General features: G+C 34.6%; 48 protein-coding genes, 1 tRNA gene and 2 pseudogenes (1 of these 51 cut by a window edge). 19 read left to right on the top strand and 32 right to left on the bottom strand.

The genetic code is table 11. From position 1 onward, the window contains the following. From gyrB to BLS90_RS08505, 6 genes are all read right to left on the bottom strand, one after another. Positions 1-99, bottom strand: partial view of a DNA topoisomerase (ATP-hydrolyzing) subunit B gene (gene gyrB, locus BLS90_RS08480; RefSeq protein ID WP_091257231.1) — the 5' portion only. Its footprint begins 1845 nt before the window's first position; only the first 99 of its 1944 coding nucleotides appear in the window; the start codon lies at positions 97-99; the stop codon falls past the left edge of the window. 182 nt (positions 100-281) lie between these two features. Continuing rightward, the gene (gene asnB / locus BLS90_RS08485; RefSeq protein ID WP_091257232.1) at positions 282-1898 is read right to left on the bottom strand and encodes an asparagine synthase B; all 1617 of its coding nucleotides are present in this window, start codon (positions 1896-1898) and stop codon (positions 282-284) included. Between the two features lie 442 nt (positions 1899-2340). Then, positions 2341-3966 (bottom strand): amidohydrolase, encoded by a 1626-nt coding sequence (locus BLS90_RS08490; protein ID WP_091257233.1) that lies wholly within the window; start codon positions 3964-3966, stop codon positions 2341-2343. Positions 3967-4137: 171 nt separating this feature from the next. Further along, positions 4138-5814 carry an asparagine synthase B gene (gene asnB, locus BLS90_RS08495; RefSeq protein ID WP_091257234.1) on the bottom strand — a complete coding sequence of 559 codons (1677 nt, stop codon included), beginning with the start codon at positions 5812-5814 and terminating at the stop codon, positions 4138-4140. A gap of 191 nt (positions 5815-6005) precedes the next feature. Further along, on the bottom strand, positions 6006-6386 hold the full coding sequence (locus tag BLS90_RS08500; RefSeq protein ID WP_175455453.1) for a response regulator: 381 nt from the start codon (positions 6384-6386) through the stop codon (positions 6006-6008). A gap of 23 nt (positions 6387-6409) precedes the next feature. After that, positions 6410-7000, bottom strand: coding sequence for a sensor histidine kinase (locus BLS90_RS08505; protein WP_245705069.1), 591 nt, complete (start codon positions 6998-7000; stop codon positions 6410-6412). Between BLS90_RS08505 and BLS90_RS17345 the strand changes: the two genes are divergently transcribed. Further along, a complete protein-coding gene (locus BLS90_RS17345) occupies positions 6975-7079 on the top strand; it encodes a hypothetical protein (RefSeq protein ID WP_394331027.1) in 105 nt (34 codons plus the stop codon). The two genes, BLS90_RS08505 and BLS90_RS17345, sit on opposite strands and share 26 nt — an antisense overlap. Positions 7080-7151: 72 nt before the next feature. Here BLS90_RS17345 and BLS90_RS16995 read toward each other — a convergent pair. From BLS90_RS16995 to BLS90_RS08530, 5 genes and pseudogenes are all read right to left on the bottom strand, one after another. Further along, positions 7152-8930: pseudogene (locus BLS90_RS16995) on the bottom strand (PAS domain S-box protein); the annotation flags it as partial. A gap of 294 nt (positions 8931-9224) precedes the next feature. Continuing rightward, positions 9225-9674 (bottom strand): hypothetical protein, encoded by a 450-nt coding sequence (locus BLS90_RS08515; protein ID WP_091257238.1) that lies wholly within the window; start codon positions 9672-9674, stop codon positions 9225-9227. Positions 9675-9842: 168 nt separating this feature from the next. Continuing rightward, complete coding sequence (locus BLS90_RS08520) at positions 9843-11579, bottom strand: porin family protein (RefSeq protein WP_091257280.1); 1737 nt, start codon at positions 11577-11579, stop codon at positions 9843-9845. Between the two features lie 123 nt (positions 11580-11702). After that, positions 11703-12566, bottom strand: coding sequence for a PhzF family phenazine biosynthesis protein (locus BLS90_RS08525; protein ID WP_091257239.1), 864 nt, complete (start codon positions 12564-12566; stop codon positions 11703-11705). A gap of 81 nt (positions 12567-12647) precedes the next feature. After that, positions 12648-15662, bottom strand: coding sequence for a tetratricopeptide repeat protein (locus BLS90_RS08530; RefSeq protein ID WP_091257240.1), 3015 nt, complete (start codon positions 15660-15662; stop codon positions 12648-12650). 252 nt (positions 15663-15914) lie between these two features. Here BLS90_RS08530 and BLS90_RS08535 point away from each other — a divergent pair, with 252 nt between their 5' ends. The 5 genes from BLS90_RS08535 (at position 15915) to BLS90_RS08560 (ending at position 22295) form a co-directional block, all read left to right on the top strand. After that, positions 15915-18416, top strand: a complete 2502-nt coding sequence (locus BLS90_RS08535) for a TonB-dependent receptor (protein WP_091257241.1) — start codon at positions 15915-15917, stop codon at positions 18414-18416. A 2-nt stretch (positions 18417-18418) separates the two neighbouring features. Further along, positions 18419-19372, top strand: a complete 954-nt coding sequence (locus tag BLS90_RS08540) for an alpha/beta hydrolase (protein ID WP_091257242.1) — start codon at positions 18419-18421, stop codon at positions 19370-19372. A 3-nt stretch (positions 19373-19375) separates the two neighbouring features. Beyond that, on the top strand, positions 19376-20290 hold the full coding sequence (locus tag BLS90_RS08545; protein ID WP_091257243.1) for a glycerophosphodiester phosphodiesterase family protein: 915 nt from the start codon (positions 19376-19378) through the stop codon (positions 20288-20290). A gap of 428 nt (positions 20291-20718) precedes the next feature. Continuing rightward, the gene (locus BLS90_RS08555) at positions 20719-21405 is read left to right on the top strand and encodes a cell division ATP-binding protein FtsE (RefSeq protein ID WP_091257245.1); all 687 of its coding nucleotides are present in this window, start codon (positions 20719-20721) and stop codon (positions 21403-21405) included. Further along, entirely contained in the window at positions 21405-22295 is an 891-nt protein-coding gene (locus BLS90_RS08560) for a glycosyltransferase family 2 protein (RefSeq protein WP_091257246.1), read from the top strand. Before BLS90_RS08555 ends, BLS90_RS08560 begins: the two co-directional genes overlap by 1 nt. Here the strand turns inward: BLS90_RS08560 and BLS90_RS08565 are convergent. Genes BLS90_RS08565 through BLS90_RS08575 form a run of 3 tightly spaced genes read right to left on the bottom strand, consistent with a single transcriptional unit; the run spans position 22292 to position 24904 of the window. Beyond that, positions 22292-23392: a glycosyltransferase family 4 protein gene (locus BLS90_RS08565; protein WP_091257247.1), complete on the bottom strand. Its 1101-nt coding sequence runs from the start codon at positions 23390-23392 to the stop codon at positions 22292-22294. The two genes, BLS90_RS08560 and BLS90_RS08565, sit on opposite strands and share 4 nt — an antisense overlap. After that, positions 23389-23793 (bottom strand): sugar 3,4-ketoisomerase, encoded by a 405-nt coding sequence (locus tag BLS90_RS08570; RefSeq protein WP_091257248.1) that lies wholly within the window; start codon positions 23791-23793, stop codon positions 23389-23391. Before BLS90_RS08570 ends, BLS90_RS08565 begins: the two co-directional genes overlap by 4 nt. Positions 23794-23797: 4 nt before the next feature. After that, positions 23798-24904 (bottom strand): glycosyltransferase, encoded by a 1107-nt coding sequence (locus BLS90_RS08575; protein ID WP_091257249.1) that lies wholly within the window; start codon positions 24902-24904, stop codon positions 23798-23800. Positions 24905-24950: 46 nt separating this feature from the next. Between BLS90_RS08575 and BLS90_RS08580 the strand changes: the two genes are divergently transcribed. After that, the gene (locus tag BLS90_RS08580; RefSeq protein WP_091257250.1) at positions 24951-25850 is read left to right on the top strand and encodes a glycosyltransferase; all 900 of its coding nucleotides are present in this window, start codon (positions 24951-24953) and stop codon (positions 25848-25850) included. 1 nt (position 25851) lies between these two features. Here BLS90_RS08580 and BLS90_RS08585 read toward each other — a convergent pair whose 3' ends face one another. From BLS90_RS08585 to BLS90_RS08605, 5 genes are read right to left on the bottom strand one after another with little or no spacing between them, the layout of a single operon-like run. Then, positions 25852-26607: an acyltransferase gene (locus tag BLS90_RS08585; RefSeq protein WP_245705070.1), complete on the bottom strand. Its 756-nt coding sequence runs from the start codon at positions 26605-26607 to the stop codon at positions 25852-25854. Then, positions 26600-28087 (bottom strand): oligosaccharide flippase family protein, encoded by a 1488-nt coding sequence (locus tag BLS90_RS08590; RefSeq protein ID WP_091257251.1) that lies wholly within the window; start codon positions 28085-28087, stop codon positions 26600-26602. The genes BLS90_RS08585 and BLS90_RS08590 overlap by 8 nt, the downstream gene beginning before the upstream one ends. Positions 28088-28090: 3 nt before the next feature. Then, positions 28091-29191, bottom strand: coding sequence for a DegT/DnrJ/EryC1/StrS family aminotransferase (locus BLS90_RS08595; RefSeq protein WP_091257252.1), 1101 nt, complete (start codon positions 29189-29191; stop codon positions 28091-28093). After that, positions 29188-30138, bottom strand: a complete 951-nt coding sequence (locus BLS90_RS08600; RefSeq protein WP_091257253.1) for a FemAB family protein — start codon at positions 30136-30138, stop codon at positions 29188-29190. The genes BLS90_RS08595 and BLS90_RS08600 overlap by 4 nt, the downstream gene beginning before the upstream one ends. Before the next feature lie 35 nt (positions 30139-30173). Next, positions 30174-30776, bottom strand: a complete 603-nt coding sequence (locus BLS90_RS08605) for a trimeric intracellular cation channel family protein (protein ID WP_091257254.1) — start codon at positions 30774-30776, stop codon at positions 30174-30176. A gap of 177 nt (positions 30777-30953) precedes the next feature. On the opposite strand from BLS90_RS08605, the gene BLS90_RS08610 reads away from it, so the two are divergent. From BLS90_RS08610 to BLS90_RS08640, 7 genes are all read left to right on the top strand, one after another. Beyond that, positions 30954-31739, top strand: a complete 786-nt coding sequence (locus tag BLS90_RS08610) for a TrmH family RNA methyltransferase (protein WP_091257255.1) — start codon at positions 30954-30956, stop codon at positions 31737-31739. A gap of 53 nt (positions 31740-31792) precedes the next feature. Beyond that, positions 31793-33340 (top strand): serine hydrolase, encoded by a 1548-nt coding sequence (locus BLS90_RS08615; RefSeq protein ID WP_091257256.1) that lies wholly within the window; start codon positions 31793-31795, stop codon positions 33338-33340. A gap of 99 nt (positions 33341-33439) precedes the next feature. Continuing rightward, the gene (locus tag BLS90_RS08620) at positions 33440-35662 is read left to right on the top strand and encodes a RelA/SpoT family protein (protein WP_091257282.1); all 2223 of its coding nucleotides are present in this window, start codon (positions 33440-33442) and stop codon (positions 35660-35662) included. A gap of 119 nt (positions 35663-35781) precedes the next feature. Next, positions 35782-36249 carry a Fur family transcriptional regulator gene (locus BLS90_RS08625; protein WP_066082602.1) on the top strand — a complete coding sequence of 156 codons (468 nt, stop codon included), beginning with the start codon at positions 35782-35784 and terminating at the stop codon, positions 36247-36249. Between the two features lie 43 nt (positions 36250-36292). Beyond that, positions 36293-37564 carry an adenylosuccinate synthase gene (locus tag BLS90_RS08630; RefSeq protein WP_073353886.1) on the top strand — a complete coding sequence of 424 codons (1272 nt, stop codon included), beginning with the start codon at positions 36293-36295 and terminating at the stop codon, positions 37562-37564. 139 nt (positions 37565-37703) lie between these two features. After that, a complete protein-coding gene (gene nudK / locus BLS90_RS08635) occupies positions 37704-38285 on the top strand; it encodes a GDP-mannose pyrophosphatase NudK (protein WP_091257257.1) in 582 nt (193 codons plus the stop codon). After that, positions 38285-39166 carry a DMT family transporter gene (locus BLS90_RS08640; RefSeq protein WP_091257258.1) on the top strand — a complete coding sequence of 294 codons (882 nt, stop codon included), beginning with the start codon at positions 38285-38287 and terminating at the stop codon, positions 39164-39166. Before nudK ends, BLS90_RS08640 begins: the two co-directional genes overlap by 1 nt. A 269-nt stretch (positions 39167-39435) precedes the next feature. Here the strand turns inward: BLS90_RS08640 and BLS90_RS08645 are convergent, their stop codons facing one another. The 3 genes from BLS90_RS08645 to BLS90_RS08655 form a co-directional block, all read right to left on the bottom strand. Further along, positions 39436-40074, bottom strand: a complete 639-nt coding sequence (locus tag BLS90_RS08645) for a peroxiredoxin (protein ID WP_091257259.1) — start codon at positions 40072-40074, stop codon at positions 39436-39438. Positions 40075-40323: 249 nt separating this feature from the next. Then, positions 40324-41535 carry an MFS transporter gene (locus BLS90_RS08650; protein ID WP_091257260.1) on the bottom strand — a complete coding sequence of 404 codons (1212 nt, stop codon included), beginning with the start codon at positions 41533-41535 and terminating at the stop codon, positions 40324-40326. Between the two features lie 42 nt (positions 41536-41577). Continuing rightward, positions 41578-42486, bottom strand: a complete 909-nt coding sequence (locus BLS90_RS08655) for an AEC family transporter (protein ID WP_091257283.1) — start codon at positions 42484-42486, stop codon at positions 41578-41580. Between the two features lie 597 nt (positions 42487-43083). Here BLS90_RS08655 and meaB point away from each other — a divergent pair. Further along, positions 43084-44175 carry a methylmalonyl Co-A mutase-associated GTPase MeaB gene (meaB, locus tag BLS90_RS08660; RefSeq protein WP_245705071.1) on the top strand — a complete coding sequence of 364 codons (1092 nt, stop codon included), beginning with the start codon at positions 43084-43086 and terminating at the stop codon, positions 44173-44175. Positions 44176-44179: 4 nt separating this feature from the next. Here the strand turns inward: meaB and BLS90_RS08665 are convergent, their stop codons facing one another. The 4 genes from BLS90_RS08665 to BLS90_RS08680 all read right to left on the bottom strand — a co-directional run bounded on the left by BLS90_RS08665 (position 44180) and on the right by BLS90_RS08680 (position 47128). Continuing rightward, a complete protein-coding gene (locus BLS90_RS08665; RefSeq protein ID WP_139171401.1) occupies positions 44180-44395 on the bottom strand; it encodes a hypothetical protein in 216 nt (71 codons plus the stop codon). Positions 44396-44483: 88 nt separating this feature from the next. Next, positions 44484-44714 (bottom strand): hypothetical protein, encoded by a 231-nt coding sequence (locus BLS90_RS08670; protein ID WP_091257262.1) that lies wholly within the window; start codon positions 44712-44714, stop codon positions 44484-44486. Positions 44715-44765: 51 nt separating this feature from the next. Further along, entirely contained in the window at positions 44766-45674 is a 909-nt protein-coding gene (locus BLS90_RS08675; RefSeq protein WP_091257263.1) for a prohibitin family protein, read from the bottom strand. A gap of 71 nt (positions 45675-45745) precedes the next feature. Continuing rightward, positions 45746-47128, bottom strand: a complete 1383-nt coding sequence (locus BLS90_RS08680; protein ID WP_091257285.1) for an MATE family efflux transporter — start codon at positions 47126-47128, stop codon at positions 45746-45748. A gap of 225 nt (positions 47129-47353) precedes the next feature. Between BLS90_RS08680 and BLS90_RS08685 the strand changes: the two genes are divergently transcribed. Next, entirely contained in the window at positions 47354-47938 is a 585-nt protein-coding gene (locus tag BLS90_RS08685) for a hypothetical protein (protein ID WP_091257264.1), read from the top strand. Between the two features lie 54 nt (positions 47939-47992). Here BLS90_RS08685 and BLS90_RS08690 read toward each other — a convergent pair whose 3' ends face one another. The 3 genes and pseudogenes from BLS90_RS08690 to BLS90_RS08700 form a co-directional block, all read right to left on the bottom strand. Beyond that, on the bottom strand, positions 47993-49771 hold the full coding sequence (locus BLS90_RS08690) for a cytochrome-c peroxidase (RefSeq protein WP_091257265.1): 1779 nt from the start codon (positions 49769-49771) through the stop codon (positions 47993-47995). A 93-nt stretch (positions 49772-49864) separates the two neighbouring features. Beyond that, positions 49865-51313 (bottom strand): PhoX family protein, encoded by a 1449-nt coding sequence (locus BLS90_RS08695; protein WP_091257266.1) that lies wholly within the window; start codon positions 51311-51313, stop codon positions 49865-49867. 185 nt (positions 51314-51498) lie between these two features. Further along, positions 51499-52379, bottom strand: a pseudogene (locus BLS90_RS08700) (PPK2 family polyphosphate kinase). 137 nt (positions 52380-52516) lie between these two features. On the opposite strand from BLS90_RS08700, the gene BLS90_RS08705 reads away from it, so the two are divergent. The 3 genes from BLS90_RS08705 to BLS90_RS08715 all read left to right on the top strand — a co-directional run bounded on the left by BLS90_RS08705 (position 52517) and on the right by BLS90_RS08715 (position 56243). After that, a complete protein-coding gene (locus BLS90_RS08705; RefSeq protein WP_091257267.1) occupies positions 52517-53368 on the top strand; it encodes a DUF6929 family protein in 852 nt (283 codons plus the stop codon). Between the two features lie 78 nt (positions 53369-53446). Next, positions 53447-55315, top strand: a complete 1869-nt coding sequence (locus BLS90_RS08710; protein ID WP_091257268.1) for a M61 family metallopeptidase — start codon at positions 53447-53449, stop codon at positions 55313-55315. Positions 55316-55532: 217 nt separating this feature from the next. Beyond that, entirely contained in the window at positions 55533-56243 is a 711-nt protein-coding gene (locus tag BLS90_RS08715) for a DUF4369 domain-containing protein (protein WP_091257286.1), read from the top strand. 134 nt (positions 56244-56377) lie between these two features. On the opposite strand, the gene BLS90_RS08720 is transcribed toward BLS90_RS08715, so the two are convergent. The 3 genes from BLS90_RS08720 to BLS90_RS08730 form a co-directional block, all read right to left on the bottom strand. Further along, positions 56378-56842 (bottom strand): hypothetical protein, encoded by a 465-nt coding sequence (locus BLS90_RS08720; protein WP_091257269.1) that lies wholly within the window; start codon positions 56840-56842, stop codon positions 56378-56380. A gap of 130 nt (positions 56843-56972) precedes the next feature. Then, a tRNA-Thr gene (locus tag BLS90_RS08725) sits at positions 56973-57046 on the bottom strand. Positions 57047-57124: 78 nt separating this feature from the next. Then, entirely contained in the window at positions 57125-57391 is a 267-nt protein-coding gene (locus tag BLS90_RS08730) for a hypothetical protein (protein ID WP_091257270.1), read from the bottom strand. Between the last annotated feature and the right edge of the window lie 280 nt (positions 57392-57671).

The following is a 57671-nucleotide window of genomic DNA, read 5'->3' on the forward strand; positions in this document are numbered from 1 at the left end:
TCCAATATACATCGAAGGACGCATCCGTACGTGCTCCATTCCTTCTAATGCCTGAATACTATCTGCTGAATAACTGTCCTTCTTGATTTCTTCGCTCATATATATTTTATTGTAAAAAATGTAATTTTTGTATAACACGCAAATATATAAAAACGCAAATTATATAACCGTTAAAATCCCTTTTTAAGCCCTTAAGTTATTAACATTTGTTCATATAAATACAAAAAAACGCTCCCAAAATTGAGAGCGTTCTTCATTTATAAAAAATTCAAATTTTTGCCTCAAACTACAACTCCTGTTTTAGCAATTGCAGTATCGGCTTTAACGTGAGCTGCATTAGCTCTTCCGCTTGGATCAAGGTTTTCTTGCCATTTCGGAATCCACTTCCTAACCGTTTGTGCCGCACTTATTTGTGGATAATATTTATTAAATATCGATCTGTAAAAATAAGCTTCTTTAGTGGCTGGTGCATTATAAGGAAATTCCTTTGCAGCTCCGGCTAATTGCTCATCCGTAACTTGTGTCGCACAATAATCAATCAATTCATCGATCCAATTGTATCCTACTCCATCCGAAAACTGTTCTTTTTGTCTCCACAAAACTTCTTCTGGAAGATAAGGGTTTTCAGGTGTATCAAATGCTTTTCTTAAAATGTATTTTTCTTTTCCATCGTACGTTTTAGGCATTTTTTCTTCTGCTTTGATACGAACGGCCATGTCTAAGAACGCTTTATCCAAAAACGGAACTCTGGTCTCTAAACCATGCGCCATCGTTGATTTATCCGCTCTTAACAAATCGGCAGTAAATAATTTTTGCACTCTTTCGATGGTTTCCTTTTGGAAATCCACTGCCGAAGGCGCATTTCTAAAATACAAATATCCACCAAAGATTTCATCAGCTCCTTCACCTGAAAGTACCACTTTTACACCCAAATCCGTTATCGCTTTCGATAAGAAATACATTGGTGTACTTGCTCTTATTGAAGTCACGTCATATGTTTCCAGATGCCAAATTAGTTTCTCTAAAATTTCAATTCCTTCTTCGACAGTAAAGTGAATTTCATGATGTTCTGTGCCTAAATACTCCGCAACTTTTCTGGCTGCCGCAGCATCTGGCGCATCAGCGTTCAAACCAATTGAAAATGATTGTAATTTTTTACCGCTTTCCGCCAATAATCTAGAAGCAATTGCTGAAGTCAAGGAAGAATCCAAACCTCCCGAAAGCAATACTCCAATAGGAACATCGCTCATTAATCTTTTACGAGTCGCTTCGGTCAACGTTTCTCTGATCAACTCCAAATCTAATTCTTGATCTGCTTTTAAATAATCTTCATATTCCGGTTTGTAATATTTTACAAAACCTGTTTTTGCAGTATAATAATGTCCCGGAGGAAAAGTAGAAAATGTTTTACATTGATCTGCAATAGGTTTCATTTCAGAGGAGAAATAGATTCTTCCTCTTTCATCCAGTCCATAATACAGCGGCTTTACTCCCATTGGGTCTCTACCGGCAATAAAATCATCACCATCCACCACCACAAAAGCCCAATCTCCGTCCAGCATATTGCAAAAATCATATCCAAACTCTTCATACAAATGCACAATAACCTCTGAATCTGATTTGGTTCTAAAAGTATGCCCTTTCAAAACTCCATCTCTCAATTCCTGATGATTGTATATTTCGCCATTATGAACCATGTAGGCCGTTCTCGTGCCTTGTATCGGTTGTTTTCCGGAATGTAAATCAATTATCGACAGCCTTTCATGACTTAGAATATGCCCTTTTTCAGTAACATGTAAATCACTTTCATCCGGACCACGATGCGTCATTCTTTTTGAAAGTGCTCCAAACAATTGTTCCTCTTTTCCTCTTCCGATAATTGCTAATATTCCGCACATAACGCTGTATTTTTATTTTTTTCCAATTCTAAGTCGACAAATATGCAATAGCAGTTACAAATACAGAACACAATTATGATATTTAGTTACTATTTAAAACAAAAAGATGCATTTTGTCTTAAAAATGTAATTCAAATACCAATAAATTAAAATATTCTATTACATCTGTAAATTATCGCTACGTTATAAAATAAACAGCATTGATTTTAAACATATAAGTCATGTAAGTTTAAATAAGTCAGTTTCTCAAATCGTTATTAAAAGGAAAATAAGTTAAAAAAGTTCTTTGCAATTCTATGTGACTTTACTTAAATGAACTTTTAGTTTTATTTGATTTCATTCAAATTAAAAACTTATATGACTCATATGTTTTAACAATGTATTCTACAAAATGCCGTTGTTTGCAGAATTAATCGTAAATCATAAAAGGCTGACAATTCAATTACTTCACTTTCTGACCTTTTAAATAGGTGTTGGTAGGTTTCATTTTCACTATTTTATTTTCTTCCACTTTCATTAAATCCTGATCGTACATTACAAAATCAGCCCATTTTCCCACTTCAAGACTTCCTTTTTCTTTTTCTTCAAAATTAGAAAAAGCAGCCCAGATAGTCATTCCTCTTAAAGTTTCGGCTCGGGTTAATGCATTTTCCATTTGATAGCCTCCTTTTGGATATTCCTTACTGTCTTTTCTCGCAACTGCAGCATGAAAAGTTAGCATCGGATTTACTTCCTCTACAGGAAAATCAGTTCCGAGAGCTATCATTCCTGCTTTTTGAAGTAATTTTTTATACGCATAGGCATTTTTAAGCCTTTCTTTCCCCAATCTGTCTTCCGCCCAATACATATCTGATGTAGCATGAGTGGGTTGAACTGAAGGAATAATTCCAAATCTGAAATAATCAAAATCGGCTTCCCGTAAAACTTGAGCGTGCTCAATCTTCCATCTTCTATCCTTTGTATCGGTTAGCACTTCTTTGTATATTTTTAAAATTACCGTATTGGCTGAATCGCCAATCGCATGTGTATTGAGTTGAAAATTAGAAGCTGCAATTTGTCTAGCAACATCTTTTAATCCCGAAATAGGCGCCAACAAAGCACCGTATTGGTCCGGCTTATCTGAATACGGCTTGTGCATGCAAGCGCCGCGAGAACCGAGAGCACCATCGCCGTACATTTTAAAGGAACGTACATTGAGATTATCCGTTTTATAAATTCCTTTTTTTAAGTAATAATCTATATTTTTTTGATTTGCTGTAACCATAGCATATACGTTAAGCGTCATCACTTTTGCTTTTTGCAAACTATCTATCAAATGAATCACATCAGGATCTAAACCCGCATCATTTACTGTTGTCAACCCATAATCAAACATCACTTTTTCAGCATCTAATAGAGCCGCAATTTGTATTTTACGCGTTGGTTTTGGAATTATTTTGAACACTAATTCCATTGGATTATCAACTAAAATTCCTGTTGGCTCTCCATTTGCAATTTCAATTTGACCACCAACAGCTTTTGTATCTTTGGTGATTCCTGCTAATTTCAATGCTTTACTATTAACGATAATCGCATGCCCGTCAACTCTATTCAATACCACAGGAATATCAGGAAAAGCAACATCTAATTCTGCTTTGGTAGGATACTTTTTTACTTTCCAATCGTTTTGATCCCAACCATTACCCACAATAAACGTTGAATTCTTCTCTTTTTGAAAAGCCTTTAAACGAGTGATTATTTCGTCCATACTTTTGGTACCACGTAAATCAGCTTCTTGTAAACTCAATCCATAGCTATAAAAATGGCAGTGTGCATCAAACAATCCGGGATAGATGAATTTCCCTTCAGCATCAACCGTATTCTTCGATTCATATTGTTTCGTAATTTCACTATTTGTACCTATTGCTACAATTTTTCCTTCTTCGATCGCCATAGCCGAAGCTATTCCAAAAGCGTTATCTACGGAATAAATCGTTGCATCTGTAATAATCGTATCAACGGAAATTTTAGTTTTTTGACTACAGGAAATCAATAAAAATAAAGCAAGAAAAAGTGAAATGAATCTCATAATTAACAATTTAGTTATGCTAATATAAAAAAACTATGTCTAATTATTTTAGACAATGCACAAATAAAACGTTTTTTCAAGTGATATACTTCTTCAAAAATATATTCCCATAAAAAAACGCTCTCGAAAAAGAGAGCGTTTGTGTATTTGTAAAATCTTAATTAATTGTATTTATGCTTTTGCATAAGCATCATCATGCACACTAGCTACTGCTCTACCTGATGGATCATTCATATTCTTGAATGCTTCATCCCATTCCAATGCAATTTTTGTACTACACGCAACGCTTGCTTCTTGAGGAACACACAAAGCAGCTGCATCACTTGGAAAATGCTCATGAAAAATAGAACGATAATAATATTCCTCTTTAGAAGTTGGCGTTTGCAAAGGGAACTTGTATTTAGCATTTGCTAATTGTTCATCTGAAATTTCAACAGCCACTACTTCTTTCAAAGTATCAATCCAACCGTATCCTACACCATCACTAAACTGTTCTTTTTGTCTCCAAGCAACACTTGGCGGTAACATTTCCTCAAAAGCTTTACGAAGTACCCATTTTTCCATTGGATGTTCTTTGTTGATCATTTTATCTTGTGGATTAACTCGCATCGCTACATCCATAAATTCTTTATCTAAAAACGGTACACGACCTTCAATTCCCCATGCGGCTAAACTTTTATTCGCACGCAAACAGTCATACATGTGCAATTTACCTAATTTACGTACATTTTCTTCGTGGAATTCTCTTGCGTTTGGCGCTTTGTGAAAGTATAAATATCCTCCAAAAAGTTCATCTGCTCCTTCACCCGACAATACCATTTTGATTCCCATTGATTTAATAACTCTCGCCATTAACCACATAGGTGTTGATGCTCTAATCGTAGTCACATCATACGTTTCCAAGTTGTAAATCACATCCTTAACTGCATCCAAACCTTCTTGAATAGTGAATTTAATTTCGTGGTGAATCGTTCCTATATGATCAGCCACGATTTGAGCTGCAGCTAAATCTGGAGAACCTTCTAATCCTACCGAAAAAGAATGCAATTGCGGATACCAAGCATCGGCAACATCACCGGATTCAATACGTTTTTGCGCATATTTTTTGGCCACAGCCGAAGTAATAGAAGAATCTAAACCTCCAGAAAGCAAAACACCGTAAGGCACATCGCTCATTAACTGTCTGTGAACCGCAGCTTCTAAAGCCACTTTAATTTCGTCAATACTAGTTACGTTGTCTTTTACGGCATCATAATCAACCCATTCTCTTTTGTACCATTGTACAAATTCACCGTCTTTGCTTGTCATGTAATGTCCCGGAGGAAACAATTGTATTTTTGTACAATAGCCTTCTAAGGCTTTCAATTCTGAAGCTACATAAAAAGTTCCGTGCTCATCCCAACCTATGTATAATGGAATAATTCCCATGTGATCACGAGCAACAAAATATTCGTCTTTTTCTACATCATAAATAGCAAATCCAAAAATTCCGTTCATTTCATCTATAAAATGAGGTCCTTTTTCTTTGTAAAGTGCCAGAATTACTTCACAGTCACTTTCTGTTTGAAAGTTGTATTTTCCTTCAAATTGTTTGCGCAATTCTCTGTGGTTATAAATTTCACCATTTGCGGCTAAAACAAGTTGTTTATCTTCACTGAACAACGGTTGTTTTCCTGAAGCAGGATCCACAATTGCCAAACGTTCGTGAGACAAAATGGCTTTTTCATTACTAAAAATTCCACTCCAATCCGGTCCACGATGACGGATAATTTTAGACATTTCTAGTACTTGCGGTCTTAAAACTTCCGCTTTTTGTTTTAGGTCAAAGGCACATACTATTCCGCACATAACTATATATTTTAAATGTTTTGTTTATTTTGATAAGGCAAAGATGGAGTTATTGTTCTAATTGAAAAACACAAATGCTATTTTTAGTTATAAATGACAACCAAAAATAGCAATTAACACATAATATAAAAGAAAAAGAGGCACTAGATCCCAGAAAGCAGTAACACAACCCTTTGAAAGCAAAGAATCCATTACATTAAATCATTGAGAAAATCTATAGTGAACGGTTTAGTAAAGTATTTTTTTACAACTGGATATTCTAAAGCGCGTTTAATATCCTTCGGGTCATTTGAAGAAGTGAGCATAAAAACGGCAGTTTCCTCAATTATATCTTTAGAAAATTTGGAATATTCATCAAGAAATCCAAAGCCATCCATATCAGGCATATTAATGTCAAGGAAAATAACCTCAGGGAATTTTTCATGATCATTTTTTAGTGTTTCTAAATATTCTAATGCTTCAATTGGGGAACTAAATATATTAATATTTTCGGCTAAATTGCTTTCTTTAATAATAAATTTTGAAATGTAATTGTCCATTTTGGAATCATCAATGAGTACAATATTTTTCATTTTCATATCTGTAAATAATTTGATTAATTGGTTTGGTTTGGAATTTGTATACTGAACTTTGTTCCTTTATTCAAGCTAGATTCCAAAGTAATTATTCCATCTAATTTTTCTAATGTTTCTTTAACAATATACATACCAAGACCAGAACCGTTGGAGAGTTTAGTGGCGCGATAAAACATGTCGAATACTTTTTCCTGCTTATCATCGGCAATACCAATACCATTATCCTCGATAGTTATGACTGCCTTTTTACTATCGCATTCAACAAAAACGCTTACAAAAGATTCCTCTTTAGAAGTATCTCTGTATTTAATGGCGTTGGATATTATATTATTCAAAATTACAATTATCCTTTTTTTGTCTGAAATAAATTTTTCTTTCTGAATTATTTCTACTAGAGGTTTTAATTTATTAGCTCCTTCCATAAACTTATGACCGTTTCTTATTTCCTCTAGAATCTCTTCAAAATTGATTTCTTCCATAACGACACCCATTCGGGTATTGCGGGAATAATTCAATATATCTTCAATAAAACTATCTAATTTAATCACACTATCGTTGAGCATCTCTAGCCTTGTCTTTTGATCTGTGTTGTTGGGATCTTCACTGCTCATTACAATACCTATCAAACCCAGCATTGATTTTAGGGGGGGCACGCAAATCGTGCGAAGCACTGTAAACAAAACGGTCTAACTCAGAATTGCTTTTATATAATTCTTCTACTTTTGCCTCTAGTTCTCTTCGTTTTTCTACTAATTTTTCTTCTACTTCTTTGAGTACGGTTGTGTCAGTATTTGTCCCAAACCATCGGATCATTTTGCCGTGAGCGTCAAGAACAGGTACAGCCCGTGAAAGAAACCATCGGTAATGGCCGTCAGCACCGCGCAAGGGAAAACTATCTTCCCATACTTCACCCGAGTCGAAATACTCTTTTATCTTGTTTACAACACGCTCCAAATGGTCGGGATGGTGTACTTTAGTCCAGCCCCAACCTTTCATTTCTTCTATTGTGGTGCCCGAGTAATCAAACCAGCGCTGATTATACCAAAATATAGAACCATCTGCATCAGCCATCCATACCAGTTGTGACATATTATTGGCAAGGGTGAGGAAATTTTCTTCGACCTGTTTTCGCTCAGTAATCTCTGAACGAATAGCAATATATTGATATGGTTTACCTTTATCATTCAAAAATGGAACTATAGTAGTATCTACCCAGTATAAAGATCCATCTTTCTTTCTGTTTTTGACTTCTCCCTTCCAAATCTCCCCATTAGCTATCGTTGTCCACAATTCATGCATAAATTCTTTGGAATGATAACCAGAATTAATAATTCGATGATCTCGTCCTATTAATTCCTCACGACTGTATTTCGAGACCTTGCAAAAATTATCATTGGTGTAAGTAATACTTCCCTTCTGGTTGGTGATGACAACCATGGCTGATTCATCTATAGCATATTTATAATCCTTGGTCTCCTTTAAGCTATTGAGCAGCGCTAATTGCACTTCTTTATCTTTGGAAACATCTCTGAAGACAAGGACACTACCTACCAACTCTTTATTATGACTATGAATAGGAGCTACACTACCATCAATATATATTTTACTATCGTCTTTTCGTTTTAAGACAGCATGATTGCCAAGCCACATCACCTTATTTTCCTGCATTACTTTTGTCAAGGGATTCATTACTATCGATTCGGTCTCTTCATTGCGTATTTCTAATACATTTTCAACAATTTTATCTATCAATTTCACCTCATTACTCCCCGTTAATTCTTGTGCCACACGATTAATAAATGTTATAACACCAGTAATATCAACAGAAACTACTCCCCAACCCAAACTTCCCATTAACTGGTTATACCATTCATTCTTTGCTAACAAAACATCTCTTATTTTTTCTTTCTCCTTCATATTATACCTCACAAGAAAAAACATAAAAATCATCAACACTATTACAAAACTCAACAAGAGATAAAATGAAAAATAAAAGGCACTACTACTATCAATATAAGCCTGCTGCCGGAACTTGAGCAATCGAGATTCCTCTAGCTGAATCTTTACAACAACCGCTTTTACTTCATTTAAGTAGCCTATGGTGTTATCCAAAAACTCCAAGTTTCGTGAAAGTTCAATTCCTTTTTTATATTGCAGTTGATTGCCTTCTTTTAAAAATAAGATTCGCTTGTCAACCAGTTTGTTTAAATATTTAATGCGTACTATTTGTTTGTCATTGTCACTTATCAATATACTGAGTCCGTCTAATTGCTTTTTTACCTCATTGTATGTTAATTGCGGATCGCGTATAAAAAGCGGATCGCCGCTAATTCTATACCCATAATTGGCCAATATATTATACTGAATGGTTGATTCCAAAAGACTCGACTTAGCAAATACTTGGTGCGTATGTTCTACCCACTTATTGCTTTTTTGCATTCCTAATTTGTTCTTTTCAGTAATAATAAAAACTGAAACAAAAATCCCAAGAATGACGATGAAAAATAGAAGGATAATTTTCTTACTCAAAGGGGATTTCATTTATAAGATTAGTAAGCTTACACTAAGGTAGATAATAAATCTATACGTTACCAAAAGAAACACTTTTTATTACGAAATTTTTTATAATCAGATACAGTAAGCAATTTCAAAACAAACAAGAACCGTTTTGAATTAGTAATAAAATAGAACCCTTTGAGGCGGGTCCCAAAAAATAGAATTAGAGTAAAAATGTCAATTATTTAGTGATTTGAGAGAACCCTTTATTTACCAGAAAATTAAAACGAACTATTACGATAAGAGAAAATTATTTTGTAGTTGTCAGAAAACGATAAATCAATAAATACCTTCCACCAAATATTTAGTACCATTAATCTCAAAAGTAAAACCTTCTTGATTCCCCAAGAGTTTATTCCCCAAAGGCGATTGTGGTGATAAGGCAATAATATTGATTCCTTCGATGTTAATTTTAGGGAGTGCTACACTCAGATACAAATAGATTCCGTTCGCTTTTACCAAGCTCCCAACAATAATAGTCTCAGCAATTGTCGTAACGTCAATTTTATCCAAAATTGTTTTTTGATCCAATACTTCTCTCAATTTACGATTGAGTTTTTCCTGTTCAATATGCATCATGGATAGCGCCGTTTCATGTTTGTCTCCAGCAGAACCTTTAGCATCGTTCTTAGAATCTTCGGTAAGGGCCAAAATCATGTCTTTGAAAACATCGATTCGATCCTGAACTAATTGCAGGTAATGAGTATGTATTTTTTGTTTGAAAGTCATTTGAAGAGTTTAACCGCAAAGTAAGCAAAGTTTTTCGCAAGGTTCGCAAAGTAATTTTGTAAAATCGATTGTAGCTAAAACATTTATATTCTAATTATGTAAAACTTCCAAAAAATAAAATCTTCCTATTCTATGCGATAACCTTTGCGCACTTTGCGGTAAAGAAAACTAAAAATCAAATTTATAATTCGCTCCTAAAATCACTTGAAATCCTTGAACTGGATAATTCAACCATTTTTGATAGGCATTATTGGTAATATTATTCGCTCTTGCAAAAGCAGTCAATCGGTCGCTGTATTTGAATCCTACATTGGCATTGACATCAAAATAAGATTTTAAAGTTACTGGGGTAGCATTAGTTACAATAGCAGTATTCATTTGAAAATCTTTTCGCTCGCCTACGTAAAACACATTGGCACCAGCAAACCATTTTTCTGTAATATTAAAATCCAAACTGGAGTTTATTTTTATTGCTGGCAAATTCCACGCTTCTTGCTGAAAATTATTTGTAAAACTGCTAAAACTTCCATTAACTCCGAAAGTGATATTTTCAGAGAAATCTGCTTTTAATTCTCCATAAAAGTTTAAGGTTCTCATATCATCGTACACGACTTGAAAAGAATTTCCAAAGGCGTAATCGGCGTTCCCGGCATTCTCATCATAACTATTGCTTTTAAACAATGCTTTATTTCTCTCATTTAGGTAAGAACCTCTCAGGTTGTAACTCACTGAATTGGTCAATTTCCCTTTCATTCCAGCAAAAACATCATATTGTTGATCCGTAGGTGCAATAGCTAATGTTGGGGATAAAAATGGATTACTATCTACCAAATCCTGATATGAATTTTGTCTTAAATCACCTTCGGCACCCGCATAGAAAATCATCAAATCACCAACCACCTTATAAGAGACATTGAATTTTGGATAGACATAAAAGGTATTGCTACTATTTTGATTGTCCCTACTATAAAAAACTGCAGCACCAATATTCAATGTCCAATCTTCTTTTTGCATTACAAAACTCGGTGAAATACCAAAATTTGTAAAACTATATTTCAAAGGTTCCGTATTGGTATTTGTATAATTATTTTTGAAATTTCCATCGACATAATCAACAGTTAAATCTGTTTTCACCGCACTTTCCATTACATCAAAGGATAGGGTTGGTTTAGCGTAAAACCTATTTTCAGAAGAATCAAAACCATCGGAAAAATGATTGAATTTCAAACTTGCTTTATTCAATATACTTTCGTTAAAAGCCACATTTCCTCCCAGAGATATGGTGTTATAGGACTGTTTTGGATTAATACTGTTGATCAAAACAGATCGATCTTGAGACGATAAAGTGTTACCAAAACTTTCTGGTAATCCATACCAATTGTAAATTTGATTTTGAAATCCTAAATCTAAATTCCAAGACACATTCTTTTGATTTGAACCATACATTAAATCAAGTGAAGTGTCAAAAAAACGGTCGTCAAGATTAACGCTTTCTATACCGCCTTGAGAAGAATGATGACGGAACATACCGCCAACATAGTCCGTCGCATTTAGGTCTTGGTTTACGAATAATTCTCCTATAAAAGTTCCGTAATTACCAACTCCAAAGGTCGCATAATTTTTAAATAGAGGAGCTTGAATTTCTTTTTCAACCCCTTCGGCTTTTCCTTTTGAAGGTGTAAAAGTAGAGGCTACAGGAAAGGAAAAAATAGAATATTTTATGCTTTCTTTTTTGGCATTCCCTTCTTCATCCAGTTCCGGAATTTCTTTTAATTTAAAAGCATCTGAAATTTTTGGCGTATATGGTTTTACAACATTTACCGTTTCGGTTCCTATTTGCTCTTTCTTTTGTGCAAACGAAAATTGGAAGACGAAGAAGAACAAAATCCCCAACCCAAACCTCATCGAAGTAAAGGGTGCCATGAATGATACTACCGTATTAATAAATGATGTTGTTTTTTTATCTTTAAATGTCATATTATATTTTTTTACTTCTTAATTTCTAATTCTTCATTCCTAACCTCCTGCTTAAACTTCCCACTCGCCTTTTGCGATGAATTGCGTTTTTCCGCCAATATTTATATCAAAATGATCATTTGTCATTTTCCCGTCAAAGTAAATCTGCGACGGTCTGTTTATAAAATCACCCTGATGATTGATAATTTGAATTTCTGGCGCATTATATTTTAACAGAAAAGCCTGCAAACAAGTGCTTGCACTTCCAGTTGCTGCATCTTCTATAAGTTGATTATTTTCTATACAAAGCATTCTACTGGTTAATTTTGTGTCTTCTAAACAATAAAAATATAACGATCTATGATTGGTTTTACAATGCTTGTGTAGCCAATCGTTCGTCTTATCCCTATCCAAAATCAAATTCTGTAAAACTTTTTTGTTTTTGACAGGAACAATCACAAACGCGCTTCCTGTGGTTACTTCCTGAATGGGAAATGCATTATCAAAATCAACACTGCTTAAATTGCTGAAGTTCGAAAAATCTTCTGCTGAAAAAGTATCCAAAAACTCTGGTTGAGCAGCTTGTAGCCATATTAAATCGTCTGATTCATAAACTACAATATCACCTATTGGAACTGACAAATTGATCTCTTCAGTGCGCTTCTCAAAAATTTTGTGCATCAAAACCCACGAAGTTCCTATTATGGGGTGGCCCGCAAATTGCATTTCGTGTTCTGGAGTAAAAATTCGTATTGTTGCTGCATTATTTTCCTGATCGATCTTGGTGATAAAAGTACTTTCGGCAAAGTTTGTTTCTCGGGCAATGGTCTGCATCTCAGTAGTGCTTAACTTTTGTGCATCCAAAAACACAGCCAGTTGATTACCCGCATATTTTTGTTCCGCAAAAACATCTACTATATAAAAAGGGATTGTCATTCTTTGATTTTTTTGGCTTTCGACTAGGCTGAAAATTTCACACTCATTTTAGTTGTTTTCTAACTTTCTTACCGTGTTTCTTTATTTCGTAATTGATGAATTTGTTTTAGACTCTTCTGCTTTTATAGTGTTCAATTCTCTTTGCGCATCTGACACTACATCCGGAAAATCAGTAAAATTTTGTATTACATTTTCCAAAATATAGGTTGCCTGATAACTGTCTTTCAATCCGTAGAAGTTTTTTGCCATTACTACTAAGCCTTTGGCTCCAAAATATTTGTAACTAGCGTAATTTTTCGCTAATTTTTGAACAGCAACATTTGATTGTTCAAAATTTCCGTCTTTGTTTTTAAAATAAGCATCATAATACAATGCTTCAGCCGCTAGTTCTCCTTTTGCAATCGTCATTAATTTGGTGTAGGCCACTCTTGCTTTTGCTTCATCTCCCGTTTCAATTGCCGCACGCGCTATAATTATTTGAGCATCACTTTTTACATTATCATCAGCTTTTGGATTCATCAAAACTTTCTCTGCATACGTGCCTGAATTACCATAATCTTTCTTGTCATAATACAATTTCATCAAATTGGATTGTGCAAAAGTCGTGTTTTGAGAAATATCAGATTCGTTTTCTAAACGGGATAAAACTACAATTGCCTTGTCGTGCTGTTTGTTTTTAAGAAAAATTTGAGCCAATCTTGACAAAGACTGCTCTGTAAACTCACTTCTAGATTGCGCAATTACATACTCAAAATTAGGAATTGATTTGGTTTCAGATCCTTCTGAATAATACGATTGACCAAGATAGTAATTAGCTTTTAAGGCATGAATGCCGCGAGGAAATTGATTTACATAACCACTAAATCCCTGGATAGCTTGCTTAGTGTTGTTTTGCTGAAATTGTTTTTCAGCAGCTTCATAGGTGTCATTATCCAATTCAGCATCAGTAACAGCTACAAAATCCAATGTACGGACCCAAGTTGCGTATTCATCTACCCTGCCATTGTCCACATAAATTAATCGAGCGGTTGCTACCGCTTCTAAGGCCTCCGGAGTTCTAGGGAAATCCGCCGCTACTTTTTTAAACTTCAACAATGCCTGATCGTCATTATCGGTATTATAATACACTAACCCTTGACGCAAAATAGATCTCGAAGTGAAAGAACCTTTTTTAAACTCCGTATTTAAACGCTCGTATGTTTTTATGGCAAGATCATTTTTGTTAGCGGCAACATAGGTATTAGCCAATTCAAAAAGTGCATCGTCTTTGTATTCAGACTTTGGATACAATTGGACAAAAGAGTTTAATTCGGTGATTTTAGTATCATTTTTGTCCATAAATCCGAAGGAAATGGCTTTTTGAAAGGAAGCATAATCCGCGTCTATACTTTTAGATTCAATCACTTTATTATACGCATCCATTGCTGGACCGTATTTTGAAGTTACAAAACGACAATCTGCTAAACGCAAATACGAATCATTCAACCGCACTTTATCAGCTGGTGCTTTCTCTATTTGGTTTTGAAAATAATCCCCTGCTTGATCGTATTCTTTTAATTTAAAATAGGAATAGGCAATATTATAATTATGGTTTTTGTATTCTGGGGTTTTTGAAGCTTGATTTGAACCAGCAAATTGTTTAAAACTTAACAATGCCTCCTTGAAATCATTTGTAACATATTCAGCCTCCCCTTTCCAAAAAATGGCTCTGCTGGTGAAAACTGCATCTTTTTGTTCGATTGTAGCTTTCGTAAACATTTTCAAAGCATCTTCATACTTTCCATCCGTATACAATTCCAGTCCTCTATAAAACAGTACTTTTTGATAGGCTAATTTATTTTCCGGCGATTTATTTTTTTCTAATAAAACCAACGCTTCTTTGTAGTTTTTGGAGGAAATATAGGAATCAATTAGCAATTTATCTACCTCAGAACGGTTGGCGTTATTTGGATATTTATTTAAAAAAGATTGAAGAACTGCTGGTACACTTTGATACGAATTTCCTAATTCATAACTTAATTTAGCATAATTCAAACTGGCATCTTCTTGTATAGCCAAGTCAAAATCCATTTCCGAAGCATTTTTAAAAGCATTCAACGCTTGTTGTTTTTTATCGGTATTGAGGTAACTTTCTCCTAAATGGTAGTATGCATTTTGAGCTACAAAATCCTTTCCACCAATGATTTTATTGAATTGGGAAATGGCATTTTCGTAGTCTTTTTGTTTGTAGTACGCATATCCCAATTGGTAAAAATCAGTATTGTTCCACTTTCCTCTTTTCCCTTTGTAAGCGACCAAAAATGGAATGGCAGTATCGTATTTATTTAAATTAAAATAGCTTTCACCAATGATTTTATTTAATTCTGATTTTTCCAAAGGATTTGATTTGGCCATTGCTTTCTGACCTAGATCAATTGCTTTTTGGAAATTTCCCAGCTTAAAATTCATATCTGCTTGATAATAAGAAAGCTTTTCTTTGTATTTCTCGTCACCTGAAACGGCGTCAAAATACTTTGTCGCTTGCTTATAATCATCTCCTTCATAGGCCATAAAACCGAGGTAATATTTGGCCTGAGACCCATATTCAGCAGAATTTACTACCTTATTCAGGTAGGAAGTAGCTTCTTTTTTCTTTTTAGCATTAAAAAAACTATAGCCTTTTTGGAAATTAAATTTATCTTGATCCTTTCTACTCAAACTACTTTCATCCACTTTGTCAAACCATTGTAAAGCTTGTGCATAATTGCCTTGAGTAAAATGATACTGCGCTACTTCAATATAAGCTTGATTTTGCTTTACGCTTGTTGGGTAATCTGTTACAAATTGCTCCATCAAGGCATCCGCATTTGCTTGATTGGTTCGAATGGCACAATTCGCAGCGTAATACGCACAGTCTGATTTCAATTCTTCCGTGGTGGCCGTTTCCTTTACTTTGTTGAAAATGAGTTGTGCCGATGCATATTGCGCATCCTTAAATAGAGAAACCGCTTTATTAAAATCTTTTGAATCGTGCGTGTATATAGCCGATTTTTGTGCTGAAAGCACCGCCGTTATTATAAAGAAAGAAAAGAAGTAGGTCCAAGAAAATTTACGCATTGTGATTTTATTTTAATAATTCAAATGTATTATATTCTGAACTCTATAACGAATCACAATTGGTTTTTATTATGAACATTTTTTTATAACCGTTCATAAATTAACCTTCTTAAAATAGACGGACCAATAACTATACTTTTTAATAACCTGATCACCCGATCCGTTAACACAATAGTAACTGACAACGAGTTTTGGCTTAACACCATAAAAATACCTTTACTTTAATAAATTTAAACATAAACATTAAAAAAAATGAAAGTTAATTACTATTTTATTTTATTGAGTACACTATGGTTTTTTACAATTAAAGCACAAGAAAACAGCACTTTAAAAGGAATCATCACAGATGAAGCAGGCAAACCTCTTATTGGCGCATCAATCAACATTAATACCATATCTAAGAATACGATAACTGATATTGCTGGAAGTTACCAATTGCAAAATATAAAATTCGGCACCTACACCATTCAAGTGGCCTACCTTGGTTACGAAAGCCAAAAAATTTCAATCTCTTTAAACCAATCCCAAACAACACAAAATTTTATTTTAAAAGAAAGTTCCTTTCAATTGGATGGCATTATTGTTACCGCCCAAAAAAGAGAACAATTAAATAAAGATGTTCCCATAGCCATTACCTCTTACGGAGGAAAATTTATTGAAAATTTAGGAATTTCAGAATATGATGCCTTTTCAGATTATGTTCCTGGATTACAAATCCAGATTCAAAGTGTAAATAATCCTGGTATCGTTATTAGAGGAATTACCAGTGATAGTGGAGATTCTCGAGTAGAACCTCGTGTTTCTATTTTTCAAGATGGTGTTTCAATCAGTAAATCCAGAGGATCTGTGGTAGAATTATTTGACATTGAACGCGTTGAAGTACTAAAAGGTCCTCAGGGAACTCTTTTTGGTAGAGGTGCGCAAATTGGTGCCATGCATATTATTCAAAACAAAGCTAAAAACGAGAATTCAGGAGAACTGAAAATAGGAACGGGTAATTTTAACCAATTCTCAGTGAATGGGTTTGTAAACACTTCCCTTATTAAGGACAAACTATTTGTAAGAGTAGCCGGAATCCTAAGTAAAAGGGATGGTTTTATAGAAAACAGATCTGGAGGCAACTTGAACGGAAAAAAAACTGTGGCATTTAGAACTTCGTTAAAATATTTAATTAGCGATAAAACCAGTTTAGATGTAATTGCAAACTGGCAACAGGATACTCCGCCGGGAACTAGCTTCAAAAGTAGAACTTTTGCACCCCTTGGAGGAACGACCAGCCCAAATACGTTTGCAGACTTAGAGCGAGGATCCGAATTGGGGATTGACAGAGAAGTATATGGTCTTACAGCGATATTGAAATCTGAGATCAACCCTAATTGGGATATGACAGCCACTACAGCTTATAGAGCATTTAATTCAGATGAAGCTTTTGATGCCGATGGTACGGCAGCTCCAGTACTTTACTTTAGAGAAATTGCTGAAGGAAAACAATTCAGCCAAGAAATGAGATTCAATTTTAGTGATAAAAATAAATTATCCGGTTTCTTTGGAGCAAATCTTTTTTATGAAAAAGGATCACAAGCGGTTCCTTTTGAAGTAAATGAACAAAGTTATTTTGCCTTATTGGCAGCTAGAAACACACTAATCGTCAATGGCGTTGCTACCTTATACCCAAACATTCCAAATGACCCTGCTTTTGGTCCATTGGCAGGAGCACCACTTTTACCTTTTAATAAAGAAAAATCAACCAATTTTGGCGAGAATTATTCTGGAGACCTCTTTGCTGATGCCTCTTATGACTTAACCGATAAATTAACCTTCACAGTGGGCATAAGAGCAACTTTGGAAAATAGCAATGCGGGTTTAGAAGTTCAAAATGCAGATCAGCCGGGTGTGTTGGGTAATTTTTTAGGGGTTTATCCTAACAACTTATTTGCGCCAACAAATGGAAAACGTACCGCTAGCGAAACCTTCACCTCTGCTGTTGGCCGATTTGCCATAAATTATGACATTACAGACCATATTACTCTTTTTGGGAATGTTGCCAGAGGCCGAAGACCTAATGTAATTAATGTTACTGCAAAAACTGTTGATGTATTATCAGATGAAACGGTATGGTCTTATGAATTTGGAGTCAAATCTCTTTTCCTAAACAACCGATTACAATTTGACATCAACGCTTTTATCTACGATTACAGCAACTTTCAAACGACTATTGCACGATTAGACGAACAGAATGGCTTAGTGATTCTGCCAAATGATAGCGGCGCGGCATCAACTTTTGGTTTTGAAACCGCCGTACAATATCAATTTACAAAAAACAGTTCATTCTTTGCTAATTATGCATACATTGATGCTGCCTTTGATGAAACGGATTCGGACGGAAACCAACAACAATTAGCGGGAAATACTTTCCGATTGACTCCAAAACATTCTTTTTCTGTTGGATTCAATTACAATCCAACCGTCAGTACGAAAATAGACCTTTACCTTAGACCTAGCTATACTTACAAATCGAAAGTATTTTTTGAAGAAACAAACCTACCTAATATTTCACAAGGAGGATATGGCCTTTTGAATATCAGAACGGGTTTAACAGTAAGAAAAAAGTACGAAATTGGATTATTCATGACTAACCTTTTTGACAAAAAGTATATTATTGATGCAGGTAATACCGGAGGTGCATTTGGAATACCTACTTTTATAGCTGGTGCACCTCAATTTTATGGTGTACAAATGGCGGTTAAATTTTAAAAATGAAAAAAACAATAAACACGATACTTGCAGCACTCTTTTTCTGCACTTCTATTTTTGGCCAAGAAGGAATAAGCACAATAGAAATAGCCAACTTAGATTCCTATCTCGCTAATGCAGAAGCCTCAGTAATTGGAATCAAGCCAAATAATGCAGCTAAAATAATGTGGGCTGATGGGTATGAAAACAAAAAAACAGCTGTTGCTTTTGTTTATTTGCATGGTTTTGGCGCCAGTCACCGTGAAGGAGAACCAGTTTTAAAAATGCTTTCTACAAAATACAAAGCCAACATCTACCTCTCCCGTTTAGAGGAACATGGTATTTATCGTAAAAATACCTTTGAATTTCTTACGCCTGAAAACTATATTGCCTCTGCAAAACTAGCATTAGAAATTGGGAAAAAACTGGGAGAAAAAGTGATTTTAGTAAGCACCTCCACTGGAGGAACTTTAAGCTTGAAATTGGCATCCGAAGATCCTAGTATCTCGGGATTGATTCTTTATTCACCCTTTGTGGATTTATTTAATCCTGCCATGGCTGGAATTATTCTGCCAGGTGGTAAAGAGAAATTCAAAGAGACCATTGGCGGCGATATGCAAACACAAAACCGCCCGGAAGAACAAGCTAAATACTGGTCTACCAATTACCACATCAATGGATACGTGTCCTTAATCACAATGCTTAAGCAAAACATGATCGAAAATACTTTTGAAAAGATCAAGTGTCCGGTTTTCTTAGGTTATTATTATAAAAATGAAAAGGAACAAGACCAAGTCGTTTCCGTTGCTGCCATGCATAAAATGTTTAACTCTTTAGGAACACCTGAAAATAAAAAAACAAAAATAGCCTTTCCTGAAAGTGGTGATCATGTTATTGCTTGTGATTTGCGTTCTAAGGATTGGCAAGGCGTTTATCAGGAAACAGTGCGCTTTTTAAACCAAACAATCTTACAGTAAAATATGAATAAAATTTTAATCACAGCAGTTCTAGCAATGTGCCTGCTAGGCTGCAAGGCTAAACAAGAAAAACAAACAGTCCAATTACTTCCTGGTGAAATTCAAACTCACTTTAATTTTGATTTACAGGGGCATCGTGGAGCCAGAGGACTCTACCCCGAAAATTCATTAGTTGCCTTTGAAAAAGCAATCGAATTGGGTGTAAATACTTTAGAACTAGACGTTGTTGTTACAAAGGACATCCAAATACTGGTATCCCATGATCCGTTTTTCAATCACATAATTTGTTTGGATAGTTTGGGAAACACTATTAACAAGGAGGACGAATTAAACTTAAATATCTACCAGACTACATTTTTACAAGTACAGCAATATGATTGTGGCAGCATCACACATTCGCAATTTTCTGAGCAGACTAACAGTACGATTTCAAAACCATTGCTACTGGATGTAATTGCGCAGTCTGAACTTTTATCTGACCAAAAGATCAATTATAATATTGAAATAAAAAGTACTCCAGAGGGGGATAATAAATACCATCCAACACCTCAGGTTTTTGTGGATTTATTTATTAAAACGATCCAAGGGCGTATCCCAATGGAAAGACTAACGATCCAAAGTTTTGATTTTAGAGTACTGCGCTATATACATCAAGCCTACCCGGATTACAAACTAGCGACTCTGGTGTATAAAGATAGTGTAAAAACAAATTTAGATGCTTTGGGATTTAATCCAGACATCTACAGTCCGGAACATACGCTATTGACTGCCGAAGTTGTAGCAGAATTACAGGCCAAAGGAATGAAAGTTATTCCTTGGACTATTAATGAAGTAAGTCGGATGAAAACGGTTCTAGGTTGGGGAGTTGATGGTATCATAACGGATTATCCCGATAGAGGATTGCTCTTTAAAAAATAAGAAAACCCGTCTGGATTTCGCTTTTTCCTGAAAGCAACAAAACAATCATGCTTTGGGCGAGGGTCCTGAAAAGATCCTTAAAAAATCAAATTTCATTAAAAGAGTAGAAAACCTTCCTTTTCTACTCTTTTTTTATGCTAAAATGAGAAGTTCAAGCAACAATAACATGAGGATAAATTGGCTTAAAATAGCGAATTACTATAAGAAGATGTTTTATTTTGGTAGTCTCACTTTAGGAATCGGTTTTTATATAAAAAACCTAGACACTAACCCTAAACCCCATCAATAGTATTTTGAATTCGTCCTGAAACAAAATCCCTACTTTCCCCGTTTTATCCCTGTTTTTTGAAAATCCGTTGAATACAACAGAATTTATTTTGAATAGAAGCGTTATCTTATTACTTTTACCCCAAAAACAAATGCAAACTATGTCACAATCCGTACTGTCTTTAAAAAATGTAACTATTTATCAAGAAGGAAAATCTATTTTAACAGAGGTGAACTTGGAAGTAAATCATGGGGAATTCCTTTACATCATTGGAAAAACAGGATCAGGAAAAAGCAGCTTAATGAAAACTTTGTATGCTGATTTGCCATTAACCGAAGGAGAGGGAAACATTGTAGACTTTGATTTAGCCTCTTTAAAAGAAGATGACATTCCTTTTTTGAGAAGAAAGATCGGAATCGTTTTCCAAGATTTCAAACTGCTTCCAGACCGTACTGTGAATGACAACATGCTTTTTGTACTTAAAGCAACGGGCTGGATCAATAACGTAGACATGCAGCATAAAATTGAAGAAGTTTTGAATAAAGTAGGGATGAAAGATTTTGGTAAAAAAATGCCACATCAGCTTTCTGGAGGTGAACAACAGCGAGTGGCCATCGCTCGTGCTTTGCTGAATGATCCCGAATTAATTCTTGCAGATGAACCTACAGGAAACTTAGATCCACAAACAAGTGCAGAAGTATTAGAGGTATTAAAAAAAATCAATGCCAATGGAAAAACCATCATTATGGCAACGCATGATTATGCCTTGTTAATGAAATTCCCTTCCAAAACATTGAAATGTGAAGACGCCAAAATTTTTGAAGTGATTCAGCAGCGAAACGCATAATGCTTTCCATTCTTGTTCCTATATACAATTACAATGTTTATCCGATGGTTTTGGAGTTGCAAAAGCAATGTATAAAGCGCGGAATAGTGTTTGAAATCTTGTGTCAAGACGACGCTTCACAATCAAGTTTGAATGCATTTAATGAGAATGTAAACGCATTATCCAATTGCAGTTTTGTTTCTATAAAAGAAAAACTAGCGCATCGAGAAAACAGAAATTCCCTAGCTGAACAAGCAAAATTTGATTATTTGCTTTTTATCGATGGAGACTCTATTATTATTCATGATAATTTTATAAAAAAATACATTGACAATCTTCATGATTTTGATGTTGTTTATGGCGGTAGGTTGCATCCTGAAAAATGCCCTTCCGACGATCAAAAACTACGTTGGAAATACGGAAGATTTATTGAAGATAAAACTGCCGAAAACAGAAAGAAAAAAACCTATTCATCCGTACTCTTTAACAATACTATAATTAAAAAAGAGTGTTTCAATCAAGTAAAATTTGATGCTCATCTAAAAAAATATGGTCACGACGACACGCAAGTTTCGTATCAATTAAGTCTGTTACAAGCTAGAGTAAATCATATAGAAAATGCTGTTGAACACGGAGATATTGACATAAATGTGGTCTATATAAAAAAAACTAAAGAGTCTTTAGAAAATTTGATTGCGTTGTACCAATCCAAAAAAATTGATGTTGTTTTTGTCAAGCTGCTTCGCTTCTATGACTTTTTGAGAAAAACAAAATCAACTTTTATTATTGCAAAAATACATTTCGTACTGGAGCGCGCGCTCGTTCGGAATTTAACCGGAAATAATCCTAATTTATTGCTGTTCAATTGGTTTCGAATCGGCTATTTATGTTCCATTAAGCAAGAAAATTAATTCTTTTTTATTCTAATAAATAATTCATCCCAAGTTTGCATAATCACATCGATGTTGTATTTTTCGATGGATAATTTCGCGTTTTCACCCATTTGTTGTCTTAGTGTCGCATTTTCGATTAGATCTACTACGGCTTGCACGTAATCTGATTCCTTGGCATTTTCGATCAAAAATCCATTTTCGTTCGGAGTCAAAATTTCTCTTGGCCCACTGGGGCAATCATAAGCAACGCATGGCAATCCAGCCGCCATCGCTTCAATTAACACCATGCCAAAAGCTTCAAAACGAGACGTCATAAGGTAAAAAGAAGCTTCCAAATATTTCTCTTCAATATCTTGAACTGGCTCATGAAAGGTAACATTATTATAAATATTTAGATTTTTAGCGATTGAACGTAAATCTAGATTTTCAGTTGATTTCCCGTAAATATCCAACGTCCAATCTGCGTGGTTTATTACTACTTTTTTCCAAATTGCCAACATCCTGTCAAATCCCTTTTCATAAGTATGTCTCCCAACGGCGATTACTTTTTTGCTTTGTAAAGCATTGTGCTTTCTTATCGTAAACCATAATGGATTTGGAATCACTAGCGTATTTTTGACATTCCATTCTTTTCCACTTTCGCTAGTTAAGACTACAAATTGATCGTATTTTTTGATACCTCTGTTTTTCAAAACAGTCCTAAAACTTAAAGTGATTTTAGTCAAAATGTTTTTTTTAACTTCTTTTTCCTCGATAAATCTGGAACTGTGCATTTCTAGAATTAGCGGAATTTTATTTTTTAAAATAAAAGGAATTAAGTAGGCTTTTAAACCGTTATCACATACAATAATGATATCTGGCTGAATGACTTTTAGTTTCGCTTTTAATGCATTTTGGTACAAATTAAAACGACTAATTGCAGTGCCTGTTAACAGCATATCGTGAAAAACAATATTCTGATTGAAGGGATGGAATAAAGCAGAAGAACCATTGTTTTGAGTAAAAATATGAACCTCGTATCCAAAGTGTTCAATAAGATAATTAGTTTTTATCGAAAGTACTCGAGCGACACCTCCCGCGTTATTGATGTTAGGAACAAGGTATAAAAGCTTCATTTTTTAGACTCCAAAAATTCATTAAAATCCCGAATATAGTCTTCTTCGTCATAAACATCGGAAGCCAAAACCAAACATACGGCTCCTGAAGAAAAGTTTTGTAATTCTCTCCAAATTCCCGTCGGAATATGCAAACCAATATTAGGTTTATTCAATAGAAATGATTTTTTTTCTATTCCGTCATTTAAAACTACTTCAAAACTTCCGCTCAAAGCGATTAAAACTTCTTGCTGCACAATATGTGAATGACCCCCTCTAAAAGCATTACTAGGAACATCAAAAAGGTAGTACACCCGTTTGAATTCGAATGGTAAAACGGCCTCTTGAATAAATGCAAGGTTTCCCCGCGTATCTTCTACAACGGGAATTTGCAAAAGTTGAATGTCTATTAGTGTCGTCATAATTCTATTTTAAGGTGATTTTCATTAGATCCAACCATTGTTTTCCGATAGTTGAAACCGAAAAAGATTGCACACTTCGCAACGCATTTTGCTTGCAATATCGATATAAATTTTCGTCTTCCTCCAATAAATTCATTGCTTCGGTAAGTTTTTCTATATCTTGGTTGGCAACCAACAATCCATTTTCCTTATGCTGAATCATTTCTCGGGGTCCTGATGAACAATCAAAAGCTATAACTGGCGTTTCACAAGCCAAAGATTCTAAAATAACATTAGGCAAACCTTCATTCAAACTACTCAAAACAAAAAATCGTGCCTTTTTTAAATATTTGAAAGGATTGTCCTGATAGCCTAAAAAATGTACTTTATCCACTATATTTCTTGCTGTAGCCACATTTAAAAGTTTTTGCTTTTGTTTGCCATCACCCAGTAAAACCAAATGAATATTGTTCGTTGACAAAATAGATTTGAAATACGCTTCAATCAGTTTGTCAAATTGTTTGATATTCGTTTCCATTTGGCCTACGCCAATTATATAATCAAATTCAAGCTCATTCTCCGCTTTACTTTTTACGGTAATTTGATCAATGTCAATTGGATTATAAATTCGGACAACATTTTTAAGTTGGTGTTTCTTTTCTATTAATGCTTTGGATTCATCCGAAATACTTACTAATTTATAACAATCTCCGTACATAAAACGACTAAGAAAAGTCCAGTTTGGCATGTAATGATCAATCAAAAAACTATGAACTGTAAATATAGTTTTTGTTTTATAAAGCCATTTTGCTATGAGTATTTCTTGAATGGGTTTTATCCTAAATCGCAAGTCGATGATGAAATCAAATTGATTTTCGTTCAGGTATTTTTTAAGAAAAGTAAACCGATTCCATTTATTTAAAAGGCCGTTGGATGCATTTTTGAGCTTACCTAAATTAATAAGTTTTCCTGAATAGTCATATGAAATGGAATCGACAACTATGATATTGTGAACCTCCAACCCTTGTTTTTCAAAAAATTGAGATAAAATCGCCATCACTTTTTCGGCTCCGCCAGTACTTAATCGATAACCAATTAATGCAATTTTAATTTTTTTGTTAGGCAATATCATTATCGATTTCTTATTTTCGTATCAAATATAACTCTTTTAAAAAAATATGCAAGACAATCCATTGGTTACCGTTATTTGCTTGTGTTACAATCAGCAGGAATATATCTTGGAGAGTTTATTTTCAGTTATTAATCAAGATTATCCAAGAATAGAACTTATTATTGTTGATGATTGTAGTACCGATAATTCAAAAGCAGTAATCGAAAAATGGCGTTTTGATTTCCCGAAAATCCAATTTATTGCAAACGACACTAATTTAGGAAATACCAAATCTTTCAATAAAGCCTTGAAAAAAGCCAAAGGTGAATATATCATTGACTTGGCGGCTGATGATGTTTTATTACATCATTGTGTTAGCTCACAAATAAATGCGTTTAAAAATACAGCTTATAAAAATATCGGAATTGTGTATGGAAATGTTGAATTAATTACTGAAAAAGGCATTTTTGACTCTAATTATTTCACTGTGGACCATTATAAAAAAGTAATAAATCCTCGAATTACGGGTAATATTTATGAATCCGTTCTTACTGGCGGAGATTGCATGTGTTCAGTTTCATCGATGGTTAAAAAAACAGTATTTAATTCTTTAAATGGATATGATGAGTCGCTGGCTTATGAAGATTTAGATTTTTGGATTCGCGCCTCTCGAGTATATGATTTCGATTTCATTGATGAAATTTTAATCCAAAAAAGAACGGTCGAGCATTCATTAGGATCCCATTTTTTTAAGAAAAATGATGCTAAAGCACTAAAAATAAACCACTCTACTTATTTAATTTTAAAAAAGGCATTTGCACTGAATAAAACAAAAAAAGAGAATAAAGCCCTTCTAAAACGCATTCATTTTGAATTGATTTTGGCCTTTAAAACGGCAAACTACATGCTTATAGTAAAATATATTTCTCTAAAAATAAAGTTGAGATTGCAAGTGCTTTTTTCCTAGTCTAGATTATCAAATAATCATCCAATGCTGCTTTTTCACCCTCCCAATCTCTGGAAATAGAATCTTTTATGAATTTTGCAGGAATACCTCCAATTAAAATATTATATCCAAAAGAAATATAATCAGAGTTGCACAAGCTATTTGAAGCTATAGTACAAAAATCAGGCGTTTTAGTTCCTTTAAGTACCGTCACTCTGCTGGATGCGTAATTGTAATTCCCAATTGAAATAGGTGCTGTCATCTTACACTTTTTGCCAGTTTGAGTATTCACCATATGATGGAAATTTGTATCTATAATTTGAGATTCCGAACCAAAACGGGCATAATTTCCCAATACAACTCGTTCAATACAAATCAACTTTGCATTTGAAGCTAATGATGACATGTGACCAAATTCACAGTATCCATCTATTCCGATATACATAAAATAATCTTTACCAATTTGTACGTTTCCCCTAAAAACGATAGCACCTAAAATATTGATTTCGGCAATACCTTTGTGCAGCGTGTTCATTTCATACGGTTGTCCAAAACCGATCATTCCCTTTGTAATAGGCCCAATGATTTGGATTTTTCCAGTTATTGCAGTGAATTTTACGTTTCCATAAAAAAACACGGGAAGCTGTTTAGCAACACCAAAAGGAAATTTTTTAAAATTAAAATATAGCGTTTTTGTCCAATTTACAGAATAATAAAACTGTAGCTTTTGATAAATTGCTCTTGCTTTTCTATAATTATGTTGTACAATTTTAATCATTTTTTTTCTTGATTAAAGCATTGAAAAATTCTTTTAGCGCCATCTTTTTATTCATTTGAAATAAAACAAAAACGATAGAGAGCACTACCATCATTGCCATTGAAGAATATTTAAAAATTGGATTCGGAATGTATCGAAACAAAAAAGTGGCTAGACACATCAGGATGCAAATTAAATATATTTGGTAAAAACCACTCTCAAAAAAGAAATCATATCTTTTTTTAGTAATTATTTTTAAACCAAAAAAATGAATCACATAATATACTAAAAAACTAAAACCCAGTCCTTCCAATCCATAAAAATAATAGCCTAAAACATTTAAAAGTAATGATAACGTATTGAAACCTATTGCTGTTTTAAGAAATATTTTTGAATCTCCTTTGGCGATCAAAATATATCCCATGGACCATGAGACTGAACGAAATAGCATTGCCAAAATTCCAAAACAAACCATCGGAATGATAATAGTAAATTCAGCTGTAAATACCACTTTGACGATAAGTGGTATCAATGTTAAAAACAAAATTATTATAGGGGTAATAATCAATATAGAAAGAAACGATTGTTGCGAAACACTCGATCTAACTAAATCATTATGATCACAAATCGAAGCTAATCTCGGAAAATAATCAGTACTCATTACCGTGAAAATAATTCCAACATACGAATTCAACAACGTAAAACCTGCATTGTAAAATCCTACTTGTTCCAATCCACCTTGTTTGCCTACATAAATTTGGATTAAATACGTAGTTAATAAAGTCAACAAGCCGCTAATTGTCAGCATAAATCCTAGCTTAATGATACGCTTTCCCTCTGTTATTAATTGGGGCTTTGCTACGTTCTTTCTTTCGATTATTACTTTTTTCGAATAGTATAAAGAAAATACTAAAGCCGATAAAGAAATTCCAATTATCGTGGGAACAATTGCATCAATTCCATAGCAATAATACAACGGAACAGAGACTAGCAAACCACAAATATTTCCATATAAATTTGCTTTAGCTAAAAATCTCATTTTTCGTAACCCTTGCAAAATCGCTAATTCTACCGTTGTCAATTGTTTAAATAGTAATACAATCGAAAGGAGCATAAAGGAATGCATTTGTTCTGTATTTCCAAAAGTAATCAGACTCAACCAATTTGATAAAAGCAACATTACTAAAGACCCTATGATTCCAGTTACTAATGCTACTTTTTTAACCACTGAAACCGTAACCGAAACTGTATTTAAATCTTCATTCTTGTAATCTGCTGAAATATGCTTGACTGCACTTGTTTCGATTCCTAAACCGGAGAAACCACTAATGATACCAATAGCAGAATTTAACAAAGCAATAATCCCCATTCCCGCTGGACCTATAAAAACAGCAATTAATTTGGTTCGGATTATAGAAATAAAAATCGTGAGAAACTGAACACCGCCAAAAAGCGAAGTCGTTTTTAAAATTTGATGATATGACGTTTTAGTATCAGACATTCTTTAATATCGATTTAAAACAGCAACAATATAAGTAATCTCATGGATCGTCAAAACTGGACTTATAGGCAAACTCAATACTTCATCATGAATTTTTTGCGTAATAGGAAAAGACAAATGATTCCAGTCAGATAATGCTTTTTGATTATGCGGCGGAACTGGATAATGTATTACCGTTTGGACTCCATTTTTATCTAAATAGTCTTGTAAATCAAGTCTATTTTGGGTTCGAATGACGAACAAATGAAAAACATGATTATTTGACAAATCCCAAAATGGGAGCGTTATTTTCTCATTTTTAATTTCAGACAAATAGCGTTTGGCAATTGTTCTTCGCTTTTCATTTTCAGCATCTAAAAACGGTAATTTCACGTTCAAAAAAGCTGCTTGGATCTCGTCTAATCTTGAATTAATACCAATGTAGTCATTGTAATATTTGGTTTCCGAACCATAATTCCGAAGTGACCGAATGACTTTGGCTAATTCCAAATCACTTGTGGTAACCGCACCGCCATCACCTAATGCGCCTAAATTTTTTCCCGGATAAAAACTGTATGCTACGCTTGATATTTGATCACTGATTACTGATTCTTGATTTCTGATTGCACCGTGAGCCTGAGCTGCATCTTCAACAACCAATAAATTATTCACCATAGCAATTTCTTTTATCCTATCCATTTCTGCCAATTGCCCATAAAGATGAACCACCAGAATCGCTTTGGTTTTTGAAGTAATCTTTTGAGAAATTAAATCGGGGTTGATATTGTAAGTTTCTAACTTTGGCTCGACCAAAACAGGAATTAAATCTGCTTGTAAAATCGACAATATACTAGCAACATAAGTGTTCGCAGGCACAATAACCTCATCGCCTTTTTGCAATTTTCCCAACTGAATGTATCCTTTGAAAATCAAAAGTAAAGCATCAAAACCATTTCCCACACCTACACAATATTTTGTTCCGCAATAGTTCGCAAAACTGGTTTCGAATTTATTGACTTCATTACCTAAAATATACCAACCATTATCTAAAACCGATTTCAATTTTTCTTGAAAAGCAGCTTCATACGGATCATTTATCCTTTTTAAATCAAGAAATGGTATCATATAAGATTCATTTTATAAAAATCCTGACTGTAAACAGAGCATCCTAATTCTTCTTTTTGTTTCAAAAGTCCGGCATGATATCCTTTTTCGTTGTCCGCATTTACGATTCCCATATCAAAAAATAGTTTGCCTTCGCTCTTGTATTTCTTTATTAAATTAATAAATAAAAAATCCAACGCGCGCAACTCTTCCCCTTTTTTGGTGGTAGCTCCATATTGCGATTTGACAACGGTTTCTGTTTCGAATACGGTGATACCTGCAATAATAACGTCCTCAAAATTTACTGAAAACTGTTTGATATTATTCGGAAATTTTTCCTTTAATTTAGTAATTTCTTGTAAAGTATGTACTGGCGTAGCATTGTATTTCTCCAATAATCTTGGCTCTAAAACCAATTCCCAAAATGATTCCAAATGCTGTTCTTCGACCATTTCTAAATCGAGTTCTTCAATTTTCCTGAAATGCTTTAGCTTGCTTTTTGAAATTGTCAAAGGCATGGCTAAATTGATACCCAAATTCATTTCTTTTTTATCCAAAAACGCTCCTTTTTTAAGCATGAAAAATTCCATCTCAGCGTTACCTTTTGAAGAATAGAATAAAGGAATGGGTTTAAAAAAGAACGATTGCACCTCATTTTCTTTAAAAAAGAACACAAGAGAATCCAAAATGTTTTCTACTTTTTCTCCATTCAATTTAGATGAATAAACCAATCCGCCATACGTTAAACCTTGATGGGAATAAACAATGTCTCCAACTCTATTTGCCGGTAAAACAGCAATTAATTTTTCACCCTCAAAAACCATCAACGAAAAATCCTCGAATCGATCTTTGTGGTATTCCATAAAATCTCGGTGAAATAAAAAAGTAGCATTTTTGGCCTGACCAATAACGGCATTCCAATTTGCATAATCACTTTCCCGATATGGTTTGACTGAATAATTTTTCACTGTTAAATTTTAGACTCCGTGAAAGTAATCAATTTTTATTTATGTTCTAAAGTAGGTAAATACCATTTGAATTTTACAGCCATTAATCGAACCGAAATGATAACTAGTGACGTCGTTAAATACAAAACATCATTATCTAAATTCAGTTTTCGAAGCAGGAAAAAGACAATTCCGCCCAAAATACAAATCGTAGCATAAATTTCTCTTCTGAAAATAACCGGAATTTCAGTACACAAAATATCACGAATCACACCTCCAAAACAAGCCGTCAAGGTTCCTAAAGCAATACAAATAACAGGATGAAGACCAATGTTGATTCCTTTTTCAAGACCAATCAATGTAAAAACACCCAATCCAATAGTGTCAAATAAAAATAAAGAAGTACGCAATCTATCGAATTTTTTTCTAAATATAATAGCTAAAACAAAGCCAATTGCTATTACAAAAACATACTTTAAATCCAACATCCATCCCACAGGAGTCCGCCCAATCATGATGTCTCGGAGTGTTCCACCACCAACAGCAGTGACAAATGCGATGATAAATACCCCAAAAGGATCCAGCTTTTTGTTCATGGCCGTCAATGCGCCCGACATAGCTAAAGCCATCGTACCGATGATATCTAATAAGTGAAACATTTGATTTGGGATTTTGATTTTCGAATTCGGACAAAAATAAAGAAATTCCTCGTGAAACAACCTTAAAACTCCCACAATATGACATTCTCTTGGTTTCCAACAAATATTCGAACCCTATTATAAAAACTGGATTTTGTCTATGTATCTTTGTAGCTATTAATTAAATAGTTGAACGTCTTGAAACAAATCACTTCCATACAAAATCCATACATAAAATCTTTAGTACAATTGCAGGAAAAGGCAAAGGCACGCAAGCAATCCGGAAATTTCTTAATGGAAGGCAAACGTGAAATTGCAATAGCCGTTAAAGGGGGTTACGAAATAGAAACACTATTGTTTTTACCTGAAATTTGTTCTGAGGCCGAAGCGCGTCAAATAGCTCCGACTCCAGCATTGATAGAAATCAATAAGGAAGTATATCAGAAGCTTGCTTATCGAGATACTACCGAAGGTGTTTTGGCTGTTGCCAAAACCAAATCAATGCAATTATCTGATTTGAAATTATCTGAAAATCCTTTAATTCTAGTTGCCGAAGCGCCCGAAAAACCAGGAAATATTGGTGCACTACTTCGCACAGCCGACGCTGCTAATTTAGATGCCGTGATTATTGCCAATCCAAAAAGTGATCTATACAATCCAAATATTGTGCGTTCTAGCGTAGGTTGTTTATTTACCAATCAGATTGCCACTGGAACGACATCAGAAATTATTACTTTTTTGAAAGAGCGAAATATCAGTTTTTATTGCGCCACTTTGCAAAATTCGACTACATATCATACACAGGATTATACCACCCCAACTGCATTAGTTGTTGGCACAGAAGCCACTGGATTAACGGAGGAATGGCGTACGGCAGCAACTCAAAATATTATTATTCCAATGCAAGGTGAAATCGATTCGATGAATGTTTCGGTTGCAGCGGCTATTTTGATTTTTGAAGCCAAAAGACAAAGAGGGTTTTAGATTTTTGATTGCAGATTAACAATTTTTAATGGCAGATTTAAAAACAAAAAAATATGAAAAATAAATTATTAATTGCATTAGCATTAATTTCAACCACATTTTCTTTCGCACAAATTAGTCCGATTCAAGTGGATGAATTAGTTGATCGTACTTTAAAAACATTCAATGTTCCTGGAATTGCTGTGGCAATTGTGAAAGATGGAAAAATTATTCATGCGAAAGGATATGGTGTAAAATCAATCTTGACTAATGAAAAAGTGGATGCCAATACCCTTTTTGGAATTGCATCTAATAGCAAAGCGTTTACAAGTGCTGCCCTAGCCATGTTAGTAGACGAAGGAAAAGTAAAATGGGATGACAAAGTCATTAAATACCTTCCTAATTTTAAGATGTATAATGAATACGTAACGAATGAATTTACAATTCGGGATTTATTAACGCACCGCAGCGGATTAGGCCTTGGCGCGGGAGACTTGATGATTTGGCCTGACGGAAGTGATTTTACAGCGACTGATATTATTCAAAATATACAGTATTTAAAACCCGTTTCCGCCTTTAGAACCCAATATGATTATGACAACTTACTATACATTATTGCTGGAGAAGTAATACAAGTAGCAAGCGGCAAGAACTGGTGCGATTTTGTAGAAGAACGCATGATGAGACCATTGGAAATGAATAATAGTGCCGCTTCATTTGTACGATTGAAAGATACCACCAATGTTATTGCACCGCATGTTCCCATCAACGGGGAACTAAAAGTAATTAAACGCTATAAAAACCAACTCTTTGATGCAGCAGCTGGCATTTACTCTAGTGTAAATGATTTGAGTAAATGGACCATTATGCAAATGAACAATGGAAAATATGGCGCTGATAACAAGCAATTATTCTCTAAAAAAGAGCACGATGAGATGTGGCAATTGCAAACCATAATCCCTGCAGTGAATAAACCTCCTTACAATACGCATTTTAGCGGCTATGGCTTGGGCTGGTTCCTAAGTGATGTAAAAGGTTACAAACAAGTAACCCATACCGGTGGATTAGAGGGTATTGTTACTCAAGTAACGCTTTTACCAGAACTGAATTTAGGAATTATTGTTTTGACCAATCAGCAGTCTGGCGCTGCGTTCAGAGCAATTACCAATACTATAAAAGACAGTTATTTAGGCATTCAATCCGAAGATCACGTGGCTAATTACAGTATAAGTCTAAAACAAAATGAAGCCTCATCAGACAAAATCACAGACGAAGTTTGGGCAGCTGTAGCTAAAAATAAAAAAGACAAAATCAAAATTGATTTTAAAAGCTTCATAGGAACCTACCAAGACAATTGGTTTGGCGAGGTGGTACTTTCAGAAAGAAAAGGAAAATTATTTTTTGCCTCCAAACGCTCTCCACAGCTTACTGGCGAAGTTTTTTTCTATAAGGATGCGAATTATGTAGTAAAATGGGATACTGCTTATTTCCATGCGGATGCTCATTTGTTTTTTGAATGTGATGCTACTGGAAAAGCAGTACGACTAACAATGAAACCCATTTCTGAATTAACTGACTTTAGCTATGATTTTCAGGATTTAGATTTTAGGAAAGTGCAATAATCAAGTTGAATGTCACATTTGTTATTAGTACCACGAAACCCTTTTTTACTTGCATATATCCCAACTAATTTCTATTTTTAGAAAATGAACCATGCCGTTATGACAGAAATTGATATTGAAAAAGAAAATAAAGCAATTGCTCAAGAATACAAAGAATTACTTCGTATTAGCTACCAAACGTTAAGTGATGAAGATAAAAAACTCATTCGAAAAGCATTTGACGTTTCCGTAGAAGCCCATAAAGAACAACGGAGAAAATCTGGCGAAGCCTATATCTTCCACCCTATTGCTGTAGCAAAAATTGTTGCTTCGGAAATAGGCTTGGGAGCAACCTCTATTGCAGCAGCCTTGTTGCACGATGTTGTTGAGGATACACCTACTACTGTTCAGGATATTGAACGCTTGTTTAATCCAAAAGTAGCGCAAATCGTAGAAGGATTGACCAAAATATCATTGGTACAAAGAGATTTAAATGTTTCCATGCAAGCAGAAAATTTCCGTAAAATGATATTAACTCTGAATGATGATGTTCGTGTTATTCTTATCAAACTTGCGGATCGTTTGCACAACATGCAAACTATGGATTCAATGCAAGAAGACAAACAAACCAAAATTGCATCTGAAACATTGTACATATACGCACCACTAGCACATCGTTTGGGACTTTATAATATAAAAACCAAGCTGGAAGATTTAGGATTAGAATATACGGAACCTGCAATTTACAAAGAAATTGTCAGTAAAATAAAAGAAACTAAAGAAGAGCAAGATGCCTATATTGACGATATTTCAAATGTCCTAAAAGCCTCTTTAGATGCTGAAGGAGTTGAATACATCATAAAAGGTCGTCCAAAATCGATTTATTCTATTCGTAGAAAAATGTTAGCCCAAAACGTGAGTTTTGATGAAGTATATGACAAATTTGCACTTCGAATTGTATACAAATCAACGCCACATGATGAGAAATTCGTTGCTTGGAAAATATATTCTATTGTTACCGACCATTACAGACCAAGTCCAAGTCGTTTGCGGGACTGGATTTCATCACCAAAATCAACAGGTTATGAGGCCTTGCACATTACCGTTATGGGGCCAAAAGGACGTTGGGTGGAAGTACAAGTTCGTAGCGAAAGAATGGATGAAATTGCTGAAAAGGGATACGCAGCACATTATAAATACAAGAATGGTGCTACCGAAGAAAGTGGTTTAGACGTATGGCTTAATTTACTAAAGGAAGCGCTAGAAAATTCTGAAACGAATGCTGTGGACTTTGTAGAAGATTTCAAAATGAATTTATATTCAAAAGAAATCTTCGTCTTTACTCCAAAAGGGGAAATAAAATCGTTGCCTAAAGGAGCTACATCGCTCGATTTTGCGTTTAGCATTCACTCTGAAATAGGAATACGAACTAGAGGAACTCGGGTCAATGGAAAACTAGTTCCTTTGAATTTTGAATTAAAAAGTGGAGATCAAATAGAAGTCATTACGTCACAGCATCAAAAGCCCACCAGTAACTGGCTTGATTATGTCACCACCTCTCGAGCGAAAACGAAAATAAAAAATGTTTTAAACGAAAATACCAAGAAAATAGGTGAAGAAGGCAAAGAACTGCTTACTCGAAAATTAAAGCATCTAAAAATAACCATGAGTGAGCAGGTTATTAATGAGTTAGTCAACTTTTTTAAACTAAAAACGAGTTTAGATTTATTCTATAGAGTGGGAATTGGCGCGATCGAGAACCAGCAACTTAAAGATTACGCCGCGCAAAAAAGCAATACATTCATTAATTTCTTCAAAAATAAAATGAAGCGTTCTTCCAGTACCACTGCTGACGAAGACATTCACAAACCAATAGTTAGCAGTAATTATGACATGCTAGTTTTTGGGAAAGAACATGACAAACTAGATTATAAATTATCTCCTTGCTGTAATCCAATTCCTGGCGATGACGTATTTGGGTTTGTAACAATCAATGAAGGGATAAAAGTGCACAAAAAAGATTGTCCTAATGCTATAGGAATGCAATCCAATTACGCCTACCGAATTATGTCGGCCAAGTGGATAGATTCTTCTCAGGAAGAGTTCAAAGCCATTATAAACATAACAGGAATGGACGTTTTAGGACTTACAAATCAATTAACAAAAGTGATATCAAACAACATGAATGTGAATATTCAAAGTATAGCGCTGAGCACTGATGCTGGAATTTTTCATGGCCAAGTTACAGTAATTGTTCAAAACAATACCATTTTGAAAAAAATGATTAATAATATCAAAAAGATTGACGGAATAGATAAAGTAACTCGGGAGTACAAAACGTAGCGCAATCTTGATTTTGCTGACTTTTTCTTAGGCATTTTGAACTCGTATTGGAACAAACTTGAAACTTAACAAACCGGAAACTTTAAACTTTAAACTAAAAAAATTATCTTTGCCACTATATGACACTCATTTCCACAGATAACACCAAAAACCAAGAAATTGTAAAAAATGTTTTTACAATGTATCTTGAAAAAAAAGGACATCGCAAAACCCCTGAACGTTATGCTATCCTTCAGGAAATTTACGATAGCGAAGAGCATTTTGATGTAGAAAATTTATATATCAAAATGAAAAACAAAAACTATCGTGTGAGTAGGGCAACACTTTACAATACAATCGAGTTGCTCTTGGATTGTGCTTTAGTTCGCAAACACCAATTTGGACAAAATCAAGCACATTACGAAAAATCGTATTTTGACAAGCAGCACGACCATATTATAATGACTGACACAGGTGAAGTAATTGAGTTTTGTGATCCAAGAATTCAAAGTATCAAAAAAACAATCGAAGAAATTTTTGATATCGAAATTACAAATCATTCGTTATATCTCTACGCAGTAAAGAAACAAAAAGACAACTTGGAATAAGATCGTTTAAAAACATAAAAATTAACTACAAATAACGTACAGAATGACCGTAGATTTATTATTAGGATTACAATGGGGAGATGAAGGAAAAGGAAAAATTGTTGATGTTCTTACTTCTAAATACGATATTATTGCTCGTTTTCAAGGAGGACCAAACGCAGGACATACTTTAGAATTTGACGGAATAAAACACGTACTTAGAACCATTCCTTCTGGAATTTTTCACGGAAATAACATGAACATCATTGGTAATGGTGTTGTAATTGACCCTGTAGTTTTTAAAAGTGAAATTGATGGCTTAGCCAAATTTAACTTAGACCTAAAGGCAAAGCTAATTATTTCTAGAAAAGCTCATTTAATATTACCTACCCATCGTTTACTGGATGCAGCATCTGAAGCATCAAAAGGAAAAGCAAAAATAGGGTCTACTCTAAAAGGAATTGGTCCAACGTATATGGACAAAACCGGAAGAAACGGTATCCGCGTTGGAGACATTGAACTAGAGGATTTTGCAGATCGTTACAGAGCTTTGGCGGATAAGCATGAAGCCATGATTGCGTTTTACAATGTTGATATTCAGTACAATTTACCCGAATTAGAAAAAGAATTTTTTGAAGCTATCGAAGATCTAAAAAAATTAGATTTTATTGATAGTGAAGAGTATTTACACCAAGCTCAAAAGGCAGGTAAATCAATATTATGTGAAGGTGCTCAAGGTTCATTATTGGACGTTGATTTTGGGACCTACCCTTTTGTAACATCCTCTAACACTACTGCTGCTGGTGCTTGTACTGGTTTAGGAATTGCCCCAAATAAAATCAAAGAAGTCTATGGGATTTTTAAAGCGTATGTAACTCGCGTAGGTAGTGGTCCTTTCCCAACGGAACTTTTTGACGAAGACGGTGCTACTATGGCAAGTGTTGGAAATGAATTTGGATCTGTGACTGGCAGACAAAGACGTTGTGGGTGGTTAGACTTAGTAGCACTTAAATATGCTATTCAAGTTAATGGTGTTACACAATTAATGATGATGAAAGGCGATGTACTTTCAGGATTTGAAACGTTAAAAGTATGTACGGAATACAATTATAAAGGAGAGAAAATTTCTCATTTTCCTTATAATATCGAACCTGAGAATGTAACTCCAGTGTATCAGGAATTCAAAGGTTGGCATGCCGATTTAACCGGAATGACCACTTACGAAGAACTACCAACAGAGTTGAAAGAGTACATCGAATTTATCGAAAGAGAAGTTGAAGTTCCTATCAAAATAGTTTCTGTTGGACCAGATAGAAAGCAAACTATTCTGAAATAAAATTACCAAACGCTCTGAAAATTCAGAGCGTTTTTTTTTCCTCTCTCCAACCTTCCCTAAAGTCGAGGGAGCCGAGACCGGATTATTTTTTAAATAATAATATTTCATCTAAACAAAAAAAAATACTTTCGATACACCCATGAAAAATCCAACTATCAAAATTCAAAAAACAGAAATTCTATCTGATAACTGGTATCTATTAAACAAAGTTACTTTCGACTATCAAAAAAAAGACGATTCTTGGATTACCCAAAAAAGAGAAGTCTACGATAGAGGAAACGGCGCCGCCATTTTACTTTATAACACACAACAAAAAACAGTTATTCTAACACGTCAGTTTCGCTTGCCAACGTATCTTAATGGAAATGACTCTGGAATGATGATTGAAGTTTGCGCCGGTCTTTTAGACCAAGACAATCCAGAACAATGCATCATTCGAGAAACAGAGGAAGAGACAGGATACCGACTCACAAAAGTCACTAAAATCATGCAAACCTATATGTCTCCTGGTGCTGTAACTGAAATTTTATACTTGTTTGTTGGGGCTTACGATCAATCTATGAAAGTTAGTGAGGGTGGCGGAGTAGCACACGAACAGGAGAATATTGATGTACTCGAAATGCCCTATGAAGAAGCATACGCTATGATAGCATCAGGCCAAATTCAAGATGCCAAAACAATTATGTTATTACAACATGCCAAAATAAACAATCTTGTTTAATGAATAGTCAGACTAAGGGGATTTTATTTGCCTTATTCGCTACCTTTCTATGGTCAGTCAACATGGTCATTGCTAGTGGTGTAAAAGGACATATTCCACCAGTGGGATTGGCTTTTTGGCGCTGGACCGTTGCTTGTATTGTTTTAGCTCCTTTTGCTGCTAAAAGGACTTTTGAAAGTTTACCAATACTAAAAAAGCACTTTTGGTATCTTACACTTACCGCCGTTTTGGGTATTACTATTTTTAATACACTGATATACTTTGCTGGAAAAACTACAAGTGCTGTCAATTTATCATTAATTGCGATTTCGATTCCGCTGTTTATCATTATCCTTTCCAGAATCATTTACAAAGAGAAAGTATCCAATATAAAAATAGCAGGAATTGCTACCATAATTACAGGAGTTCTGGTGCTTATTTCTAAAGGTTCCTTACAAGCATTGCTTAGCATCAACTTTACAACTGGAGACTTGTTAATGCTTCTCGCTTGTTTCTTTTTTGCGTGTTACACTATTTTAGTTCGAAAAAAACCACAACCACTAGCTCCGAAAGTATTTTTGTTTAGTGTTTTCAGTATTGGTACGGCACTACTGCTTCCCTTTTATATTTGGGAAAATATCAATTATCAAAAAGTGATTTTTGATTCTACAACAATCTTAATTACGCTATACGTTGGTATTTTTGCGTCGCTAGTTTCTTTTTATTTATGGAACGAGGCAATCCGATTAATAGGTACTTCGAAAACTGCTTTAATTTATTATTTGATTCCAATATTTAGCGGTATACTCGCTTATTTTTTTCTAAATCAAGCTATTGGACTTACTCAAATTACAAGTATGGGAATCATTATTTCTGGCCTGTTCATTACAGCTAAAAAATAAAATGCGACCTATTTTTTATAGTGAACTCTATTTGTAATTAAAGCATTGAGATAAAAAGTCAAGGACAACATCTTCGATAAATTCCAATGCGTAGTAACAATTCTAATACAATCAAATTTAACTACTGCGTAGTAAAGCTATTCGTTTACTCTAACCTTTGAATAGAACGCCATTATCTCGCTTCTTTTTACTGAGCTCTTTGGGCATAAAAAAAGCAACATAAAATCGTTTTTATGCTGCTTTTCAATCTTTAATAGCGCGGTAAATTATTATTTATTAGGCTGTGGCGTCATCCTTAAATACGGTTTAACTCTTTCATAGCCTTTAGGAAACTTAGCTGCAATATCTTCATCTTTAATAGCAGTTGAAATCACTACATTGTCCCCATCTTTCCAGTTAGCTGGTGTCGCCACGCTATATTTAGCTGTTAACTGTAGACTATCGATTACACGCAGAATTTCATCAAAATTTCTACCTGTAGATGCCGGATAGGTTAAGGTCAATTTTACTTTTTTGTCAGGCCCAATTATAAAAACGGAACGCACAGTAAAACTCTCACTTGCATTAGGATGAATCATATCATATAATGCTGCAATTCGTTTGTCTTCATCCGCAATAATAGGGAAATTTACTGTCGTATTTTGAGTTTCATTGATATCTTTGATCCATTCCATGTGCGAATCTACTCCGTCCACGCTCAAGGCAATAACTTTTACATCCCTCTTTTCAAATTCAGGATAATAATTGGCTACGGTTCCCAATTCAGTGGTACAAACTGGAGTAAAATCAGCTGGATGTGAGAACAAAACACCCCACGAGTCTCCAAGCCATTCATGAAATTTTATTTTTCCTTGTGACGTTTCTGCTTCAAAATCGGGAGCAATATCGCCTAATCGTACTCTTGCCATACTCGTTTTTTTTATTGATTAGTAACATTGTAAGTTATTGAAATAAAAGCAATAAAGGAGAAAATTAATCTTAAGATTGTACTAAATTATCACCTAAATCAGAAAATGACCATCTCAAAATTTGACCATAAAAATGCCAAATCACTTACTGTTGATCAACGGATCAATTTTTTGTTTGCCATTCAGATTAAGAAAGAATGCTTAACAAAATATACTGTATAGTTGGAAAGAACTCCTGAAAATACAGTTCTATTTTTTCTTTAGATTAGGCAAAAAGAAGGCGATACCACCTATCAAAGGCAAATACGCGCACAGATGGTAAACATAATTTATACTGGTATGATCCGCAAGATTTCCCAATAATGCAGAACCCAAACCTCCCATTCCAAAGGCGAAACCATAGAAAAGGCCAGAGACCATACCTAATTTTTTAGGCAATAGTTCTTGCGCAAACACCAAGATAGCCGGAAATGCAGATGAAATAATCGTACCTATTATGACGGACAAAACCCCTGTCCAAAATAAATCGACATACGGCAACAGCAGAGTAAAAGGAGCAGCTCCCAACACTGAAAACCATATTACGTATTTCCTTCCAAATTTATCCCCTAACGGCCCTCCAATTAAGGTTCCAATAGCACAAGAAGCCAAAAACAAAACCAAATGAAATTGAGCTTCCTGAACAGATAAATTAAATTTTTCCATCAAGTAAAAAGTAAAGTAACTAGACATACTTGCCATATAGAAGAATTTCGAAAAGATCAATACCATCAAAATTGCAACCGAAATCCTTATGGTTTTTGGGGATAAATTAGGCAATTCGACTACTGCTTTTTTAGTACTTCTTAAGCTCAGATGGTTTTGGTACCAAAGTGCAATTCTACTCAAAACAAGTAAGCCAATCAGCGCAACAACCACGAACCAAATAATATAATATTGGGAGTTAGGAACTACAATTAAGGCGACTAGCAACGGTCCGATGGCAGTTCCTGCATTACCTCCCAACTGAAAAATGGATTGTGCCAAGCCGCGTTTGCCGCCTGATGCCAAAAAGGAGATTCGCGATGCTTCAGGATGAAAAATGGAAGAACCAATTCCAACCAAAACTACTGAAACAATAATCATTTCAAAACTGGAAGCATAGGACAAACAGACAATTCCAGATAAAGTGAATAGCATTCCGAAAATTTGGGAAAAAGGCTTTGGTCTTTTATCCGTGTATAAACCAACCACAGGCTGCAAAATAGAGGCCGCCAATTGATAGGCTAACGTAATTAAACCAATTTGGGTAAACGTCAACTGAAAGTTTTCCTTTAAAATAGGGTAAGCCGCAGGGATAACGGCTTGCAATAAATCATTCAGTAAATGGGCAAATGCTATCGAAAATAATATGGAATAAACGGTTTGTTGAGCAACAGGCGTTGTTTCAATTGAAGCAACCTTATTAGAAGATACATTCATTTTTTTACTAAAACTATTAATTATTAATGGCTTAAATCGATTTTAAATTTGAAGCACAAAATACCAAAACACCAAGGTGATAAATGACAGTGGAATTCCAAAACCAATCATCATACTGCTTAACCGGGGTTTTAAACCGTGGGAAGTAGCTAAGATACTTGCTGTAATCATGGGAGCCATAGCTGACTCCATAATGGCAACCTCAATCATCTTTGAATGTTGTTGCAAAATTACGACATACAGTAAATAAAGCAGTGCAGGAGTCAACATTAATTTATACAAAAGTCCTAATCCTAAAAACTTCCAATGTTGGCTTTTTCTATCAAACCGTAATTGTAAACCTACAGAAAGCATCGCTAGAGGTGTCATAACGCTTCCTGTTTTCTGTAATACATATTGAACGTATTCGTGAAAATCAAAATTCAGATAATTCATTAAACAGGCGGCTAGAAAGGTTATAAATGGCGGAAAGAACATGATTTTTTTTGCAATATGAAAACCGTTTGGCGTTCCTGTAGAATACAACGTGGCTACTAGAATTCCCAAAGTGGAAAGCACAACAAACGAACCCGGTTGATCAACTAAAATAGCAGTTTTTAAACCCTCTTCGCCATATAAAGCCTCGATTATGGGAAAGCCTAAAAAGGAAGTATTCCCTAAACCAGCGGTAATAATTAAACAGCCGATGAGTTTTCTGGACCAGCCGAATTTTTTTCCCAAAAAACTAAACAAGAAGTAGGCACCAGCAAAAGTAATCCAAGCAACTCCAATAGGAAATAGCAATTCGTTACTCCACTCAATTTTGGGAATATAATATAAGGCTAAAGCGGGAAGACAAACGTAAATAACAATCTTGTTTAACAACTTGTAAATAGGAACGGGAAATCCTTTAATATTTTGGAAAATAATACCTAAAAACAAAAAAACGAAGATTAAAATAAAGTTGCTCATGGCGAAGAATTGATTGTAAAAATACCATTTAAATTCAGTTCCGGAATAAAGAAATTTATAAATTATAATTTTAACCAAAAGATAGAAATACATTTTATCTAACCTGTTGGGTGCAATTATTGAAAACGTTGTTCGAGTGTTTTTTGTGAAGTAAAACGGAACAAAAATTTTCGATAAGCTCCGCTACTCGAAGTGACGTGCATTGAAAACCGTTTTTAATGAAATTTTTCTTGCTCTCGTTACATTTTCCTACCGAAAAAATACTCGCACTGACGAAAAATTACCAAAAACTAAGTACACCCAACGGATTTTATCTACTATAATACTAAGTGCATTTTTTTTACTGACAAAGTAAAAAACCTACTTAACAGGTTTTACAACAAGTAAATAATCAAAAATCCAGCTTTAAAAATGAAATAGTTGAATTAATAAATACCACTTGCGCACAATTTATTGTCAAAAAATATCAGAAACAGGACTAAACAGCGTAAACGCTATAATTATTTAAATTTTTCACTTCAAAATAACGGTTTCTTCGAGAAACCCTTTTTGAAATTATTTTTGTTTTCACTACTTTTACTTTTCAAATCACATGTTTTGTCAAACAAAAAATCCCATCCAAGCGCCTTACACGAGAAAGCAGGAATTCCTAGGCCCGAAATGATTAGCGCAACCGCCGTTGAGAACATCCAGCACTTTAGAAAAATACAACCCTCAGCGGCAGAATTAGTTGAAGGCATTTTAGCAGGAAACATAACAGCTTTAAGTCGCGCGATTACATTGGTAGAAAGTACGAATGGCACTCATTTGGCAAAAGCCACTGAAGTAATTAATGCGTGTTTACCGCATGCCAGCCAATCGGTGCGAATAGGAATTACTGGTGTTCCTGGCGTAGGAAAAAGCACGTTTATCGAAGCTTTTGGAAAATTCTTGACGGGGTTAGGGAAAAAAGTTGCAGTTCTTGCCGTTGATCCCAGCAGCACGATAAGCCACGGGAGTATTCTGGGCGATAAAACACGAATGGAAGAATTGGTAAAAGACAAAAATGCCTATATCCGACCATCCGCTTCAGGAGATACTTTAGGCGGCGTGGCACGAAAAACCCGCGAAAGTATTACCCTTTGTGAGGCGTGTGGCTTTGATACTATTATCATTGAAACTGTGGGAGTGGGTCAAAGTGAAACTGCCGTTCACAGCATGGTAGATTTCTTTTTGCTTTTGAAAATATCTGGTGCTGGAGACGAATTACAAGGTATTAAACGCGGTATTATGGAAATGGCGGATGCAATTGTAATCAACAAAGCGGATGGCGATAACATTAAAAAAGCACAGTTTGCTAAAATGGAATTCAACAGAGCCTTGCATCTTTTTCCCGCTAAAAAATCCGGCTGGACACCTACAACCTCAACTTGTAGTTCTATTACACACGAAGGAATACCTGCGGTTTGGGAAACCATTGAAAAATTTCTTGAATTGACAAAGGGAAATAATTACTTCTTTGAAAAGCGAAAAGAACAAAACCAATATTGGATGTTAGAAACCATCAATGAGCAATTGAAAACCAATTTTTATAACAATCCGGAAATTCAAAAATCATTGGATTCAACCAAAAAAGCGGTGCAAAATGATGAAATTTCACCCTTTGCAGCCGCTCAGTTTTTGCTGGAAAAATATTTTAAAAAAAAATAGTATTTTATCCTTTGATCTTTAGTTCTAAATAGGTTTCATATCCATATTTTAACATTAGAAGTCCTAAAATAATTTTGATAAACTTACCAATAATATAACCTACACTATGTCCTAAATTATAGGCATTTCCAAAGTTCGTATTCGATTTAATTTCAAATGGTAAAAAGTTAAAAATCCCAGTGATAATTAGCATCGTCACAAAAACAAACATGACATACATAAATATATTTTTCATTTCTACCTAAATTTAATTAGTTGCATAAAAAACAGGAACTAAAATCTATTAAAATTGTCCCTTTCCATAAAGTTTACTCTTTCTCGTAGCGTTCCATTTCACGATCGTAAAACTCATTGGCAAGAACAATTAATCCTTCCATTTCAGCATTTAACTCCCCTTCGTCAAGGTCTTCAGCTTCTTCGATAAACTCCACCTCATCATCTTTAAGATTAATGATGAATCTTGGGTAATCAAGATGGATGATAAAAATATCCTCTGGAAAATCAGTATTGTCGCCTAGTAAAAATTTAGGTAATTCCATTTTATTATTGTTTTGTTGATTTGATATTGAATTAATTTATTTTTAAAAAAACTATTTATCCGAAAGAATTATTGGTGTGTTACGGCTACCATTCATAAAAATAATCTTGGTATTAGTTGATGCTGCTAGTTCTTTCTGCGCTTTTATTTGCTCATATTGCAGTTGCTTATCTGACAATCCTGTTGAAATAATACGCTGATAATCAGCAATACCTTGCGCTTCAACTCGCTTGCGCTCTGCTTCTTGCTTTTCTTTTTGAAGCACAAATGTCATTTTTTGGGCATCTTGCTCGGCATTAATTTTACTTTCGATAGAAGCTTTTACCGAGGCTGGAAGATTTATATTGCGAATCAATAATTGCTCTAAAACCAAACCCCTTGATTTAAAATCGGCTTCAATTGTTTTAAATATACGCTGCTGAAATTCATTCCTTTTAGTAGAATATAAAGCTACTGCATCATAATAAACAGCATTGTCGCGAATACGAGTTCGAGTAACAGGACGAACAATTTTATCACTATAGTTCACGCCAATTTCTTTTAGAATTTTTGGAGTGGCTTCTGGCGATACTCTAAACAAAACTGTCAAATCAATAATGACTTCAAGTCCATCATTTGACAGCACACGAATGGCATCATCACCCGATTGAGCGCCTTCACTATGAACCGCAGACATGGTATAATTTTGGGTTTGAATATCGAATTCTGTCACATCCATAAGCGGATTTATCAAACTCAGTCCACTTTGCAAAATATCGGTTTGAACGCTACCGTAAAGAGACTTTACTCCTACTTTCCCAGCGTCAATTTGTTTGAACATAGATGAAAAAATTCCCAAAATAATCAGAAGTACTCCAATGATTTTAAGACTACCTGAGAACTTAGAGAAAGAATTTAGACTGTTTTTTAAGGTGAAACTTAAAATTAAAAATAGTATTCCAAGAATAATTAATAGTATCATTTTTTTATTGGTTTGTATAATATTCTTGTTAGACGATAGTCCGCGTGAGAAGTTACAGCATACAAAAAATTTTATTCTTTACGATTTTGTATTACCAACTTTCTTGTTAATCTCGCAAAGCGAATATACAAAAATAAAGCGGCAGCTGTTAATCCTGCTAAAAGTCCAATCCAAATTCCAACCGCTTTTAGTTCTGTGTATTTTCCTAAATAATAGGAAATAGGAAAACCAATAATCCAATACGCCACAAAGGTAATGTACATAGGGATTTTTACATCTTGCAAACCACGTAACGCTCCTAAAACCACAACTTGAATTCCATCCGATATTTGAAAAATGGCAGCTACCAAAAGTAACTTAGCTGTAATCATAATAATTTCTGAATTATCTAGCAGTTGACTTGGATCGTCCATATTTAAAAACAGATGGGGTAAAAATTGATGAAAAACCACAAAGATTATCGCAAATAAAGTTTCCAGAATAATGGCTAACAAGAAAATAGATCGAGCAACAACAATCAATTTTTTATAATCATTCATTCCTTTAGTATGACTGACCCGAATCATTGCCGTAACACTTAATCCCATTGCAACCATAAAGGTCGACGAGGCTAAAATAAGCGCAATCTGATTGGCTGCCTGGCTATTTTTACCTAAAGAACCAGATAGCCAAATTGCAGCAGTAAACAAGGCTACTTCAAATAACATTTGCATGGCTGAAGGCAAACCAAGATCGATAATTTTCTTCAAAATTGATTTGCGAATTTCTTTAAAACTAAAGTTCTTAAAATTTTTTTTCATGACAGAATTTTTTTTCATGAGATAATGCATAAAAACAACCATCATTATTCGAGAAATTACAGTACCCAAAGCCGCACCTAAAATACCTAGTTTTGGAAAAATCCAAATTCCGTAAATCAATACATAATTAAAAAAGATATGCACGACATTCGCTAGTAATATAGCGTACATAGAATATTTAGTTTTCGCTAAACCATCCGCAAATTGCTTATAACCTTGATAAATGATTACAGGAATTAAAGAAAAGGCCACCCAATCTATATAAGGCGCCGCCAAGTCAGCCACTTCTTTGGGTTGCTGCATCAAATACATAATTTGTTTGGAAAGCACCGTCAAAATAAATAACGCAACGCCCAATACAGTGCACAAAAGCAGTCCATGATGAAAAGTAGTTCGGATTTTTTGATCATCTCGCTCCGCATCTGCTTCTGCAATTAATGGTGTGATTGCTGTAGAAAACCCAATTCCTATAGACAAAGCTATAAAGATGAAACTGTTACCTAACGAAACAGCCGCCAACTCGGTAGAACCCAATTTACCTACCATAAAATTATCAACGATTCCTATTAAAGTATGACCTAACATTCCTAAAATAACAGGATAGGCTAATTTGATATTATAAGAAAACTCTTTGAAGTATATAGAAAAATTCACTTTTCGCTTTTTTGTTGGCAAATATAATTAGAAGCTTTCAATTGCATCTATACAATTGAATATATAACGTACTTATTTTATGCTGCTACCTGCAAAAACGAGGAATTGTATAACAAAACAACTTAATTCTATAACTTTTAAAAAACGTACAGTCTTACTTTTGCAATGTTGTTTTTAGTCAAACAAAACCCCTAAAAACAACGAAAATATTAAAAAAATACAATTATGAAAATCGCAGGAAAAATTAAATTCGCACTAGCACTTACAATCTCAATGATGTTTGCTAGCAATGTACAAGCTCAAGAAACAACAAATGAAGCAACAAATTACAATCAAGGATTTCGTTTAGGATTAGGTGCAAATGCTGGATATTCAGTACATGACCCATACAAATTAGCGCTTGGAGCTGATGTAAGAGGACAATATGATTTATCAAAAAGATACTCTTTGACTTTGACTACAGGTTACACTAACTTATTTGTCAGTAAAGCGGATACTTTTCCTGGACAAACAGAAGGAAAAGATTTAGGGATTATCCCTGCAAAAGCAGGTTTTAAAGCTTTTGTATGGAATGATCAATTTTACTTAATGGGAGAAGCTGGTGCTGCATTTGCAGTTAGTAATGTAGATAATACTAGAGAGAAAACTTCTTTATTGTTATCCCCAAGTATAGGTTACGCAACCAAGTACATAGATATTTCTTTGAACTATACACATTACAGTCATTTTGATCGTCTAAACAATAATGGTTCTCTTGGTAAAGGAGTTGGACAAGTAGGTGTTCGTTTAGCTTACGGTTTCAAACTGTAATCCTACTTTGAATTAGATATAATAAATGCCCTGAAATTTCAGGGCATTTTTTGTTTATTTCAACGAATACTTTTTATCTGTCAAGGTTCGCACAAAGGCTATAAGCTGTTTTTTTTCTAAATCTGTCAAATTGAGTTTGTCCTCGGGCAATGTTTGATTTGGCAAATTAAAACCCAACCCGTTCCCACCACCATCATTATAAAAATCAATTACTTCTTCTAGTGTTTTGAAAACACCGTTGTGCATGTATGGCGCCGTCAATTCCACGTTTCTTAACGTTGGTGTTTTGAATGAATTGCGATGAATCTCCGCTTTAGTTAAATCAAATTTTCCTAAATCAGCATCTAATTTTTTGTGTTGGTTTGGAACTCCCAAAACTTCACTTTCTGATTTCATAAAACTCGGCGGTACCGTTCCGTTTGTTAAGGGAATAAAATGGCATGTAGCGCATTTTGCTTTTCCAGTAAACAAATTAAAACCTGCAACTTCATTCCAATCTAACTTGGCATCGCCACGCATATAGGCATCAAACTTGGCATCATATTTACTCAGCGATCTGATGTAAGATGCCAATGCGTTCTTGATCCCAAATTCATCTATTTCTTTATTGGGAAATGCCTTTTGGAACCTCGTAACATAACTCACTTTATTTTTTAAAGCTAAAACTGATTTTATCAAAGAGCCGTGCATTTCATTTTCATTTTTAATAACCGCTACCGCTTGGTCTTCCAGATAATTGACTCTAGAATCATAGAAAAATACGCGTTGAAATGCAATATGAGTCAGTGTGGGTGTATTTCTTTTTACTAAAGAATTACCATCTAATGAAATGGCTTTTTCCAAACCATCCGTAAATGCTTTTTCTGAATGATGACACGAAGCACAAGCACGAGAATTATCACCTGACAAAACAGGATCATTAAACAATAATTTCCCTAAGGCTATTTTATCTGGCGTTGTTTCATAATCTGGAAATGCAGAGAAAGCTTCGACGTCAAAGGCATTTGCATCAAAAAGTGTTTTTGCGGTAGTTCTTAGTCCTCTTGTCTCTTTCAAGAACGGGATTTTTAAGCTTACTTGCGTTTCATGCAAACCAATGCTTAACGGATTAGCAATTTTGCGAATAAAAAAAGCACGATCAAACGAATTAAAAGAGGAATTGTCTTTTAAATATCGCTTTCCTTCTTCCAGTGTAGTTAAAACTTGCTGCAAAGATGCTTCCTGTGAACTAGCTGCATAAATTTTATAATATTTTTCAATACTTTCTAGCGCTGCTTGTGCTTCCGGAATTGATTGCTGCGCAATTGGGGAATCAAATCCGGTTATTCCCAGCGTTATGATTCTAAAAACTTCCAAACGCATCGCATCAAAAACATGCGCATCTGTGAATTCATTTGTTTGTGATACTTTGACCAAGCGCTTTAAGTTTGCTGATAGAATACCCATTTCCGTTAGCAATTCGGCTTTTAACTTTGCATTATACTCGGGGAAAATAAATTCTTCAATCACTTGAAATCCTTCAGCAGGCAACGTCTTTTTATCATTTTCTTCAAATTCTGCTAAGGCTGGCCCATTTATAGCTTTGGCAACTGCAGGAAAATAATATTCACTAATTGTTTCCACTTGTTTGTAACTGGAGTGTGCCTGCAAAAATTGTTGTTGGAGTGCTGTTGTTGCAGTATTCGACTTAATTAAACGTTCCAGTTTAGAAACCTCTTGTACGACTTTTAGAATATCGGCTTTGTATATATTATTTACCGATTCATGCTTCGGAATTGTTTTTTGGCAAGAGACCAATACAATAAGAACCAATAAAATACAACTTTTTTTCATGATAAAGGGGTGTAATTTAAAAAAATATAAATAGCAAAAACCACGGCTCGTAAAAATTGAAACCGTGGCTACTTGCAATTATTTCAATGGTATTTATCGTGCTAATCCTTTGATCAAAACGATTTGACTTGCCTGATCTTCATTTGGACGATTTGTTCCTCCATCCACTCCTTTGTACTTTGTCCCTCTCCAGGTATGAGGTTGAACACTCAATAAAAAAGTGTCATCAATTCCTAATTGATCGGAAACATCAATCATGGCTCCGTATTCCCAATCTCCAAATTTACTTATTCCTCCAACATTATATTTGGCTGCATCAGTAGCAGTACGACGGTGGTCCAACTCTACCACTACTTTCAGCTGTTTCGTTGCCATATTGTATTGATAAATGTAAGCGTCATGTGTTTCATCGCCATAGCCATTAGCATCTTCCTGAACATAAACATAGTTTTTTGTCACGCAGATATTATCTGGATTTTGAAATTTTCCTGCAATTCCAGTACGATCATCTCCATCAAGAAGTACTTCAAGGGTTCCAGCCAAAGGATTGTTTGCCTCTAAATTCAGTTTGTACACCCTACCATATTTTGTTCTTGAGGCATCTGCATTGTTTCCAGTTGTGTTTTGTCCTGTAACATTAAAGTAAATTTCTCTCGCTCCCGCATCCGAACCTTTTTTATAATCCAAATCCTCTACTCTACCAAATTTGATTCCTTTCAATGTATTTACAGCGGCGTTGATAGCGGCTCCAGTCATTGTGGTATGGTTTTCAATTTTCACAAAAGAAACACCGTAGGACTGATTCACTACCATATCTTTTTCTCTCTGATTGTCGTTTGTTCTCTTCATCATGTACAGAGATCCATTTATTAAATCACCAACAGTATTTGAAACATACATAAATACTTGACCTCCGTACGTTCCTGAATCATCGTCCCCAATTACAATTACAGTTTTACCCGCAAAGGCAGACGCTTTTAATGGCAAAGCATTTTCAGCACTAATCCTACCTAAAGCCGGTAACTCCTTAGAAACTGATGCTGATGCAACATCTGAAAAAGGATTAATTCCATGCGTACGAGATTCCTCACCAGATTCTCCACAAGTCAAAAATAAAGGTCCAAAACCATGTTCAGCGACAGTTGCCATCGTAGCGCCACATAATCTCCACGTTCCGCCATTAGAATTCAATAAATATTCTCCTTTTGTTGGTTTGAATGTTTGGTCCAAAGTGACTCTTGATACTGCAAAATTATCCTCGTGATTGACCAAAAAAGTAAAAGTTCCATCTGTATTTTTCAGCAATCCTGATCCATCCGAAGAACCTCCAAAAACAAAATTTGGACTTCCTGCCAAAACATCATCTGAAGTGATTAGTGAAAAAAGTTCTAGGTTTTCAAATCCTGATTGCTTTTTCAATAACACCGGAGTTACAGATTGATTTGCTAAAACAACACTTGTTGTTTGGTTAGAAGATTTAGAATCATTCTCACAGGAGAATAATGAGGCTAAAAATAACATTGGTAAAATAGTTCTTTTCATTTTGGTTGTTTGTTTAAATTTTAAGCAAAGTAATGCTGTGAATTTAAACTCTGAATGAATTGAACATTAACAAAAAGCTAACAGTTGGCGGTTTATAAAAGCACTAAAAACAATAAATTTACATCCTAACCGTATCATAATAGAATCATAAACTTCAAGTAACTTTTGTACGAAAATTAATTAAATCAAACCTCCTTTTTCAATATATCCTTATACATTTCAATATTTGCTTTGACTTTTTCATCCATTTTTGGCTCTTGGATATCCTTGTGTTGCTGCATTTCTTCCCAAATAATTTTACCTACAATATAACGGGCCATTTCCTTATCATCAGCGGGAACAACATACAAGGTGCTTTTTCAGTAGACGTATTATTTATTGCCTCTTCGTAATGCTGCATGTATTCATCCCAATGTTCTCTTTCTTTTAAATCTCCCGTAGAGAATTTCCAATTGTGTTTTCCCTCTTCTAAACGCCGCAACAAACGTTGTCTTTGCTCTTCCTTGCTCAAATGCAAAAAGAACTTCAACACGATAACTCCATTTTGGGTAATGTGCTTCTCAAAATTTCTGATCTGTTCCATGCGATTGTCCCAAAACTCAGGATTAATATCCGCCACAGTTGCTATACCGGGCAAATTTTCATTCAGGATGTATTCAGGATGTACCCGCGTAACCAAAACATTCTCATAATGGGTCCTATTAAAAATAGTAAACTTTCCCTTTTCTGGCAAAGCCAAATAATGACGCCATAAGTAATCATGTTCCAGTTCTGCAGAATTGGGCGTTTTAAAACTATGCACTACTACTCCACGGGAATTGAATCCTTTAAAAACTTCGCGTATCAAACTGTCTTTTCCAGAGGTATCCATTCCTTGCAAACAAATCAAAACACCGTAACGATTGTGCGCATACATTACGTCCTGTAAATCGCTCAATTTACTGCTTACGTTTTCTAACTTATCTTCTTTTTTATCATCACTCGCACCAATATCTAAATTGGTTGGTAATTTTGACAATTCAATGGGGTTGACTACTTTAAAATCATTTGGATTTATTGACTTCATGAGAAATAATTTATCTTTACCTCTCAAATATAATAAATTATAATAAGCCTTTTCCGGCTGTACGCTTGAATCTTTTCTTTTTTAAAACAAAAGAGAGAAAAAATCGGGAATAGGGACTCTTTTTCAAAACACGCACAATGGAAAAATTCACATTGGAACAACGATTTCAAATCAGCGGTATTGGAGCTGCATCGGGACTGATTTACAAAGACAATTCACTTCTGATTATCGGTGACAACAGCAGCTATCTTTACGAATATGAGATGGATTCTCGAAATTTAAAGCGCCATCCACTTCTGGAAAATCCATCCGAAAACATTCTTAAAAAGGAAAAACCAGATTTTGAAGCCATTACGACTTTTGGCGAAAGCATTTACGTTTTTGGTTCGGGTTCAACCCAAAAAAGAAACAAAATGGTACAAATTAATGCAGCTGATAAAAAAATAGTAGCTACAAATGATCTTACAGATCTGTATGCAATTCTACAAAATTCTGCAGAAATAAAACCCGAAGATTTTAATATTGAAGGCGCAATTTACAATGGCAAAAGTTGGTATTTATTCAACCGTGGGAATGGAAGTTCTACTAAAAATGTTCTTTTAGAAGTACAAGGAGAACTACTGACCAAGCAAATTACTGTTCTATCTTACGCCTATCAACTGCCAAGAATAAAGGGAGTTCACAGCAGTTTCACTGATGGAATTCTAGTAGAAAGCACCATTTATTTTTTGGCCACAGCCGAAGATACGACATCTACTTACGAAGATGGTGACGTATTAGGAAGCCTTATTGGAAGCATTGATCTGAAAACCATGAAAATTAATTTTACAAAAAAAATCAGTGATAGCCATAAGTTCGAAGGCCTAACATTATATGAGCACTCAAAAGAAAAAATTGAATTCTTATTGTGTGAAGATAAAGATACCGATACTTTGGAAACGGACATTTACAAACTAAGTCTCGACTTGGACTCCGATAAAATCATTTAAACAAGGCTGAAAAATTGCGCTCCCTTGTAACAATTGTTCCATAACTGAGACTACTAATTAAAAACAAAAACACGACCCATGAAAAGAATATTTTTTGCATTAGTATTTGCTTCCGTTTTTTGGAGCTGCAAAACTGCCGGAACAGGGAACACGATGTCAAAACCTGCTACGGAAAAAGTGGCTGTTGCTATCGATTTAAACAATGTTAAAGAGGATAAGGTTATGGTTGTCGTTACGTCCCCAAAAATAAGCCTGGATGAAGTAACCTACAGCATTCCTAAAATTGTTCCTGGAACTTACTCTATTGATGATTATGGGAAATACATTGAAGATTTCAAAGCATTTGACAGCAAAGGCACCTTACTTTCAACGACCAAAACAGATGAGAATACCTGGAACATCAAAAATGCGAAAACATTAGCAAAAATCACCTACCTGGTAAACGATACTTTTGACACTGAAAAAGGAAGTGGTTTTGGCAATACTGATATTTTTTCACCAGCTGGGACAAATATTGATGCAGCTAAAAATTTCATGCTTAACATGCATGGTTTTGTAGGCTATTTTCAAGATAAAAAAGACCTTCCGTACACCGTAAGTATTTCACATCCGGAAACACTTTGGGGAGCTACATCAATGACGGACATGGATGCAAGCACTACAAATGATTTATTTACTACAGCCCGTTACGCGGAATTGGTCGAAAATCCAATTATGTATGCTAAACCGGACTACACTACTTTTACGGTGGATGGTATGGAAATCTTAATTGGTGTGTATTCCCCATCTGGAAAAGTAACTGCCGAAAGCATAACTCCAGAAATGAAAACGATGATGACGGCTCAGAAAACGTTTTTAGGAAAAATCAATGCTACAAAAAAATACAGTGTTTTATTGTATTTATCAAGCCTGACGCCTACTGACGCTAAAGGATTTGGAGCTTTAGAGCACCCAACGGCAACTACCGTAGTTTTACCGGAAATGATGCCTAAAGCAGAGTTGGTAAAATCAATGCAAGATGTAGTTTCGCATGAATTTTTTCATATTGTAACTCCATTGTCGATTCATTCTAAAGAAATTCATTATTTTGATTACAACACACCAAAAATGTCACAACATTTATGGATGTATGAAGGAGTTACGGAGTATTTCGCTAATCTTTTTCAAATCAATCAAGGATTAATTTCCGAGGAAGAGTTTTACACTCGCATGTCAGAAAAAATTGAGCATGCAAATGCGATGAATGATACCATGCCCTTCACAACCATGAGTGCTAATGTTTTGACAGAACCTTATAAAGAGCAGTACTTGAACGTTTATGAAAAAGGAGCGCTTATAGGAATGTGCCTAGATATCATCATTAGAGAAAAAAGTAACGGTCAAAGAGGAATTCTTGATTTAATGCAAAAGTTATCTACTGAATATGGTGCTGCTAAACCCTTTAATGATGAGGAGCTTTTCGCCAAAATCACATCATTAACCTATCCTGAAGTGGGCACTTTTTTAACAACTTATGTTTCTGGAGCTACTCCCATTCCTTATGAAACCTACCTCTCCAAAGTAGGAGTTACAAAATCTTTGAAGCAAGTCCCTGGAAATGTATTCCTAAAAGGACAATCTCCTTACATTACAGTAGACCAAAAAACAAAAGAAATTATCGTGATTCCAGCAATCGAATTAAACGATTTTTATAAAAATTTAGCGATAAAAGGCGGTGACATTTTAGTGTCCATCAATGACCAATCATACTCCTTGGATAACATTTACGAAATGATAACTATCAGCCAAACTTGGAAAGAAAATGACGCGATCTCAATTAAAATAAAACGAGACGGTAAAGAACAAGTGATCAAAGGCAAAGTAAAACTTCCTTACGAAGAGAAAGAAGGACTAAATGCTACTGATACAACAAAAACGACCTTAAAAGAGGCTTGGCTTAAAGCATAACCCAAAATATAAATTGAGAAATCCCAATGCAGCAATAGATTGGGATTTTTTTTGTGAAATTTGGAACCATATCTAAATTCTTTCCAACAATTTTCTTTATTTTGCGGCCAAATCTAAACACTATTAAAATCGGCATGATTTAATTCAAAAGCTCCGGCACAAATCATAAAAGAATTACGAAGTCATGCTCCAAAAAAAAATCAAATTTTACTTTCCCATGAAAAAATCAATTATTGCATTCGTTGCACTTTTATTATTATCTGCTTGTAACAAAAACGAATCTAAAGGCAACGTACATATTACTGGAAATATTAAAGGATTAAAAAAAGGAACGTTGTATATTCAACGAATTGTAGATACAGCATTGATCGCTATCGACACCATCAATATCGACGGAAAGGCTACCTTTGAAAGTAATCTAGATTTAGATTCTCCTGAAATGCTTTATTTATTTCTAGATCGTGGTGTGAGTAATTCTCTAGACAATAATCTTTCATTCTTTGCTGAACCAGGAAACATAACTATTGAAACTAGCTTGGACCACTATTTGTCAGACGCAAAAATTACAGGTTCAAAAAACAATGAGATATTTGAAGAATATAAAAAAATTAACATGCGTTTCACTGATGAAAACTTAACGCTAATTGAGAAAAAATTTAATGCCATCAAAAATCAAAACTTAAAAGCAGTTGACAGCATCAGTGCCAAACAAGATTCAAACATAAAAAGGAAATATTTATTTGCTACTAACTTCGCCTTAAACAATAGAGACTTTGAAGTTTCCCCCTATATCGCTTTATCTGAAATTTACGATATTAATGTAAAGTATTTAGACACCATTCAAAAAGCAATGTCGCCAAAAGTGGCAAAATCTCTATACGGTAAAAAACTGACAGAGTACGTAACTAGCGTAAAAAATCAAAAATAGATTCATTTCTTTTTTAGAAAGTATAAAAAACCATCTTGTCATTGGCAAGATGGTTTTTTGTTTCAACAAATACGAGGAGCTAGCGCTATTGTATTCAAAGCATCAAGCCGAAAGGCCACCATACGTCCTATTATTTAAGCGTTGTTATAGGCAATTCCAGTTAACATCATTCCCACAAGCATTATAAAGTAGATAGAAAAGACAACTAATGTCATAATTCCAATGTACTTGTAATGTGATTTTAAATATCCTAAAGAAATAGTCAAAGTTTCGGAATCATTAGTTTTGATTGCTGCTTTAGCCTTCACTGCAAATTTATTTAAATAATAGACTGGAAAGAAATAGAGAACAGCTATAAATAGGTAGACAAAAGCCATTATAATGCCAAAGGACGAACCCATCATTCCCATAGCAGGGTTCATTTTCCCCATAGCAGAAAATAGTGTTCCCGCGAATAAAGCAGCTAAAATAATAAAACCAATTCCTATGTACCCTAGAATGGATAAAAAATAGGCCCATTTTGCTGTTTCCTTTAAAAAGTCTTTCGCAGACCCATTAAGTTTCATTTCGAAAGTTTCGATTACTGAATGCTCTTCCATACTTATTTTACGTTTAGGTTAGATTTCAAATTTAACAAAATAATTATGACATTACATAAAAATGAAATTAAATTGTTATTTAGCCTAAAACAAAAAACCACCTAACAAAAGTTAGGTGGTTTTATTAAAGAGCCGGCGGAGGGACTCGAACCCACGACCTGCTGATTACAAATCAGCTGCTCTAGCCAACTGAGCTACGCTGGCGACTCATTACGGGTGCAAATATAAGTCTGAATTTCTATTTTCCAAAACAAATTCAAACTTTTTTTGCGTTTTTTTTAACTACAATTCGTTGATTTTGGCAATCAATTGATTAGCAGTTTGTTCCAATTCAACATTGATTTGTTTGAAGTGTGCTTTTTTATCTTCTACATTTTTTGCATTCACTTTTGTGATCAAAGCGTCAAAAGCAGCGATAGCTTCATCGATTAAACCATTTGTTTCAGTTGTTGGTTTTCCTGTAGTAGAAATTTCGAACAAGTAAACTGCTTCAATAATATCTCCTAAAACGTAGTTGATGTCTTTTTTTAAATTCTTAATGTTTGCCATTTTTATTTTTTTAAAATTTGAATTTTAATTTGCGTATGCAAAAGTACACATAATCTTTCTATTACCGACTATGAAATGTAAATTTCTAAAATCGAAGCTTTTCCCTTGAGAATGAATATATTCCTCCCTTAAAAATCAAAATAGGACTCCGTTTGCATTAGTTTCCTGTTTAGTTCCCACATTCCATTTCTAAGCCATTATAAAACATGTCTCCCTTTCACTATTTAATCGCTCGCAATACTCCCTGCAGTAACATGAAATCAAGACGAACCTAGGAGAC

This window comes from Flavobacterium omnivorum (genome assembly GCF_900099915.1).
In the GTDB taxonomy this organism is placed as follows: Bacteria; Bacteroidota; Bacteroidia; order Flavobacteriales; family Flavobacteriaceae; genus Flavobacterium; species Flavobacterium omnivorum.

What these genes read in the sequence shown, in the direction of transcription:
- asnB (WP_091257232.1), bottom strand. Translation starts at nt 1,898, where the DNA reads ATGTGCGGAATATTAGCAATTATCGGAAGAGGAAAAGAGGAACAATTG.
- BLS90_RS08490 (WP_091257233.1), bottom strand. Translation starts at nt 3,966, where the DNA reads ATGAGATTCATTTCACTTTTTCTTGCTTTATTTTTATTGATTTCCTGT.
- asnB (WP_091257234.1), bottom strand. Translation starts at nt 5,814, where the DNA reads ATGTGCGGAATAGTATGTGCCTTTGACCTAAAACAAAAAGCGGAAGTT.
- BLS90_RS08500 (WP_175455453.1), bottom strand. Translation starts at nt 6,386, where the DNA reads ATGAAAAATATTGTACTCATTGATGATTCCAAAATGGACAATTACATT.
- BLS90_RS08505 (WP_245705069.1), bottom strand. Translation starts at nt 7,000, where the DNA reads ATGAGCAGTGAAGATCCCAACAACACAGATCAAAAGACAAGGCTAGAG.
- BLS90_RS08515 (WP_091257238.1), bottom strand. Translation starts at nt 9,674, where the DNA reads ATGACTTTCAAACAAAAAATACATACTCATTACCTGCAATTAGTTCAG.
- BLS90_RS08520 (WP_091257280.1), bottom strand. Translation starts at nt 11,579, where the DNA reads ATGAGGTTTGGGTTGGGGATTTTGTTCTTCTTCGTCTTCCAATTTTCG.
- BLS90_RS08525 (WP_091257239.1), bottom strand. Translation starts at nt 12,566, where the DNA reads ATGACAATCCCTTTTTATATAGTAGATGTTTTTGCGGAACAAAAATAT.
- BLS90_RS08530 (WP_091257240.1), bottom strand. Translation starts at nt 15,662, where the DNA reads ATGCGTAAATTTTCTTGGACCTACTTCTTTTCTTTCTTTATAATAACG.
- BLS90_RS08535 (WP_091257241.1), top strand. Translation starts at nt 15,915, where the DNA reads ATGAAAGTTAATTACTATTTTATTTTATTGAGTACACTATGGTTTTTT.
- BLS90_RS08540 (WP_091257242.1), top strand. Translation starts at nt 18,419, where the DNA reads ATGAAAAAAACAATAAACACGATACTTGCAGCACTCTTTTTCTGCACT.
- BLS90_RS08545 (WP_091257243.1), top strand. Translation starts at nt 19,376, where the DNA reads ATGAATAAAATTTTAATCACAGCAGTTCTAGCAATGTGCCTGCTAGGC.
- BLS90_RS08555 (WP_091257245.1), top strand. Translation starts at nt 20,719, where the DNA reads ATGTCACAATCCGTACTGTCTTTAAAAAATGTAACTATTTATCAAGAA.
- BLS90_RS08560 (WP_091257246.1), top strand. Translation starts at nt 21,405, where the DNA reads ATGCTTTCCATTCTTGTTCCTATATACAATTACAATGTTTATCCGATG.
- BLS90_RS08565 (WP_091257247.1), bottom strand. Translation starts at nt 23,392, where the DNA reads ATGAAGCTTTTATACCTTGTTCCTAACATCAATAACGCGGGAGGTGTC.
- BLS90_RS08570 (WP_091257248.1), bottom strand. Translation starts at nt 23,793, where the DNA reads ATGACGACACTAATAGACATTCAACTTTTGCAAATTCCCGTTGTAGAA.
- BLS90_RS08575 (WP_091257249.1), bottom strand. Translation starts at nt 24,904, where the DNA reads ATGATATTGCCTAACAAAAAAATTAAAATTGCATTAATTGGTTATCGA.
- BLS90_RS08580 (WP_091257250.1), top strand. Translation starts at nt 24,951, where the DNA reads ATGCAAGACAATCCATTGGTTACCGTTATTTGCTTGTGTTACAATCAG.
- BLS90_RS08585 (WP_245705070.1), bottom strand. Translation starts at nt 26,607, where the DNA reads ATGATTAAAATTGTACAACATAATTATAGAAAAGCAAGAGCAATTTAT.
- BLS90_RS08590 (WP_091257251.1), bottom strand. Translation starts at nt 28,087, where the DNA reads ATGTCTGATACTAAAACGTCATATCATCAAATTTTAAAAACGACTTCG.
- BLS90_RS08595 (WP_091257252.1), bottom strand. Translation starts at nt 29,191, where the DNA reads ATGATACCATTTCTTGATTTAAAAAGGATAAATGATCCGTATGAAGCT.
- BLS90_RS08605 (WP_091257254.1), bottom strand. Translation starts at nt 30,776, where the DNA reads ATGTTTCACTTATTAGATATCATCGGTACGATGGCTTTAGCTATGTCG.
- BLS90_RS08615 (WP_091257256.1), top strand. Translation starts at nt 31,793, where the DNA reads ATGAAAAATAAATTATTAATTGCATTAGCATTAATTTCAACCACATTT.
- BLS90_RS08620 (WP_091257282.1), top strand. Translation starts at nt 33,440, where the DNA reads ATGACAGAAATTGATATTGAAAAAGAAAATAAAGCAATTGCTCAAGAA.
- BLS90_RS08625 (WP_066082602.1), top strand. Translation starts at nt 35,782, where the DNA reads ATGACACTCATTTCCACAGATAACACCAAAAACCAAGAAATTGTAAAA.
- BLS90_RS08630 (WP_073353886.1), top strand. Translation starts at nt 36,293, where the DNA reads ATGACCGTAGATTTATTATTAGGATTACAATGGGGAGATGAAGGAAAA.
- nudK (WP_091257257.1), top strand. Translation starts at nt 37,704, where the DNA reads ATGAAAAATCCAACTATCAAAATTCAAAAAACAGAAATTCTATCTGAT.
- BLS90_RS08640 (WP_091257258.1), top strand. Translation starts at nt 38,285, where the DNA reads ATGAATAGTCAGACTAAGGGGATTTTATTTGCCTTATTCGCTACCTTT.
- BLS90_RS08645 (WP_091257259.1), bottom strand. Translation starts at nt 40,074, where the DNA reads ATGGCAAGAGTACGATTAGGCGATATTGCTCCCGATTTTGAAGCAGAA.
- BLS90_RS08650 (WP_091257260.1), bottom strand. Translation starts at nt 41,535, where the DNA reads ATGAATGTATCTTCTAATAAGGTTGCTTCAATTGAAACAACGCCTGTT.
- BLS90_RS08655 (WP_091257283.1), bottom strand. Translation starts at nt 42,486, where the DNA reads ATGAGCAACTTTATTTTAATCTTCGTTTTTTTGTTTTTAGGTATTATT.
- BLS90_RS08665 (WP_139171401.1), bottom strand. Translation starts at nt 44,395, where the DNA reads ATGTATGTCATGTTTGTTTTTGTGACGATGCTAATTATCACTGGGATT.
- BLS90_RS08670 (WP_091257262.1), bottom strand. Translation starts at nt 44,714, where the DNA reads ATGGAATTACCTAAATTTTTACTAGGCGACAATACTGATTTTCCAGAG.
- BLS90_RS08675 (WP_091257263.1), bottom strand. Translation starts at nt 45,674, where the DNA reads ATGATACTATTAATTATTCTTGGAATACTATTTTTAATTTTAAGTTTC.
- BLS90_RS08685 (WP_091257264.1), top strand. Translation starts at nt 47,354, where the DNA reads ATGAAAATCGCAGGAAAAATTAAATTCGCACTAGCACTTACAATCTCA.
- BLS90_RS08690 (WP_091257265.1), bottom strand. Translation starts at nt 49,771, where the DNA reads ATGAAAAAAAGTTGTATTTTATTGGTTCTTATTGTATTGGTCTCTTGC.
- BLS90_RS08695 (WP_091257266.1), bottom strand. Translation starts at nt 51,313, where the DNA reads ATGAAAAGAACTATTTTACCAATGTTATTTTTAGCCTCATTATTCTCC.
- BLS90_RS08705 (WP_091257267.1), top strand. Translation starts at nt 52,517, where the DNA reads ATGGAAAAATTCACATTGGAACAACGATTTCAAATCAGCGGTATTGGA.
- BLS90_RS08710 (WP_091257268.1), top strand. Translation starts at nt 53,447, where the DNA reads ATGAAAAGAATATTTTTTGCATTAGTATTTGCTTCCGTTTTTTGGAGC.
- BLS90_RS08715 (WP_091257286.1), top strand. Translation starts at nt 55,533, where the DNA reads ATGAAAAAATCAATTATTGCATTCGTTGCACTTTTATTATTATCTGCT.
- BLS90_RS08720 (WP_091257269.1), bottom strand. Translation starts at nt 56,842, where the DNA reads ATGGAAGAGCATTCAGTAATCGAAACTTTCGAAATGAAACTTAATGGG.
- BLS90_RS08730 (WP_091257270.1), bottom strand. Translation starts at nt 57,391, where the DNA reads ATGGCAAACATTAAGAATTTAAAAAAAGACATCAACTACGTTTTAGGA.